The sequence below is a fragment of the Nocardiopsis sp. CNT312 genome, assembly GCF_000515115.1.
Classification (GTDB): Bacteria; Actinomycetota; Actinomycetes; order Streptosporangiales; family Streptosporangiaceae; genus Nocardiopsis.
Genome location: NZ_KI911537.1, coordinates 240,674 through 292,222 on the forward strand (window position 1 = coordinate 240,674; position 51,549 = coordinate 292,222).

Sequence of the window (51,549 nt, forward strand, 5' to 3'; positions counted from 1 at the left end):
GCAGGGTCGTCTCGGAGTCGAGTGGAGCTATGGGGATTCGAACCCCAGACCTCCTCCATGCCATGGAGGCGCGCTACCAACTGCGCCATAGCCCCGGGAAGCAACGGAAGAGATTCTACCTGACGGGTACGGGTGGGTCGGCCCGTGTTCAGGAGGCGGGCGGGCCGCCGGGGAAGGGTGGCCCGCCCGCTGAGTGGATCGGCCGCTACGGGGTCTGGAGGTCTTCGAGGGCCTCGACCACGCGGTCGAGCGTGTAGTTGGCGTCGGTGTAACCGGCGACGGTGTTCTTCCCTGCCGGGTAGGCGTGGCCGTCCTGGACGGCGGGAAGCTCCTGGTAGAGGGTGGTCTCCTGGAGGTCGGCCATGAACGGGTTGACCTCGCCGCGCAGGTCGGAGTCGTAGAAGAGGACGTCGACGTCGCCCACGACGGAGTCGAGGCTCTCGTTGGAGACGGTGGCCTCCGGCTCGGCCTCGGCGGCGACGGCCTCGCCCTCCTGTGCGGACCAGGTGAAGCCGAGCGGCACGAGCAGGGTGCCGCTCATGCTCTCCTCGCCCCAGGCGTAGAAGCTGTTCTCCTCGAAGGCGCCGATGACGCCGACCGTCTTGCCGTCGATCACGTCGGCGTAGGTGTCGGCGATCTCCTGCTGGCGGGCCGCGAACTCGGCGGCGAGCTCATCGGCCTTCTCGGGGACGCCGAGCGCGTCGGCGACCTCCTCGGTGCGCTGGAACCACTTGGCGCGGTCACCGCCGCGCAGGGTGAAGACGTAGACGGGGGCGACGGCTTCGAGCTGCTCGACGACCTCCTCCTCGTAGACGTTCGGGGCGAGGATGAGGTCGGGCTCCAGGCCCGCGATCTCCTCCAGGTTCGGCTCGACGCCCTCGGCGACGACGGGGACCGCCTCGAAGTCGTCCACGAGGTCCTCGGGCACGATGCCGGGCTGGTACTGGCTCTGGCCGACGGGGGTGACGCCCAGGTCGAACACGGGCTGCGTCGCCGCGTAGTGCAGGGTGACGACGCGCTCCGGCTCAGCCGGGACCTCGACCTCGGCACCGGTGGAGTCGGTCACGGTCCGGGTCCCGGCCGCGGCCTCACCGCCTTCGGAGGCGGCCTCGGAGGCCCCGTCGCCGCCGGGGGAACCGCAGCCGGTGAGCGCGAGCGCCAGCACGGCCGCGCCCGCGGCGAGGTGGATGGGGGAGGGCTTCATGAAGCTACCTTTCGGTTTCTGGGGGCCGGGGACACAGCATGGCCCCGGTGGCGGGTGACCACGTGGGGACCGCCGTTGACGGGGTCCTCGATGATGGTGGCTTGGATGTCGAACACCTCGTCGAGGAGTTCGGAGGTGAGCACGTCCTCGGGGCCGCCCTCCGCGACGACACGGCCGTCCGACATCACGATGAGGTGCCCGGCGTAGCGGGCCGCGTGGTTGATGTCGTGCAGGACGGCGACGATCGTGCGCCTGCCCGTGCCGTTGAGATCGGCGAACAGGTCGAGCAGGGAGATCTGGTGCGAGACGTCCAGGAAGGTGGTGGGCTCGTCGAGGAGCAGGACGGGGCTTTCCTGGGCGAGGGCCATGGCCACCCACGCCCGCTGGCGCTGGCCGCCGGAGAGTTCGTCGATGGAGCGGTCGGCCAGGTCGGTCATACCGGTCTGGGCGAGGGCCAGGGCTACGCTCCGCTCGTCGGTCTCGCTCCACCGCGACAGGATCGACTGGTGCGGGTAGCGGCCGCGCCGCACGAGGTCGAACACGGAGATCCCGGCGGGGGCGGTGGCCGACTGCGGCAGCAGGCCGAGCCGTGTCGCCACCTCCTTGGCGCGCAGGGCGTGGATGTCCTTGCCGTCGAGGTACACGGTGCCGGTGCCGGGCTTGAGCAGACGCGCCAGGGAGCGCAGCAGGGTCGACTTGCCGCACGCGTTGGGGCCGAGGATGACCGTGAACTCACCGTCGGGGATGTCGACGGTCAGGTCCTCGCCGACAACGCGCTTGTCGTAGGCCATGGTGATGCCGTCGGCCCGCAGCCGGGCCTCGCCGGGGGGTGTGCTCACAGGGTTCCCTTCCGGTTCTCGCGGACGAGGAGGGTGATGAGGTAGAGACCGCCGACCGCGACCGTGGCGACGCCGACGGGGAAGGACTTGTCGGGGACCGCGTGCTGGGCGGCGAGGTCGGCGCTGGAGAGGATGAAGGCGCCGGCACAGGCCGCGGGGGCGAGCGAGGCGCCGGTCGATCCGGCGAGCCTGCGCCCGACGTGTGGTGCGGCCAGGGCGACGAACGTGATCGGACCGGCGGCCGCGGTGGCGATCGCGATGAGGAGGACGCCCGCGCCGATCGCGAGCAGGCGGGTGCGCGACGCGCGCTCTCCGAGGGAGGCGGACATGTCCTCGCCGAGGTCGAGCAGACCGAGCCGGCGTTCGAGGAGCACCCCGGCGGCGAGCATGGCCGCGAGCCCGGCGGCCATGGCCGGGCCGGTGTACTCGAAGCTGGTGCCGTTGAGCGAGCCCACCCCCCACAGCGCCGCCGCCCGGGCGACTTCGAGGTCGGCGACCAGCAGGAACCACGTCTCCAGGCTCGCGAGTACGGCGCTCAGGCCGATCCCCACGATGACCAGGCGGAAGCCCGCGACACCGCCGCCGCGCGAGAGTGCCAGCACGATCAGCGCGACGAGGAGCCCGCCCGTGAGCGCGCCGCCCGCCACGGTCACGAAGCTCGATCCGACGAACGCGAGGGCCGCCACTCCCCCGGCCGAGGCGCCCGCGGTGAACCCGATGATGTCGGGGCTGCCCAGCGGGTTGCGGGTGACGGTCTGGAAGATCGCGCCCGCCACGCCGAGGACCGCGCCGAACACCGCGGCGGCCACCGCGCGCGGCAGGCGCCACTCGACGACGAACAGTTCGACCGCCGGTGCGGCGTCGCCGAACAGGGCCCCCGCGACCTCCGCCGGTGTGTGGACGACGGAGCCGAGCATGAGTGCGGCGAGTGTCACGAGCGCGGTCCCCGAGACGAGCCCGGCACACACCAGTACCGTGCGTGTGCGGATCCGCCCCGACACCGAGAGGCGCCCTGGCGTCCGCACGACGACGGAGCCCCGCTCCGCTTTGAGCACGACGCTCACTGTGTGTGCACCTTCCGGTCGGAGACGAGCCAGATGAGGACCGGCGCGCCGATGAACGCCGTGACGACGCCGACGGGAACCTCGCGCAGCGGGATGACCACGCGCGCCAGGGTGTCGGCGACGAGCAGCACGGCCGGTGCGACGAGCATCGACATCGGGATGATGCGCGTGTGGTCGTTGCCCACGAGCAGGCGGCACACGTGCGGCGCCATGAGGCCGAGGAAGCCGATCGGTCCGGCGACGGCGACCGCCGCGCCGACCAGGAGGGTGACGGCGAGGACGGTGAGCACGCGCGTGCGGCGGACGCTGACCCCGAGGGCGGCGGCGAGGTCCTCGCCGAGGGCGAGCGCGTTCAGCGGCCGCACCAGCAGGAGCGCGAGCACCAGTCCGAGGGCGAGGTAGGGCGCCACGCCCGCGAGGTCCTCCAGAGAGCGTCCGGCGACCGACCCGGCCACCCAGGAGCGGAACCGCTCGAACGTGGTCGGGTCGAACAGCCGGATGGCGGCGGTGATGCCGCCGAACACGGCCGTGAGGGCGACCCCGGCGAGAACCATGCGGACGGGCGTCGCCGGCCCGCGGCCGGTCGACGCCAGCAGCAGGACGGCCATGGTGGCGAAGAAGGCGCCTCCGAGGGCGGGCCAGACGAGCGATCCGATCGTGGCGGGCAGGCCCAGGAGGATCGCTAGGGCCACGAAGAGGGTGGCCCCGGCGTTCACGCCGAGGATGCCGGGGTCGGCGAGGGGGTTGCGGGTGTAGGCCTGGATGAGGGCTCCGGCGGTGCCCAGTGCCGCTCCGACCGCGACCGCGACGAGTGTCCGGGGCAGCCGGTACTCGAACACCAGGATCTCGGCCTCGCGGTCGCCCTCGCCGAGGAGCGCTGAGAGCACACGGGCCGGTGAGACGTACTCGGCGCCCACGAACAGGCTCATGCCGAAGGCGAGCGCCAGGCCGAGGAGCAGCCCGAGGAGGACCAGCGGCATACGGAGGCGGGCGGAGCGGCCTTGGGAAGGCGCGGCTGTGGCCCGCTCCTCGCCTGCTGGAGCGGTGGGGGCGGGTTCAGGCACGGGCGATGACCGCGTTTCCGTAGGGCCCGAAACCCCAGCCGAGCATCGCGGTCTCGACGGTGGACGCTCCGGCGGCGCGCAGGAGCCCACCGATCCGGTCGCTCGTGCGCAGGGCCGTGCCGGTGACCGCGAGGCTGACCAGGGCGCGCTCGGCGGCGTGGTCGTCGGCGGCGGCCTTGTCGGAGGTGGGTTCGGCGACCACGAGTGCGGGACCGGCGGCCAGGGCGGTGCGCAGCAGGGCGAGCACCTCGTCGTCGGTCCTGCCCTCTAGGGCCCCCACGAGGATCGCGCAGTCGTGTTCGGGCCACACCGAGGCGTCGGCCCCCGGGAGCTGCACGGTCCGCCCGCGCGCGATCTGGGCGGCCAGGTACGGTGCGGCGTCACCGACGACGGCGAGGGTGCGGGCACCGGCGACCACGGGGAGCTGCGCGAGCGGCTCGGCCACGAACTGGAGCTGTTCGGCGGCCCGGTCCTGGTGGACGGTGTCGAGCGCCTCGTCGGCGGCCCGCCGCTCGCGCCAGGAGGCCGTTCCCAGGCGCGCGGCGTGGCGGCCCGAGCGCAGCACGTCGACGAGGTCGACGAGCGCGAGCGCCTCGCGGTTGGCGGGGTTGTCGAGGGAGAGCGCCTCCAGGGGGGCGTCGTCCATGAGGACCCCGCCGCGCGCCGTGTTGCGGTAGTGGTCACCGTCGCGTTCGACCAGCCCCAGGGCGGTCATCGCGTCGAGCAGGGGCGCGAGGCGTTCCGGTTCCACCCCGCTCTCCCGGCCGAGCCCGACGACGGTGGTGGTGCCGGAGGCGATGAGGGGGCAGATCCCCAGGGTGACGGCGGCGCGGGTGACGACCGGCGGCCCCAGTTCACTCATCTCGTGGACCTCGTGGAGCAGCTCGCGCGGGGTGGGGCCCTCGGGGGCGGTGGGGGTGCCGGGTTCGTCGTGTGTCCCGGCCCCGTCGGCGTCCGCGGCCTCGGGCCGGCGCCAGTATCCGACGACCTCAACGTCCTCCTTGGGCAGGCCCAGGTCCTTGCGCAGGTGGCGGCGGATGGGGGCGACCGTCATCGCCTCGCCGCCGACCCAGGCGTAGACGCGGCCCTCGGGCACGGCCAGGCGCCGCACGGCCTCGAACAGCAGCGTGCTGGTTCCGGCGGGGGCTCCGTCGCGCACCAGCCACTCGATGTCGACGTCGGCGGCGGTCCCGATCTCCTGGCGGTCCTCGGCCGTGGGGACCTCGACGATCACGTGTCCGCGGGTGCCCTCGGGTGCCTCCTCCAGCCAGCGGCCAATCGCCGGGAGCGCCGTCTCGTCGCCCGCCAGCAGGTGCCACTCGGCCTCGTCGTTGCGCAGGGCGCACGTCTTGGGGCCGGCGAAGTGGAGCGTGTCCCCCTCCTGGGCACGCAGCGCCCAGGAGGAGGCCAGGCCGTGGTCGTGTCGGACGATGTCGATGTCGAGGGTGCCCGTATCCGGGTCCCAGGCACGCACCGTGTAGTCGCGGGTGCGGGCGAAGCCCTCGGGGTTCCACGCGAAGCGCTGCTCCTCCTGGGTGCCGATGTGCGGCACCGTCCCGTCCTCGGCGGGGACGACGATCTTGATGTGGTCGTCGAACCCGTTGGAGCGGAACGGCGGTCGCTCGTGGCCCCCGCCCATGGTCCCGCCGAAGAGCTCGTCGCCGGTCAGCGTGATCCGGCGCATGTTCGGGGTGACATCGACGATGCGGGCCACGCTCGTACGGCGCAGCACGATGGGGTAGACCTGCAAAGGCCGTGATGTGCGTGGCATGTGGGGCTCCCGAGGCAAGCCTAGGCTAACGAAGGCGAGCCTAACCTACCCCACCTGGCCTTTACCCACCAACCCGACCTAACCGGCGTTCCCGTACACGGGGAAGGCGTGCCCGGCCCAGAAACAGGCCACCACCAGCACCAGCGTCACCAGAAGGAGAGCCACGTCCTTTCCGTCACAGCGGAGGTAGGCCAGGCGGATCCGCCGCCCGTCCGGGTGCTCCCCCGCGTAGGTGAACCCCTTCGTCTCCAGCGCCTCCACGGTGGTCCTGGTCCGCTTGGCCGTGTTCAGCATGAGCGGATAGAACGCCTCCACCACCGTGCGTGCGGTCCGGTCGACCACCCTCCAGCCGAGGAACCCCCGCGACGTGAGCGGCGCTCCCCGCAGCCGGTGCCCGTCGACCACCGTGTGGAACTCCTCCATCAGCACCGGGAGCATGCGATACCCGTAGCTCACCCCGAAACTGAGCATCGCGGGCGCGTGCAGGCTCAGCAGAGCGTCCGACAGCTTCTCCGGGTCCAGGGAGACGAACGCGGCCATGCTCGCCAGGCTGATCGTCGACAGCTTCAGCGTCAGCTCGACCAGGGCCAGGACCGTGGTCGTGTCGCCCCCGAAGAACCACGCGGCGACGAACAGGTACAGCCCCTCCGCGGCGAACCCGATGACGAACAGTCCCAGGATCAGCGGACCGACCCTGCTCAGGACGACCGCCGCCGAGCACACCGCGAACAGCCCGGCCAGCACGGTGAGGTTGTGCGTGAACCAGGGGACGACGGCCAGCAGCAGGTACCAGCCGATGACGAACCGGGGGTCCCGGCGCGCCAGCAGGCCGCCGCGCGTGGCGTAGGCCGTGCGCAGGAGTTCGAGCTTGACCCACTCCACGGAGAGCTTGTCACGGTCCTTACGCATGTTCCCTCCCCTCCTCGTCCGCCCCGGCGGCCAGCGGGGCGAGCCGTGCCAGGAGTCCGTCCACCGACAGCGGAGGGGGGCTCATCCCCAGCCGCGCGCCCAGGCGGGTGACCTGGGGCGCCACCAGTCCCACGGCCGCCATCAGCTCCTCGGCGGCGAAGAGCCGGGCCGGCGTGGTGTCGGCGACCACCCGGCCCCCGTCGAGCACCAGCACGCGCTCGGCCCACTCGGCGACCAGGTGCATGTCGTGGGTGGCCACGACCGTGCAGCGGATCGTGTCGGCGAGGGTGTCCAGCATCGCGGTGACCGCCTCCCGACTCGCCGTGTCCAGGCTGGAGGTGGGTTCGTCCAGCAGCAGGAGGGAGGGGCGCATCGCCAGCCCCACCGCCAGGGTCGCCCGGCGCTGCTGCCCGCCCGAGAGCAGGCGGCCGTCGCGGTCGGCCAGGTCGGAGAGCCCGACCCGCTCCAGGACGGTCCCGACCAGGGCGTCGGTGTCGTCACGGCCTCGTCCCCGGGGGAACATGGCCACGTCCTCGGCCACGCTGTCCTTGAGGAACATCTGCTCCGGCCGCTGGTAGAGGTAGCAGACCCGGTCGGCCAGCGCGGAGGGCCGCACCGTGCGGGTGTCGGTGCCGCCGACCCGGACGGTGCCCTCCCTGGGGACCGTCAACCCGGTGAGCAGGCGCAGCAGGGTCGACTTGCCCGCGCCGTTGCCGCCCACCAGGGCGACGCGCTCGCCGTCGCGCAGGACCAGGTCGAGTCGTTCCAGGACCGCCGACCACCCGCCGCCGACCTCGCGGTAGCCGTGCCGCACACCGCTCAGTTCGGCGACCGGCTCGGCCGCCGGACGCTCGGACGGCCCGGCACCGCCGACGGCCGGGGACTCCGGTGCGGGGGCCACGGGGCGCAGGGCCCGGACGGCCTCATCGACGGTCAGCGGCGCGGGCGCGTCCGGGGCCAGGGCGCGCACCGCCCGCACCACCTGGGGCGCGGGGATGCCGTGGCGCTCCAGCTCCTCGGCACGCTCCAGGGCCTGCCGTGTGGGCAGGTGCCACACGGGGGCGCCGTCGGCCATGAGCACGACCGATCGGGCGTAGCGGGCCACGTACTCGGCGTGGTGCTCCACGACGACGACCGTCGTGCCCGTCCGGGCGTTCAGGTCGGCGAGAGCCTCGTAGACGGCGTCGGCCCGGGCCGGGTCGAGTTCGGCGACCGGCTCGTCCACCACGACCACGCCCGGGCGCAGCGACATGACGCTCGCGAGGGCGACCAGGTGCTGCTGCCCCCCGGAGAGCTGCCAGGTGAAGCGGCCCGCGAGATGGCCGATCCCGCACAGCTCCAGGGCCTCCTCGGCGCGCTCGCGGTGGTCGGCCAGACCGAAGTTGACCGGGGCGAAGGAGACCTCGTCGCGGACCGTGGGTCGCACCAACTGGTTGCCGAAGTCCTGGTAGACGTAGCCGACCAGGTGGGACAGGGCCGCCACGGTCTCGCCCCGGGTGTCGCGGCCCAGCACCCGCACGGAGCCCTCGAAGGTGCCCGACCAGTACGTGGGCACCAGCCCGTTGAAGGTCTTGCACAGGGTGGTCTTGCCCGAGCCGTTGCCGCCGACGACCGCGGTGAAGTCGCCGCGCTCCAGGCGCAGGTCGACCCCGCGCAGACTGTCGCGCTCGGCACCGGGGTAGCGGAAGGTGAGCCCCTCCACCTCGACCGCCGGTGCGGCGGCCGGGGCGGAGGGGCCCTCCGCTGTCGCGGGGTCGGTCATGACCCGGCCTCGGTCCGCTCCTCGTGGGCGGCCCGCTCCTCCTGTTCGGCGCGGTCGCGGCGCGAGTCGCGCACGAACCGGACCGCGACCACCAGGGCGGCCAGCACGATGAGCGCGGCCGAAGCCCCGACCCACAGGAACTGCTGACCGTACTGGTCGATGAAGTCGGGCTCCCAGACACCGAAGCCGTCGAGGATCTCCTCCATGAAGGCGGCGATCGCCGAGACGAAGGCGAGTACGATCGCCACCAGCAGGAAGACCGCGGTCCCGCGCTGGGCGAGCGGGATCGGGTGCGCGGGGTCGCGCGGAGCCAGGCCCAGGAGCGGTTCGATCTTGCCGTAGAGCCGGGGCACCAGGAACAGGGCGGGCAGGCCGCCGAACAGGACACCGCTGATGACCAGGGCGATGGCGAAGTCGATGCCCTCCAGCAGCAGGATGGACTCGGGCAGGCCGGGGACGGTCTCGGCGTCCTCGATACCAAACCACACCTTGGCCACGTCGACGATGCCCGAGAGCATCTTGTCCACGACGACGACCATGGCTCCGGCCGTCAGCAACTGCACCGGGCGGCGCGGGTCGCGGACCATGCATCCGGCGATGTACAGGCCCAGGAACATCTGGAGGTAGCCCTCCACCTCCCCGATCCCGGAGAAGTCGCCCATGAGCAGGTCGACGAAGACGATCTCGCCGAGCGGCGCGCCGAGCGCACCGTACAGCGGGTTGAACAGCGACACGATGATCAGGGGCACGAACGTCAGGTAGGACACGCCGATGTCGACGGGGCCGATGCTGAACTCGGGCAGCACCTCGGTCACGATGTTGGCGAGCCCGAAGAGGGTCATCGAGAGCACGAAGACCATGAGCTTCTGGCCGGAATTGAGGTCGGGGGGTCCGCTGCGGACGGTCGCGGAAGCACCGGGGGATGCGGTCATGACGTGCCTTTCATCAGGGGTTGGTGCGGTTACTGGAGGGAACTGTTCGGTGGGACGGACGTCCCGGCCCACAGGGCGAGGAGGTCCTCCGGTTCGGCGATGACGTGGGCGGGGCGGTGGTCGGGTGGTCCGGTCAGGGCTGCGTCGATCGACTCGTCGTCGGCCGAGCCGCCGCGCACGATCACGGGGGTGCCGATCCCCGCGCGCCGGGCCGCGGCGGTGTCACGCCAGGGCTTGTCGCCGACGAACCAGCAGCGTGCCGGGTCGGCGCCGAGGGCGGCGACGGCGGTCTCGACAGTGACCGGGTCGGGTTTGCGGCGGCCGAGTTCGTCGGAGTACACGTGGACGCCGATGAGATCCTCGACGCCGAAGCGGTCGAGCTCCTCGCGGACGGCGCGCCCGCACACGGTGTTGGACACCACGGCGACGGGCACGCCCCGGTCGCGGCACAGCTCCAGGACCCGCCGCACCCCCTTGCGCGGTTCGGCGCGGCTCTTGGTGCGCGCGTACTCCAGGGTGAGCTGGGCGGACTCGGCCAGCAGGAGGGCACGCGCCCGTTCGGGCAGGTCGCGGCCGACCATCTCGGTCCAGAACGCGCCCGGGGTGATCTCGGGCACGGGCCCCCCGTCGGGGTGGGCGGCCTTCCAGTCGCGGTAGCGGTCGCGCCCGGCGCGGACGAGTTCCAGGGCAGCGTCGGCGGTGGTGGCGTAGCCCGCGCGGGCGAGCCGGTCGGCGAGCCGCGCGGCGAAGCCGGCCTGCGCCTCCGGGGAGGGCCGGGAGAGCGCGATCACCCCGCCGTGGTCGAGCAGGAGCGCCGCGGGCATCCCCGTCTCCGCCTCCCGGGCACCACCGGGGGCGGCCGTCTCGGTCAGTACGGGCGCGGGTTCGGGGAGGCTGTGCCAGAGCGGTGCGACCAGCCCCTCCGGGGTGTCGAAGACGGCGTCGGCACGCACATCGACCGGGTAGGGCGGGGTGTCGGTGTGGTGATGGCGGGTGAGCACCATCCCGGCCACGCCCGCCCTGCGCCCGGCGACCACGTCCCGGTCCTGGGTGTCGCCGACGTACCAGCAGCGCTCGGGCACGGTGCCGAGCGCGCGGGCGGCCAGACCAATCATCTCCGGGTGCGGTTTGCGGATGCCGACCTCGTCGGAGTACACCTGCACGTCGAAGTAGCCCTCCAGGCCGGCACGGTGCAGGATCTCGCGGTGCGAGCGCCCGGAGTGGGCGTTGGAGACCATGCCCACGCGCACGCCCAGGGACCGGGCAGCGTCGAACAGGTCGCGGATGCCGGGGCGCACCTCGTGGTCGGAGATCAGCGGGGACATGTCGGCCAGGAGTCGCGCCGCGCTTCCGGCCAGCGTCTCCCGGACGGGTTCGGGCAGGTCCGAGGCGAGGAAGTCGGTCCAGAGGGTGCGGTGGCCGAGTTCGACGGGTTCTCGGCGGCGCCCTGCGGCGTTCTTCCAGTCCTTGAGCGCGGCCAGCCCGGCGTCGAGTGAGGCGCGCAGGCGGGCGGTGTCCACGTCGTGTCCGGCTCGGGCGAGCACCTCGCGCAGGTGCCGGGCGGCGTCGTCCCGGCCGCCGGGTCGCTTGCGCGTCTGGAACACCACACCGCCGAAGTCCAGGAGCAGCGCGTCCGGACGGCGGCGGAGGGCGGCGGGCGTGGACTCCAAGGAGGTCTCCTGATTCGTCGGTGACGGGCTCACCAGGGACGCTAGGCGCCGCCCGGTGACGGGACGGGGCCTGGGGGTGGCCCCTCGGGAAACGGAACTGGAACGTTCCAGATGCCGATGCCCCGCGGGGTCCGGAACACGCAAGAATGGGGGGTGTGGCAACGGAACCGACACGCACCGGATCCAGGCGGCGCCGCCCCACGATCGTGGACGTGGCCGCCGAGGCGGGTGTCTCCAAGTCCTTGGTGTCACTGGCACTGCGCGGTGACCGTGGGGTGAGCGAGGCGACGGGGGCACGCATCCTGGCGGCGGCCCAGCGACTCGGCTACCGCTCCAACGCGCTGGCCCGGGGGCTCGTGCAGGGGCGGACGGCGATGCTGGGCGTACTCCTCACCGATCTGGCCAACCCGTACCACACGGAGGTGGTGACGGGGATCGAGGAGAGCGCCGACGCCGAGGGGTTCACCGTGCTCCTCGCGCACGGGCGCCGGGACCGCTCGCGGCTGACCCGCCAACTGGAGTCGCTGCTGCAACTGAACGTGGACGGCGTCGTGGCCGTGAGTTCGTGGCTGGAGCCCGGTGCGCTCGCCGACGCGGCCCGGAGGGTGCCCGTGGTGATGGTGGGCCGCCCGGAGGAGTTCACCCCGGGGGTGGACACGGTGGCCAACGACGACCGCGCCGGAGCGGTGGAGGCCGTGCGGTACCTGGCGTCGCTGGGGCACACGCGGATCGCCCACCTGTCGGGGAGCCGTCGTCCGGCGGCCCGCGCCCGGCGGGAGGGGTACCGGGAGACCATGGGAGACCTGGGGCTGGGCACGTGCACCGAAGTGTTCGAGTTCGACGGCGGCTCCGCCGGGCGCGAGCGCGCCGCCGCCTCCGTGGTCGCCTCGGAGACCACGGCGGTCTTCGCCGTCAACGACCTGGCCGCGCTCGCGGCGCTGGACGGCGCCCACGCCGCGGGGACGCCCGCGCCCGAGGGGCTGTCCGTGGTGGGCTACGACAACACGTCGCTCGCCGAGACGGTGCGCCCGCGGCTGACCAGCGTGGACCAGCCCAGACTGGTGATGGGCTCCCTGGCGATGGGACTGCTGCTGGAGCGGCTGGGCGGCCGGACGGAGGACCGCCACGAGGTGCTGGCACCGAGCCTGGTGGTCCGCGACTCCGCAGCGCCCGCCCCCTGACGCGCCCCGCCCCGGCCGGAACCCCCGGAGGCCTTTGCGATACGGGAGAGCCCCTGGCCCCATCCCGCCGACCAGCACGACCTCGGCCGCAGGGGGATGCCCCGGAGGACTCGGGGGTCTCCCCCCGGCAAACACGAAGGACGACCCGGTGAGGCGGCCGAAGGCCGCCGAGCAGGGTCGCCCTGAGTCCGTGGACCTGACGGGACGTCACGCGAACCCGCGGGGCGAAGCCCCGCAACGGGGGCCTGGGGGTCGCCCCCCAGAAGAAACGACGAGACGACCCGGCGAGCGCGGTCTCGAACCCGCGGGGCGAAGCCCCGCAACGGGGGCCTGGGGGTCGCCCCCCAGAAGAAACGACGAGACGACCCGGCGAGCGCGGTCACGCGCGAGCAGGGTCGTCTCGGAGTCGAGTGGAGCTATGGGGATTCGAACCCCAGACCTCCTCCATGCCATGGAGGCGCGCTACCAACTGCGCCATAGCCCCTGGTGTGCCGGGCGGTTTCCCCACTCGGCGTTATGAATATCGTACCGGATCCCAGGAGTGGGTCGAGCAACGGGGCGGCTGTGAGCACGGGAGATGGCCGTCCGTCTTGCGCATACCCTGGAACCGTGCCCGAATCCAAGCTTGAGATCCAGATGCTCCACGACCGCCTGCTGGTACGGGCGGTCCCGGACAAGAGCGAGCGGCGCAGCAGCGCCGGCCTGGTCATTCCGGACACGGTGAAGCTGGCCACCAGGCTCGCCTGGGGCGAGGTCTGCGGGGCGGGGACCGCGGCCCGCCACGTGAAGACCGGGGACCGCGTCCTGTTCGACCCCGACGAGCAGGGCGAGGTGGAACTGAACGGCGAGCGCTACGTCATCCTGCGCGAGCGCGACGTGCACGCCGTCGCCAACGAGGCGCCCGAGCGTGGCACGGGCCTGTACCTCTGACCTGACCCGGCCGGGCGCGGGTCCGCGCCCAGGATCTCGGTGAGTTCGTCGTAGAGCACGCGCGCCCTGGGGCCGATACGTGACGCCTTCACCGCGGTGCCGCCGCGGACGGGGGGAGGAACCGTGTCCGGGGCGCCGGGTCGCCCGGCGGGTGACACGGTGAGGGACAGGTGCAGCGACCAGACGTCGGTGCTCCGTGTCCGGTAGTGCCAGCCGGCGGGTATGTAGCAGGTGTCCCCCGGGGTGAGCGTGAGCAGGTACTGGGGCACCACGGCTTCCGGCAGGGTCACGGACCCGAGGCCGTCCTGCCCCGGGGGGTGTTCGAGTATCTGCCAGTGCTTGGCACCCGACGCCTGGACGACGATGGTGTCCGCGCGGTTGCGCCGAAGCGGGAGGACGTCCCTCCCCGAGGGGCCGAGGGAGACGGCGGCCTCGACCGTCCGGCCGAACCGGTGCCGCATCCGCTGACAGATCCTCCTGATCTCCGGGTGGTGCTCCTCCACTCCGCCGAGGGTCAGGACCGCCCCGCCGGCCAGGAGTCCCTTGATCCGCTCCAGGTCGATATCGCCCGCGCCCGGCCGCACGGACTCCTCGGCTTCCACGGCTCCGGAACCAGCGCTGCGGACCCCGACGCGCGCCGGTGCCGTCCGCACGTCGCACAGGAGGCCGCACACGTCCCGAAGGCCGAGGAGAGGGGCCGACAGGACGCTCCGGGTGTAGAGGCAGTCGCGCCCCCAACGGGCGGACAGTTCGGCTCCGTCCGGAAGCCAGGGGTGCCAGTCGGCAGCAGGAACGGCCGTATCCGGGGTGTTCTTCAATCCCGCCTCCAGGAAATCACCGCGTACCGGTGGCTGGCCGCCCACGGACTTCCCTGCGGAGCGGCCCGCCCCTGACGAGGGTTCCGGGCGGGTCTTGGACATACCTTGAACGCACGCACACGATCGGCCGTCTCCGTGCCCCTTCCGGAACCCGTCGACGCCATGGCAGGGTCGGGGGACACGTGAGGCACGTGTGTGAATCCCTCCGAGTGTTGGGCGGTCATGGCGATAGAGATCTCCGTGCTGGGCGACATCGAGGCGCGGATCGACGGTGCACGGGTCGACCTGGGGCACGCGAGGCGGCAGTCGGTGTTCCTCGGCCTGCTGGCGGACGTCAACCGTCCGGTCACCGCCGACCGGCTCATCGACCGGGTGTGGGGGCAGCGTCCGCCCGACGGGGCCCGGTCGTCGCTGTACAGCTACGTGTCCCGGCTGCGGACGGCCTGGTCCGCTGCGGGTGAACGGGCGGCGGTCGGCCGACGGCCGGGCGGCTACGTCCTGGCGTTGAGCGAGGACGCGGCGACCACGGTCGACCTCCACCGCTTCCGTGAACTGACCGCGCGCGGGCGGGCCTCGGCGGCCGACGGAACCGCCCTGGCCGCGTTCGACGAGGCGCTCGGCCTGTGGCGGTCCGACACCTTCGGGACCCTGGACACCCCCTGGGTCAACGAACTCCGGGAGAGCCTGCGCCTGGAACGCTTCCGGGCGGAACTGGACCGCAACGACCTGCTGCTGCGGCAGGGCAGGCAGACGGAGATCCTGAACGGCCTCCTCGCCCTGGTCCAGGAGCATCCGCTGGACGAGCGCCTGACCGGCCAGCTCATGCTGACGCTGTACCGGGAGGGGCGTGCCGCCCAGGCCCTGGAACGGTACGAGTGCCTGCGGCGGTCGCTCGCCGACGAGATCGGTGCCGGACCCGGCGCCGAACTGCGGAACCTGCACGCACGGATCCTCGGCTGCGATCCCGTCCTCGACGCGCCCGCCCGTCCCTCCCCCCTCTCCGGTGCCGGGCCCACGACGGTACCCGCCCCCAGCCAACTGCCCTCCCCTCCTCCCCTGCTGACCGGACGTGGGGAGACACTGGACGCTCTCGACCCCGCGCAGGGACCCGGCACGTCCCCGATCACGGTGGTCTCCGGTATGGGAGGTGTGGGGAAGACCTCGCTGGCCCTGTGGTGGGCCCACCACCGCCTGGACCGGTTCCCCGACGGGCAGCTCTACGTGAACCTGCACGGCTTCGACCCGAGCACACCCGCCACGGAACCGCACGACGCGATACACGACTGCCTCTCGGCGCTCGGCGTGGACCGCAAGGCCGTTCCGTCCGGAGCCGAGGCCCGGGTCGGCCTCTACCGCAGCCTCATCGCCGACAGACGGATGCTGGTCCTGCTGGACGACGCCCGCGACGCCGAACAGGTCCGCCCCCTGCTTCCCGGAACGCCCTCCTGCACGGTCGTGGTCACCAGCCGCGACCGACTCAGCGGACTGGTCGCTACCGAGGGTGCACGCCTGATCACGCTCGGACCGCTCACGCGTGACGAGGCACGCGATCTGCTCACGGCCCGGATCGGGAGACGGCGCGTGCTGCGGGAACCGGAGGCGGTGGAAACCGTCATCGAGTGCTGTGAACGGCTTCCCCTGGCCCTGGCCATCGCCGCGGCCCACGCTGCCGGAGCCCCGGACGCGCCACTGGCCGAGCTGGCCTCCGAGCTACAGGAGGCGGAGACCAGGCTCGACGTCCTGGACACCGGGGAGCTCGGTACGTCCCTGCGTAGTGTCTTCGACGCCTCCCACCGGACGCTTTCCGCACCGGCGGCGCGTCTGCTGGGCCTGCTGAGCCTGGCCCCCGGGCTCGGCATCGGGCTGCACGCCGTCGCGGCGCTCGCCGGGCTCACGCCCGCACGCACAAGAACGGTGCTGCGCACCCTGCTCTCGGCCCACCTGGTCCAGCAGCCGGCCCCGGGGCGCTACGCGCTGCACGACCTCGTCCGCCTCTACGGCAGGGAGCGGGCCGAGCGGGAGGGGCGGGCGCCACACGAGGCCCTGCGCGGGCTGATCGACTTCCACACCGGCACCGCCGAAGCGGGCAACCGCTTCCTGGGCCCCCACGACCTCTCCTCCTCCACGGTGGCGGGGCCGCCGGGCGGACGCGCCACCGCCCTCGCCCTGGCGGACCGGTCCGAGGCGTTCGCGTGGTACACCGCCGAACTGCCCTGGCTGCTCGCCGTGATCCGCCTCGCGGAGGAGATGGGGCTGCACCGCGACGTGTGGCGGCTGTCCTGGGACACCCACCTGTTCTTCCGGCGCTGCGGACAGGTCGAACACATGATCAGTGCCGCCCGGGCCGGACTCGGTGCCGCGGGCGGGCTGGAGGGGCCGGAGGCGCCCGTGATCCAGGCGCTGGCGCACCGGAACATGGCCAGTTCCCTGATCCTGGGGGGACGGAACGGCCAGGAGGCGTTCGACCACCTCTCCCGGGCACTCGCCCTTTTCGAGGACTCCGAGGACCTGCTCGGCCAGGCCCACACCCATCAGATCTTCACGCACAGGGCACTGCTCCTCGCTGACGAGGAGGCGTCCCTGCGGCACGCGGAGCGGTCCCTGGAGCTGTACCGGCGCGTCGGCGAACGGTTCTGGGAGGCCAGCGCACTCAACACCCTGGGCTGCTGCCTGGCCGAAATCGGGCGGTACGCGCCCGCGCGCGAGTACTGCCAGGCGGCCCTGGACGCTTCGGTGTCGCTCGGCTTCGCCATCGGACAGGCCGCCTCGCGGGACAGCCTGGGCCAGATCGCCGACCGGTCCGGGCGGCACGCCGAGGCCGTCGAGCACTACGGCCACGCGCTGCGGACCTACCGCATGCTCGGTGACGCCTACGAGGAGGCCAACACCCTCCACGGCCTCGCCAAGGCCCAGGCGGCGCTGGGCGCGCCGGAGGCGGCGCGCGCGTCCTGGGAGCGGGCGCTGGTGCTCTTCCGTGAGCAGTTCCGCGGGGACCTGGCGAAGGAGACCGAAAAGCGCCTCCGCGACCTGGCGTGACCCGGCGGGGCGGCCGAAAGCCGAGCGCGGCACGGGACGGATCCCGCCGGGGGTGGGTGCGCCGCACCCACCCCCGGCCCTGTGCACGGGACGGGGGCGACCCTAGCCTTGTGGCCATGGGCACTGAAGAGGCCACCGGCCCCCCGGCCACCCTGGAACGGTTCCTGCGGGCGCGACGGGACCGGGTCCGGCCCGAGGACGTCGGGCTCCCAGGTTCGGAGCGCCGCCGGGTCCCCGGCCTGCGCCGGGAGGAGGTCGCAGTCCTGGCCGGGGTGAGCACCGACTACTACATGCGCCTCGAACAGGGCCGGGAGCGCCACCCCTCACCGCAGGTGCTGGACGCGCTGGCCCGGGCCCTGCTGCTGGACGAGGAGGCCGTCGGCCACCTGCGTCGGCTGGCTCTCGCCGGCGGGCGCCGATCCCGCGTTCCGCGCCGCTCGGACCGGGTGGGCCCGCACCTGCTGCGGCTGCTCGACCGGTGGAACGACACCCCCGCGTTCGTCCTGGGCGCCACGCTGGACGTGCTGGCCCGCAACCGTTTGGCCCGGGCCCTGCACTCGGGTTTCGCGGTCGGCGACAACATGGCGCGGATGACCTTCCTCGACCCGGCCGCCCGTATGTTCCACCGCGACTGGGGCGGGGCCGCCGCCGCGGTCGTGGCCGAGCTGCACAAGACGGCGGGGGTGCGCCCGGACGACGCCCGGCTCGGCGCCCTCATCGGGGAACTCTCACTCAAGAGCACGGAGTTCAGTGTGCTGTGGTCGCACCACGAGGTCCGCGGCAAGCGCGGGGGTGCCAAGGCGCTGCACCACGCCGCCGTGGGCGACCTGGACCTGCACTACGAGAGCTTCACCGTCAACGATTCGGGCGGGCAGCAGTTGGTCGTCTACCAGGCCGAGCCGGGGAGCGCGTCGGAGGAGGCGCTGGTGCTGCTCGGCTCCCTGCACACCGTCTATCCGGAGCCGGGCACGAGGGCGCGTTCCGAGCGCACCTGAACGCCCTGTCCCCGCCCCTGGGCCGCACCTGCCGTCACGGCCCCGACGCGCGCGACCGTCCCGCATGGGAGTGCCGCACCAGGGGACACGGCGACCTGGACGGCCCCGCGCCGGGAGACGAGACTCGGCGGCGACACCCCACAGCACGAACCGAGGGGGCATCCCTATGCGTTCCGTATCCGCCGCACCGGCCGCCGAGGCGGCACTGGAGGAGATCCGGCGCCGGTCCGGCGACCCGCACCGGCGCATCCTGTTCACCGGGGCGGCCGTAGTCACCATGGACCCGGAACTCGGTGTCCTGGACGGTGCCGACGTCCTGGTCGAGGGGGACACCATCGCCGCGGTCGGCACGGTCCCGGAGCCGGACGACGCGGTCGTCGTCGACGCCACCGGATGTGTCGTCTCACCCGGGTTCGTCGACACCCACCGGCACGCCTGGCAGGCGCAGCTGCGCCGGATCATGCCCGACGTCGACGACCTGGCCGGGTACCTGACCACCACCCTGGCCGGACACGCGCCCCACTACGGCCCCGAGGACATGTACCTCGGGACCCGGCTGGCCGCGCTGTCGGCGATCGACTCCGGCATCACCTGCATGCTCGACTTCTCGCACAACTCCCGGACCCGGGAGCACTCCGACGCCGCCGTGCGTGGCCTGGTAGACACCGGGATCCGGGGCGTCCACGCGTCCATGGCACCGCACTTCGGCGCGTGGGACGGGCAGTGGCCCGGCGACCTGGCCCGCTTGCGCGAGGAGCACACCGACGGTGCCCGGCGCATGCTGACCCTGCGTCTCGGGGCGCTGGCCACCGATGGGATCGCCGGTCCGTCCCTGGCGTACGGCCCCCGACTCGCCGGGCTCGCGCGCGACCTCGACATCGGTGTGAGCGTCGACGCGGTGCTCGGTGCCGGGTCCTCCCGAGCGGTCCTGGACTGGGCCGAGCGCGGCCTGCTGGGGCCGCAGCTCACCCTCATCCACGCCACCGGGCTGACCGACGAGGCGTGGAAGGCGATCGGTGCGACAGGGACCACCGTCGCCCTGGCCCCGACCTCGGACGCCCAGATCGGTCTGGACACCGCGGTCCCGGCCGTGGACGAGGCCCTGGCCGCGGGTGTGCGGCCGGGGCTGAGCATCGACGTGGAGGTGGCCCTGGCCGGTGACATGTTCACGCAGATGCGCGCTCTGCACACGGTGCAGCGGATGAGGGCGGCCAACGCGGCGTTCGGGACCGGCCGGGAGAGCGCCCGGATCGGCGTCCACGACGTGCTGGACTTCGCCACCCTGCAGGGTGCGCGCACCAACGGGCTGGGGGACGTGACCGGGTCGCTCACCCCGGGCAAGCGGGCGGACCTGCTGGTGGTCACGGCCGAGGACCTCAACAACATGCCGCTCAACGACCCTGTCGGGACCGTGGTGCTGGGCGCGGACGCCCGCAACATCACCGCGGTCCTCGTCAACGGCGAGCCGCGCAAGTGGGCGGGGCGGGTACTGGACGCGGACCCGGACGTGCTGCGCGACCGTGTCCGGGGGTCCCGCGACCGGATTCTGGCCCGCGCCGCCCGCTGACCGAACCGGGTCCGCCTGCCGGCGGGCCGACACGAGAGAAAGGTCAAGGACACCATGACGGAGAAGACGGACGCACCGCACCCGTTCGTGGGCCTGTGGGTGACCGCCGACGGGCACATCCGGCAGGAACTGCTGCCGAACGGCCGTTACGACGAGGCCCGCGGGAGCCGCCGCAGCGCCTACACCGGGAGCTACACGGTGACAGGGGACCACATCGACTACGTCGACGACACCGGGTTCACCGCCACCGGGGACGTACGCGACGGGGTGCTGTACCACGAACACCTGGTTCTGTACCGGGAGCGTCCGACCGCCTGATCCGGCGAGGCGGCCGAAGGCCCCCGTCCCGGCCGTGACCGGGCCGCGAGGCACGACGGCCGAGCGGCACACCGAGGGGGCCGGGGTCGCCCCCGGCCAACACGAAGGGCGACCCGGTGAGGCGGCCGAAGGCCGCTGAGCAGGGTCGCCCTGAGTCCGTGGAGCTATGGGGATTCGAACCCCAGACCTCCTCCATGCCATGGAGGCGCGCTACCAACTGCGCCATAGCCCCTGATGGGAGTCGCACGGCCGTGCCGTGTCGACTCCCTGAACGATAGCGGAAAGGAGGCGAAACGTCGAAACGGTTCAGGTGTCGTCGCTGAGGACCACGGGTTCGGGGAGGCTCGCGGCGTTGTGCTCCATGAGCCGCCAGTGGTCGCGCCGGGTGCCCAGGACGGACCAGCAGCAGTTGCTGAGCGGGCCGAGGACCTCGCGCTGTTCGTCGGCCAGGCCGAGCATCCGGGCGATGACCACGCGCAGGGCGGCACCGTGGCTGACCACGACGAGCAGCCCTCCGGCGGGCGTCCGGGCGAGTGCCTTGTCGACGGCCTCGGTCATGCGGTCGCCGACGGCGGCGATGGTCTCCCCGTCGGGGATGTCCATCATGGCGTAGCCGGTGGGCCAACGCGCGAACAGCTCGTTCCCGGTCAGCCCCTCCCAGGACCCGCCGTGCCGTTCGCGCAGCCCCTCGTCGTGGTCGACGGGGACCCCGCAGGCGCGGCTGAGGTACCCGGCCGTGTCGGCCGCCCGCCTCAGGTCGGAGGCGACGACCACGTCGGGGTTGAGGGAGGCGAGCACGCGGCCGGCTCGCTCGGCCTGTGCGTGGCCGACCTCGTCCAGTTCGATGTCGGTCTGTCCCTGGAAACGGCGTTCGACGTTCCAGGCCGTGCGCCCGTGCCGCCAGAACAGCACACGCGGGGTGTCGTCGCTCACGTGTCGGGCCCCTTCTACGACTGCTGCTCGGTGCCGTCGGCGGGGACGGTGATCTCGGGGCAGTCCTTCCACAGCCGTTCGAGGCCGTAGTAGCCGCGTTCCTCCTCGTGCTGGATGTGCACGACGATGTCGCTGTAGTCCAGCAGCACCCAGCGGCCGTCCCGCTCGCCCTCGCGCCGGACCGGTTTGGCACCCGCCTCGATGCGGAGCCGGTCCTCGACCTCGTCGACGATCGAGCGGACCTGCCGGTCGTTGGGGGCCGAGCAGAGCACGAAGGCGTCGGTGATGACGAGCTGGTCGCTGACGTCGTAGGCGATGATGTCCTGCGCGAGCTTGTCGGAGGCGGCCTCGGCCGCGACCCGGACCAGCTCCAGCGCCCTGTCGGTGGCTGTCACGTTGTGCTTGCTGCCTTTCAGCTGTCTCTGTAGAGCCCGGTCTTGTTGATGTACCGGACGATGCCGTCGGGGACGAGGTACCAGATGGGTTCGCCCTTGCGCACCCGCTCACGGCACTCGGTCGAGGAGATGGCCAGCGCGGGGACCTCCACCAGGGAGACCTTGCCCTCCGGCAGCCCGGTGTCACTGAGGTGGTGCCCGGGACGGTTACAGCCTACGAAATGCGCGAGGTCGAAGAGCTCATCGGCGTTGTGCCAGCTCAGGATGGCGCCGAGGGCATCGGCTCCCGTGATGAAGTACAGCTCCACGTCCGGCCCGTAGGCGGCGCGCAGCTCGCGGAGCGTGTCCAGAGTATAGGTGGGGCCGGACCGGTCGATCTCGATGCGGTCGACACGGAACTGCGGGTTCTCGGCCGTGGCGATCACCGTCATGAGGTAGCGGTCCTCGGAGGGGGTGACGGAGCCGGGGTCCTTCTGCCAGGGGTGGCCGGTGGGGACGAACACGACCTCGTCGAGCTGGAAGAGGTGTGCCACCTCGCTGGCGGCGACGAGGTGCCCGTGGTGGATGGGGTCGAAGGTGCCGCCCATGATGCCGACCCTGCCGGAGGTGGTGCCACGCCGCCGGGGCCCGCGGTGCGTGTGGTGGGCCACTGTGTGCTCCGTTTCGCCGTTCTCATGGTCGTTCGCCGGGATCGAACCACCGAGGTTAGCCGACACCGTGCGCCGCCCCGGGGGCCGCGTGCCGTTTCCGCCCTCGCCCAGGTACAACGGGTGTCGATGCGGCTTCCTTCCCGCAGGAAAGCCCCGGGACCAGGGGGGCGTCCCGGGGCTTGCTCTCGTGGCCTCCGACCGGAGACCGTCTATCCGTCCGGTGCCACGAGCGTCCCCGGACCCCGAGGGCCGTGAGGAGTGCGATCACCAGCACCACGCATCCGGCATACGCGCCGAGGAAACCCGCGAAGCCGGATCCGCGTCCATCTCCCGGAGCCGGGGAACGCGAATACCCGTAGCCCGGGTGCACTGCGACCGTCCCGAGATCGTCCGGCCCCGTCGCGGGAGCGGGGGCACGAACCCCGCCCAGCGGTCACACCATCTCTGCGAGTCGGTCGATCCGATCGCGGTGGACGTAGAGCTTCCTGCCCCCGGGCGTTGGGAAGACCTACACCCAGTGGCCCTGGAACCGGATGACGACGTTCCCGGGATAGGCGGGTCCGACCAGGCACAGCTCCACCCCGAGCGGTAGCCCCCCTGTGCCCCAAGCCGCATCCGGGACAGAACGTCCCGTGCGAGACCCCCGACCGCTTCGGTCGGGGGTCTCGTCGTTCCCGGTGCCACCACCCGGAAAACGCGTCATATCTCGAATGCCCGAAACCGTGGCCAAGCGCGTCCCCGTCACATAGCCTTCCGTGTATGGCGAACTCACCAGACCGCGTCCGCGTCCGGCTCTCCGAGATCTCACCCCGTGCCTACGAGCACCCGGCCGACCGGGGCGCCCTGGTCGCGCTCCGGTCGCTGCGCGGGTTCGACGAGGTGTTCAAACGCCTCTCCGGGCTCTTCAACGAGCGCGCGCTCCGACTGATGTTCCTGTCCAGCGCGGTGCGCGTCGGGCCCGCCCAGTTCCCGCACCTGTACGACTACGTGCGCGACGCCGCCTACGTCCTGGACATGGACGAGGTCCCCGAGCTCTACGTCCAGATGAACCCCAGGCCCAACGCCATGGCGATCGGCAGCCACAAGCCGTTCATCGTGATGACCACGGGCCTGTTCGACCTCCTCGACGCCGAGGAGCAGCGGTTCGTCATCGGGCACGAGGTGGGCCACGTCCTCAGCGGCCACGCCGTCTACCGCACCATGCTGCTCGCCCTCATCCAGCTCGCCACCCGCGTGGCGTGGATCCCGCTGGGCTACATCGGCCTGCGCGCGATCGTCGCCGCCCTGGAGGAGTGGTACCGCAAGTCCGAGCTGTCCTGCGACCGCGCGGGCATCCTGGCCTGCCAGAACCCGGACGCCGGCAAGCGCGCCCTCATGAAGATGGCGGGCGGCTCCACCCTCGTGGAGATGAACCCCGACGCCTTCCTGGAGCAGGCGCGCGAGTACGAGAAGGGCGGCGACGCCCGCGACAGCCTCCTCAAACTGCTGAGCCTCACCGGCCAGACCCACCCGTTCGCGGTGGTGCGCATGGCCGAGCTGCACCGGTGGGTGGAGGAGGGCTCCTACCGGCGCATCCTCGACGGCGACTACCCGCGCCGGGCCTCGGACCGCGACGCCAGCGTGGGCGAGGAGGCCCGCAACGCGGCCCGGCACTACAAGCAGTCCTGGGAACGGACCGAGGACCCCCTGCTGGGGACCCTGCGCGACGTGGCCGGAAGCGCGGCCAGCGCGGGCGGGAAGATCTTCGACACCGTGGCGGACCGCTGGCGGGGCGGCTCCCGCGCCTCTTCCGGGTCCTCCCAGTCCTCGTCCTCCTGACGTCCGCGTGCGGGGCCGCTCCGGGGCGGCCCCGCCGCCGGATCACTTCAGGTGGCCGTCCCCGGTGACCACGTACTTGGTCGAGGTCATCTCGGTGAGCCCCATGGGACCGCGCGCGTGCAGCTTCTGGTTGGAGATGCCGATCTCCGCTCCGAACCCGAACTCGCCCCCGTCGGTGAAGCGGGTGGAGGCGTTCACCATCACCGCGGCCGAGTCGACCCTGGAGACGAAGTACCGGGACGCGGCCAGGGAGTCGGTGACGATGGCCTCGGTGTGCTGGGTGGAGTACCGGCGGATGTGCCCGATCGCGTCGTCGATCGTGGCGACCACCCGCACCGCCAGGTCCATGGACAGGTACTCGGTGGCCCAGTCCTCCTCGGTGGCCTCGACCACGGTCGCCCGGGCCCCGGCGGCCTCGGCGGCGGCGACCACGCGCGGGTCCCCGTGCACGGTCACCCCGGCCTCGGCGAGGGAGTCCAGGACGCGCGGCAGGAAGGCGTCGGCCACCGACTCGTGCACAAGCAGGGTCTCCGCGGAGTTGCACACCGAGCAGCGCTGGGCCTTGGAGTTGGTGGTGATGGCGACGGCCTTGTCGAGGTCGGCCGCCTCGTCCACGTACACGTGGCACAGCCCCTCGCCCGTCTCGATGACCGGGACGGTGGAGTCGCGCACGACGGCCTGGATGAGTGCGCCGCCGCCGCGCGGGATGAGCACGTCGACCAGGCCGCGCGCCCGCATGAGCGCGGTGGAGGACTCGCGGGTGCGGCCGGGCACCATCTGGATCGCGTCGACCGGCACTCCGGTGCCCTCCAGGGCGTCGCGCAGGACAGCGATGATGGCGCTGTTGGAGGCGTAGGCCGAAGAAGAGCCGCGCAGCAGGGCCGCGTTGCCGCTCTTGAGACACAGGGCGGCGGCGTCGACCGTGACGTTGGGCCGCCCCTCGTAGATGATCCCGATGACACCGAGCGGGACCCGGATCTGGCGCAGGTCCAGGCCGTTGGGCAGGACACCGCCGCGGACGGACTCCCCGACCGGGTCGGGCAGTTCGACGATCTCGCGCACGGCGTCGGCGATGGCCGCGACGCGCTGGGGGGTGAGCGTGAGCCGGTCGATCATGGCCGGGCCCGTGCCCTCCCGGCGGGCGCGCTCCACGTCCTCGGTGTTGGCCGCGGTGATCTCGTCGCTCCTCTTGACGAGGGCGTCGGCGATGGCCGTGAGCGCGGCGTCCTTCACGGCGCGGCTGAGCGGGGCGAGGTCGGCCGCCGCGTCCCGGGCGCGTTCGGCTACCGCGTGGACCTCGCGTTCGGTGTCACTCATCGTGTGTTTCTCTCTCGGTGTCGGGAGGCTGCCCCGGCGTGCCCGTCCGTGTCGTCGAAGGACTTCGGGCCGGGGTGCGCTCTCCAGCGTATAGCCGCGCCGTCTCCCCCGCCCGGGTACCGCACCGGTGACGGGAGGCCCCGGACGGATCCCTGCGGGGAGACACCCGGCCGCCCCGTCCCGGTGGGGGCTGGGCGGCGGCCCCTCCGGCCCGATCGTCCCGGTGGGGCCCGGGGACCCGTGAGGGGGGCCGGGTCAGCTCCAGCCGTAGCGGGCGCGCAAGACGTCGGCGACCAGCCAGAACACCTCCTCGTCGAGGACGGCGGCCTCCCGGCGGATGTCGTCCTCGTCGAACTCGAAGAGGCGGTCGACCCTGATGTGGGAGTCGCGCCTCTCCCGGTCCCAGGCACCGGAGCCGATGGGCAGCCAGTCCTGGCGCTCCCAGTGGTCGGGGGTCTGGGAGGAGAGCATCAGCCCGTGCAGCCGTCCGTCCTTGCGGCCCACGACCAGCATCGGCCGGTCCTTGCCCTGCTCCGGGTCCTCCTCGTAGGGGACCCACGTCCAGACGATCTCGCCGGCGTCGGCGAGGCCGTCGCGTTCGGGCGCGTAGACGAGGCGGGTGGCGTTGCTCTCGGTGGGGATCTCTCGGACCTGGCCCTTGTGGGGGTGTGTGGTGTCTTCGCTCACCTCGGCATCCTAGGTCCCCGCGCCCGACCCGCGCGACGGACGAGCGCGACCCTTCCCCAGTAGGGTGCAATATGTCTGGAAAGTCCGTTCATGAGCACGGGGAGTGGAATGAGCAGGGGAACCGTCGTCATCACCGGGGCGAGCTCCGGCCTGGGAGCGGAGATGGCGCGCCAGTTCGCGGCACTCGGCTACGACCTGGGGCTGTCCGCCCGCCGCACGGAGCGCCTGGAGGCCCTGCGCGAGGAAATCACCGCGGCCCACCCCGACCGCAGGGTGGTCCTCCAGACCCTCGACGTCACCGACGACGAGGCCGTCTTCCGGGTGATGGACCGGTTCGCCGGGGAACTCGGCACCCTGGACCGGGTCATCGTCAACGCGGGCCTGGGCAAGGGGGCCGCCCTGGGCAGGGGCCGGTTCGACGCCAACCGCCAGACCGCCATGACCAACTTCGTGGGGGCCCTCGCCCAGACCGAGGCCGCTCTGAAGGTCTTCCGCGCCCAGGAACGCGGACACCTGGTCATCATCTCGTCGATGTCGGCGCTGCGCGGCATGCGCAAGGCCATGACGGTCTACGCCGCCTCCAAGGCCGGAGTGGCCGCCCTGGCCGAGGGCGTGCGCTCCGAGCGCATCCCCGGTGTGGACGTGTCGGTCGTCTACCCGGGCTACATCCGGTCGGAGATGAACGAGCACGTCGAGCAGAAGACCCGGTTCATGGCGGACACGGAAACCGGCGTGCGCGCCATGGTCGGGGCCATCGAGAAGCGCAGGGCCAAGGCCTACGTGCCCGCCTGGCCCTGGGTGCCGATCGGCTGGGCGATGCGGGTGCTGCCGCTGTCGGTGGTGCGCAAGATGGCCTGATCTGCCCGCACACGGCTCACAGGACGACCATGTCGTCGCGGTGCACGAGTTCGCGTTCGTAGGAGGGCCCCATCTCGCGGGCCAGCCACCGCGTGGACCGCCCCATCATGTCGGGCACCTCGGAGGCGTCGTAGTTGACCAGGCCGCGCGCGACCACGTTGCCCTGCTCGTCGCGCAGGTCAACGGGGTCTCCCGCGTGGAACGCCCCGGCCACCCGGACCACGCCGGCGGGCAGCAGCGAGGCCTTCTCGCTCACCACGGCCCTGACCGCCCCCGGGTCCAGCACCAGGCTGCCCCGACCCGCGGTGGCGTGCGCCAACCAGAGCTGGCGGGTCGAGGGACGGCGACCGTTGCCCGGCGCGAAGAGGGTGCCCACCCGCTCCCCCGCGAGGGCTGCGCGCGCGTTGGCCGCCGAGGTGAGCACCGTCTGGACCCCGGCCTCGGTGGCGATGCGGGCCGACTCCACCTTCGTCACCATCCCGCCGGTGCCCACGCCGCGCTTGCCCGCGGTTCCGATGTCGATGCCGTCCAGGTCCCCGGGGCCGCGCACGAGGTGCACCACGGAGGTGGAGGGGTCAGAGGGATTGCCGTCGTAGAGGGCGTCCACGTCCGAGAGCAGCACGAGCGCGTCGGCGCGCATCAGGTGGGCGACGAGGGCGGCGAGACGGTCGTTGTCGCCGAACCGGATCTCGTGGGTGGCCACCGTGTCGTTCTCGTTGACGATGGGGAGCGCGCCGATGTCCAGGAGACGGCGCAGGGTGCGCTGGGCGTTGCGGTGCTGCACCCGGCGCATCATGTCCTCCACCGTGAGCAGGACCTGGGCGGCGTTGAGGCCGTGCCCGGCCAGTTCGGCGGTGTAGGAGGCCAGGAGCAGCCCCTGCCCGACGCTGGCGGCGGCCTGCTGCGAGGCCAGGTCACGCGGCCGATGGGCCAGGCCGAGCGGGGTCATCCCGGCGGCGACCGCACCGGAGGAGACCAGGATGACCTCCTGGCCCAGGGCGCGGCGGGCTGCCAGGACCTCGACGAGGTCGCGGATGCGGCCGGAGTCGATCCGGCCCTCGGGGGTCGTCAGTGACGACGACCCCACCTTCACCACGACCCGTCCCGCACCCGCGACCGCCTTGCGGCCCGCCTCTTCGAGTTCGTCGCTTCGTTCGGTTCTCACGCTGTCCACCGAGGGCTTTGTCCGTGGCACGGCCAGGCCGCGCGTACCTAATGGGGGTCTCCGGCTGGTGTGGAGCGTCCGTCCCCGCGCGGGTCAGCCCAGCCGGGCGTCGGTGCCGCGCGGGCCGGACGGGACCGCCTCGGCGTCGGCGGAGGGGTCCCAGTCGAAGACCACCGAGTCCTCCTCGGTACCGATGTGCACCTCGGCGCCGTCGACCGCCCCCGCCTTGGCCAGCTGGTCCTCGATACCGAGGCGGTTGAGGCGTTCGGCGAGGTAGCCCACGGCCTCGTCGTTGGAGAAGTCGGTCTGGCGCACCCAGCGGGCGGGCTTGTCCCCGCGCACACGGAAGGCGTTGTCGCCCAGCGGAACGATCTCGAACGGGGTCTCGCCGAGCATCCTCGGCCGGAGCACGATCCGGGTCGGCTCGGCGGGCGGTGCGGCCTCGCGGGCCGCGGACACCTGCTCGGCCAGGGCGAAGGACAGTTCGCGCAGCCCCTCGCGGGAGGCCGCGGAGACCTCCAGGACCCGGTAGCCGCGTTCGACCAGCATCGGGGCGACCAGCTCGGCGAGCTCGCGGGCCTCGGGCACGTCCACCTTGTTCAGAGCGACCAGGCGCGGACGGTCGGACAGGTCCACCCCGGCCCGCTCGCCGTAGGCCGCCAGCTCGTCCTCCAGGGCCTCCAGGTCGCTGACCGGGTCGCGGCCGGGCTCGTAGGTGGCGCAGTCCAAGACGTGCAGCAGTGTGGAGCAGCGCTCGATGTGGCGCAGGAACTCCAGGCCCAGGCCCCGGCCGTCGCTCGCCCCCGGGATGAGTCCTGGAACGTCCGCGATCACGTACTGGACGGTGCCCGCCTCCACCACTCCCAGGTTCGGGACGAGGGTGGTGAACGGGTAGTCGGCGATCTTGGGACGGGCGGCCGACACGGCGGCGATCAGCGACGACTTGCCCGCGCTGGGGAAGCCGACGAGACCGACGTCGGCGATGGTCTTCATCTCCAGGCGCACGTCGAAGGCCTCGCCCTCCTCGCCCTTGAGGGCGAAGCCGGGGGCCTTGCGCCTCTTGGAGGCCAGGGCCGCGTTGCCCAGTCCGCCGCTGCCGCCCTTGGCCAGGATCAGGCGGGTGCCGTGCCCGACCATGTCGGCGATCGGCCCACCGGCGGCGTCGGTCACCACGGTCCCGTCGGGTACGGGAAGCACGAGGTCCTCGCCGTTGGCGCCGGAGCGGTGGCCGCCCTGGCCCGGGGTTCCGTTGGCGGCGCTGCGGTGGGGACGGCGCTGGTAGTCCAGCAGGGTCGCGCTCTGGGCGTCGACCTCCAGGACGACATCGCCGCCGCGGCCGCCGTTGCCGCCGTCCGGGCCGCCGAGCGGCTTGAACTTCTCCCGGTGCACGGAGGCACAGCCATGCCCGCCGTTCCCGGCCCTGATGTGCAAGACCGCCTCGTCGACGAAGTCCGGCATGGCTCTCCTCGTTCCTCCTCCCGCCCGCGGGCGCGGGCGGACACGTCTCCTGTCGGTGACAACGCGAAGGGCGGGCCAGTGTTCCCTGGCCCGCCCCGAAACCGCGATGTCCGTGCGCGACCTACTCGGCGGCGGCCGGAACGATGTTGACGGCCTTGCGTCCGCGGTAGTTGCCGAACTTGACCTGGCCGGGGACCAGGGCGAACAGCGTGTCGTCACCGCCGCGGCCGACGTTGGCCCCGGGGTGGAACTTGGTGCCGCGCTGGCGGATCAGGATCTCGCCGGCCGAAACGGTCTGACCGCCGAAGCGCTTGACGCCGAGCCGCTTGGCGTTGGAGTCACGACCGTTACGGCTGGACGAAGCGCCCTTCTTGTGTGCCATCTCTCCAGGCCTCCTACTTCGCCGCGATGCCGGTGACGCGCACCTGGGTGTGCTTCTGGCGGTGACCCATGCGCTTCTTGTAACCGGTCTTGTTCTTGTACTTCATGATGTTGATCTTGGGACCGGCGGTCTCGCCGAGGACCTCGGCGGTGACCGTGTACCCGTTCAGCTTGTCGGCCTCGCTGATGACGTTGTCACCGTCGACGACAAGGATGGGCTGCCACGTCAGGGTGGCACCGGCCTCCTGGGAGACCTTGTCGATGTTCAGGACGTCATCGACGGACACCTTCTCCTGTCGGCCGCCCGCTCGCACGATCGCGTACACCGGGTCACTCTCTTCCTGCTCGCTCAACGAATAATGCACTCACTGGGACCATTCCCGGGGGAAGTCCATCCCCGCTGGCGCGGGGCCCCCGGGTCAGCCCTGCCTGTGCCAGGCCTGGCTGTGAAGGGGCCGCCCCCACCTGGGTGGGGAGAAGCCTCGTTCCACGATCCTTGAATCGCCTGTAGCGGGGCGCGGGGATCTGAGGGAAACAAACCCTGCGTGGAGAGCACTTCGGTGTCGGGGCCCGCACTGTCGCGAAGCGCGCCGACGCACCGCCCATCAGATTACCACCGGCTCACCACGGGCCTGTACATGTGCCCGCACCCGGACCGGTTCGGCACCGGTCCGGACACGCGACGGGACCCGGGGACCGGGCTATCCGGTCTCGGCGGCGGCCCCGGCGGCCGCCGTCCTGGTGCGCCGCGTCCTGCGGCGCTTGGGGCGCTCGGGGGTGTCCTCAGCGGTGCCCTCGGCCTCGGAGCGCAACTCCTGCGCGGCCTGCTTCCCGGGGGCCTCGCCAGGTGTGTCGGAGGCGGGGGACCCCCGCTCCGCCGTGTCCTCCCCGGAATGCTCCGGCTGCTCTCCGGCGGACTCGGCCGCCCTCTTGGAGCGGGAGGCGCGCTTGCGCGTCTTCCTGCCCTTGGCCGGCTGGTCGTCGGCCCCGGCCGCCTGTACCCCGCCCTCGTCGGATTCCGCGGCCTCGGGCCCGGTCTGGTCGTCCCCGGACCTGCCCTTGTCCTTGCCCTTGTCGGACTGTTCCGCCTCGGCCTTGGACTTCTTCTTCTTGCGGCCCCCGCCCTTGCCCTCCACGGGTTCGGCCGCCAGCACCAGACCGCGGCCGCTGCAGTGGTCACAGGTGTGGGAGAAGGCCTCCAGCAGGCCCTGGCCGACGCGCTTGCGCGTCATCTGCACCAGGCCCAGCGAGGTGACCTCGGCCACCTGGTGCTTGGTGCGGTCGCGCGAGAGGCATTCGAGCATGCGGCGCAGCACCAGGTCGCGGTTGGACTCCAGCACCATGTCGATGAAGTCGATGACGATGATGCCGCCGATGTCGCGCAACCGGAGCTGGCGGACGATCTCCTCGGCAGCCTCCAGGTTGTTCTTGGTGACCGTCTCCTCGAGGTTGCCGCCCTGACCGGTGAACTTGCCGGTGTTGACGTCGACCACGGTCATGGCCTCGGTCCGGTCGATGACGAGGGAGCCGCCGCTGGGCAGCCACACCTTGCGCTCCAGGGCCTTGTTGATCTGCTCGTCGACCCGGTAGGCGGCGAAGACGTCGCGGTCCCCGGTCCAGTGCGAGAGGCGTTCGGAGAGGTTCGGGGCCACGTAGTCCACGTACTCGTGGACGGTGTCCCACGCCTCCTCCCCGGAGACCACCAGGCTGGAGAAGTCCTCGTTGAACACGTCGCGCACGACCCGCACCGTCAGGTCGGGCTCGCTGTTGAGCAGGGACGGCGCGCTCGCCGACTTCGACTTGCGCTTGATGGACTCCCACTGCTTGGCCAGGCGCGAGATGTCGCGCTCCAACTCCTCCTCACTGGCCCCCTCCGCGGCGGTGCGCACGATCACGCCGGCGTCGGAGGGCATCACCTTCTTGAGGATCTGCTTCAGGCGCGCCCGCTCCTTGTCGGGGAGTTTGCGGCTGATCCCGGTCATGGAGCCGCCGGGCACGTAGACCATGTAGCGGCCGGGCAGGCTGACCTGGCTGGTGAGGCGGGCACCCTTGTGTCCGATGGGGTCCTTGGTGACCTGCACCAGGACGGACTGGCCGGACTTGAGCACCGACTCGATGCGCTTGGGCTGGCCCTCCAGCCCGAAGGAGTCCCAGTTGACCTCGCCCGCGTACAGGACGGCGTTGCGGCCCTTGCCGATGTCGACGAAGGCCGCCTCCATGGACGGGAGCACGTTCTGCACCCGGCCCAGGTACACGTTGCCCACGTAGGAGCGGTGGGCGGCCCGGTCGACGTAGTGCTCGACGAGCACGTCGTCCTCCAGGACCGCGATCTGTGTGCGGTCCTCGATACGGCGGACCACGAGGTCGCGCTTGACGGCCTCACGGCGGGCCAGGAACTCCGACTCGGTGACGATGGGGGCGCGGCGGCGCCCCTGCTCGCGGCCCTCGCGGCGGCGCTGCTTCTTGGCCTCCAGACGGGTGGAGCCGCGAACGGCCTGGACCTCGTCCTCGATCGCCTTCTCCTGGCGCGGCTCGCGCACCTTCACCACGGTGTTCGGCGGGTCGTCGCTCGTGGACTCGCCCGAGGCACCGGCGCGGCGGCGGCGACGGCGGCGACGGCGGCTGGAGCCCTCCTCATCGGCGGTGCGGTCCGTACGTCGACCGCTCGCGGCGACGGGGGACGCGCCGGTCTCCTCGGCCGGTTCCTTCGCCTCCTTGCGCGCGGCCCTGCCCTCGATCTCGGTCGAGGCCTCCTCGGCCAACCGGGAGCGGCCCCGGCCCCGGCCGCCGCGGCGGCGGCGACGGCGGGTGGGGCGCTCCTCGGCTCCCTCGGCCTGCTCCTGGCCCTCCTCCTGCCCGGAGTCGCCGGAGGCGGCCCCGGTCTCCGCCTCGTCCTCGTCCTCCGCCTCGTCCTCGGCCGCCGTCTGGGCGGGGGCCGACGGGGGCGTCTGGGAGGCGACCGGCGGCTGGAAGAGCATGGCGGGCGACTGGAAGAGGCCTCCGCCCTCACCGGCGTCGGCGGACTCGGTCCCCGCGCCGGAGGACTCGGGAGCGGTTTCGGCGGTCGCGCCGCTCTCCTCCCCCGCAGCCGGTCCGGCGGCCTTGCGCGTGGCGGGGCGCTTGCGGCGGCGCGGGGCGGGCTCCTCCTCAGGGCTGCCCGCCGCGCGCACGGTACGCCGGCGCGGGGCGGCCGCCACGGCGGTCTTGACCATGCCGCCCTCACCGGATCCGGCCAGGCTCGTGACGGGCCTGGAGGGAGGCGTGAAGACGTCGTCGGGTTCGGGGGGTGGTCCCGCGGCACGGCGTGCGCCCTGGGCGGGCGCCGGCGTGGTCACGCGCACCCCGCCCTCCCCCGCGGGAGGCGTCGCCGCCGTGTTCTCGGTTGTTTCAGTTGTACCCTCGGCGCCGTCGGCACCGGTCGTGGGCTCGTTGTCGAGCATCCGGGCGGTCTCCCGTCAAAGCCCTCGGGCGCGCCGCGACCTCTCGGTCGGCGGCGCGGCTCACAAGAGCTGTCGTCGCTGTTCCAACGCCGACGGCGCTTGGGCGCCGCCGGCGCAAAGTCCTGTGGTCACGCCCGCGTTCCCCACCGCGGGGCCGCTCATGGGCGGGCCCCCGCCACGGGTGCCGGCGGCCGTGGTGCTCCCACACGCCTGTCATGGGCGCGGTCGTCCTCGGAGCCGGTGCCCACGGTGGTGTGGGCGGCGGGCCGGTCCGGGGTGAGCGGGTCCGCGATCGCACCTGTCGTCTCGTCGAGTGGCCCCTGCGCCAGCCGGGTCATCAGCGGAGATGACGGCGGCGCGAGGTCGGCCACGAGGCGCAGGCCGTTCAGCACGTCGTCCGGCCGTACGGCGGGTGTCACGTGCCGCACAACCATGCGAAGTATGGCATATGTGGTGTGGTCTTCCCCTGGGGCACGCCCGTCGGGGCCGCTCCCCACGTCGAGGCGGACCACGGCCGGCCGTGTGTCGAACCGGCGCCGGCCCTTCTTCGTCATCCGTTCCACCTCAACGCCGTCCGCGGCCAGATAGGCCCGCGAGGCCGCCGCCGCGGTCTCGGGGTCCACGCCCGCCAGCTCGACACTCCATTCGGAGGCCTGGAGCCGGTCGGCCAGCCCGGGTCCGCGTGCTTCGAGGACCTCGACGACGTCGATGCCGTGGGGCATCGCCTCGTCGAGACCGGTTCTGACCCGTTCCGGGTCCCGCGCCTCCGCCAGGGTGAGTTCGAGGTACTCCGCCTCACTGGCGACCCCGGTGGGGGCGGCGCCGGTGTAGGAGACCTTCGGGTGCGGTGAGAAACCCGCGGAGAAGGCGACCGGTATCTCCGCCCTGCGCAGGGCGCGTTCGAGCGCCCGGGCGATGTCGCGGTGGCTGGCGAACCTCATGCGTCCGCGCTTGGCATAGCGGACGCGGAGCCTCTGGCCGGGCCTGGTGGTGAAGGGTGAGGTGGTGCCCTCGGATGCGGGGGGCAGCTCAACTCCTTTCCTCGTGCCCCCGGTGGGGTCGGCGTGCGACCTGAAGGGGCTGTTCCTCAGTCCTGTTCAGCGTACGGTGCGTCGCGGTGCACATGCGCCAACAGGACCACGCATACCGGTACCTGCCCCGCTGACCTGCGATCGAAAAGTCCCCCGCGAGAACGTACGGAGTGTGAACCGGCGTTCACTAGAGCAACACCGGCTGCCGGGAAAAAAATCCGAAGAAAATCCGAAACCGTGGCAACCCCCGAACAGGGCCGCGAGTCCTACTACACGTACGGCCCGGCGCGAGCGGGGCGCCGGGCCGTACTTCACCACCTCCCCCGGGCGGGCCGCCGAGGCGGCCCCGGGCCCGGCGCGGGAATCCTATCGCCGCCCCCGCGTACCCGGGCGCGGCGCGGTCGGCCCCGAGCGCGTCGGGGCGAACCCTCAGACCACCGTCAGCGGGAGCATCGGCCTCCCCCCGGCAGGCGCGTTGATCTGGATCTCGGTGCCCATGCTCGGGCACACGCCACAGTCGTAGCAGGGGGTCCAGCGGCAGTCGTCGACCTCCAGCGACTCCTCACCGTGCAGCGCGTCCTGCCAGTCCTGCCACAGCCACGACCGGTCCAGTCCCGCGTCGAGGTGGTCCCACGGCAGGACCTCGTCCTCCTCCCGCTCACGGGTGGTGTACCAGTCCACGTCCACCGGCTCGCCAGCCAGCGCCGCCTCCGCGGCGGCCACCCAGCGGTCGTAGGAGAAGTGCTCGCTCCAGCCGTCGAACCGGCCGCCCGCGCGCCACACCTCCTCGACGACCCGGCCCACTCGGCGATCGCCCCGCGAGAGCAGGCCCTCGATGATCGAGGGCCTGCCCTCGTGGTAGCGCAGGCCAATCGACTTGCCGTACCTGCGGTCGCCCCTGAGCCTGTCACGCAGCTTGCGCAAGCGGGCGTCCACGGCCTCGTGCGAGGTCTGGCCCGCCCACTGGAACGGCGTCTGCGGCTTGGGCACGAACCCGCCGATGGAGACCGTACAGCGGATGTCCTTGCGCCCGGTCACCTCACGTCCGGTCCTGATCACCTCCGTGGCCAGGTCGGCGATGGCCAGGACGTCCTCGTCCTCCTCGGTGGGCAGCCCGCACATGAAGTACAGCTTCACCTGGCGCCACCCCGCCTCGTAGGCGGCCGTCACCGTGCGGATCAGATCCTGCTCGGTGACCATCTTGTTGATCACCCGGCGCATGCGCTCGCTGCCGCCCTCGGGGGCGAAGGTCAGGCCCGAACGGCGCCCGTTGCGGGTGAGTTCGTTGGCAAGGTCGATGTTGAAGGCGTCCACACGCGTGGAGGGCAGCGACAGGCCGGTGTTGGTCCCCTCGTAGCGGTCGGCCAGTCCTTTGGCGATGCCGCCGATCTGGCTGTGGTCGGCGCTCGACAGCGACAGCAGGCCGACCTCCTGGAAGCCGGAGTTCCTGACGCCCTCCTCGACCATCCGGGTGACGGTCTCCTGGTTGCGCTCACGTACGGGTCGGGTGATCATCCCCGCCTGGCAGAACCGGCAGCCGCGCGTGCACCCGCGGAAGATCTCCACGCTGTAGCGCTCGTGCACGGACTCGGCGGTGGGCACGACGGGCTTCTTCGGGTAGGGCCACTGGTCCAGGTCCATCACGGTGTGCTTGTGCACCGTGACGGGCACCCCGGGCCGGTTGGGCGCGTAGGAGGCGATCCGGCCGTCGTCGTGGTAGGCCACGTCGAAGAAGCGCGGCACGTAGACCCCTCCGGTCGCGGCCAGGCGCAGCAGCAGCCCGTCGCGGCCCCCCGGGGCGCCCTCCTCCTTGTGCTCGCGGACGATCTCGGTGATCGCCAGGGCGATCTCCTCGCCGTCGCCGAGCACGACGGCGTCCAGGAAGTCGGCGATCGGCTCAGGGTTGAACGCCGAGTGCCCGCCCGCCAGCACGACCGGATGCGCCTCGTCCCGCTCGGCCGAGCGCAGCGGAATCCCCGCCAGGTCCAGCGCCGTGAGCAGGTTCGTGTACCCCATCTCGCTGGCGAAGCTCACGCCCAGGAGGTCGAAGGCCGACAGGGGCCGGTGCGCGTCCACGGTGAAGTGCGGGATCCCGTGCTCGCGCATCAGCCCTTCGAGATCGGGCCAGACGGCGTAGGTGCGCTCGGCCAGGACGCCCTCGCGCTCGTTGAGGACCTCGTAGAGGATCTGCACCCCCTGGTTGGGAACCCCGACCTCGTAGGCGTCCGGGTACATCAGCGCCCAGCGCACCCGGGCCTCGTCCCAGTCCTTGACCACGGAGTTGAGTTCGCCCCCGACGTACTGGATGGGCTTGCTCACCCGGTTCAGCAGGGGTTCTAGTCGCGGAAAGACACTTTCGACGGACATGTGCGGCCTTCGGTCGACGAACGGCGGACGGTTTCCCCTCAGGCTAACGCTCTCCCCGGTGTCTCACTCGAAACCCCGGTCCCGGACATGTACGCCCAGCACCAGGCCCAGAGCCAGCATGTTCGCCACGATCGCGGTGCCGCCGTAGGACACGAACGGCAGGGGCAGCCCGGTGACCGGCATGATGCCCAGGCCCATCCCGATGTTGATGAAGCTCTGGAAGGCGAACCAGGTGGCCACACCGACGCACAGCAGCCGTGGATAGGGCTGGTCACAGCCCGCGGCGATCCGCAGGATCCGCCAGAAGACCACGATGAACAGCGCGACCATCGCCACGGAGCCGACGAACCCGAGCTCCTCACCGGCCACCGTGAAGATGAAGTCGGTGTGCTGCTCGGGGACGAAGCGGCCGTGCGTCTGCTCCCCCTGGAACAGCCCGGTGCCGGAGAAGCCGCCCGAGCCCACGGCGATCAGGGCCTGGGCCGAGTTGTAGCCCGCTCCCTGGGGGTCGGCGGACGGGTCGATCAGGGTGGCCAGCCGGTCCAGCTGGTAGGGCTCCAGCAGGTCGAACCACCACACGGCGCAGGCGGTGGCCACCCCGCACGCGAGCATGCCGACCACCCACGCCAGGGGCGCGCCCGACAGGGTCAGCATCCCCAGGAAGATCATGCCCAGGACGAGCGTGGTCCCCAGGTCGGGCTGGAGCAGGACCAGCGCGAGGGGGAGGGCCAGTGCCAGCAGACAGTACAGGACGTCCCTGGTCATCGGTTTGCTCTCGCCGTCCCGGGGCTCCCCGAGCAGTGTGGCCAGGACGAGGATCAGGCCGACCTTGGCCAGTTCGCTGGGCTGGAACTGCACAGGGCCGAGCACGATCCACCCGCGCGAGCCGTTGATCACCGCGCCCAGCGGGGTGAGCACCATGATGAGCGCCATCAGGGTCGCGCCGTAGACGAGCGGCGCGTAGCCGCGTACGGCGCGGAAGTCCACCGAGGCCACCGTCAGGCACAGCGCCCAGCCCACCGCGAGGTGGACCAGGTGACGGCGCATGTGCCCGGTGGCCTCCATCGGCCCGCTGCCGTCCCCCGGCAGCGTCGCCGACCACACCAGCATCGTCCCGATGGCGCACAGCGCCGCCACCGCGGCGATGAGCGCCCAGTCCAGGCGGCGGGCCACACCCGCCGCGGACCGGCCCAGCCGGGCGCGGGGTGCCTCGGGGGCACTCGTGTACGTGTCCATGCTCACCGGTCCAGAAGGTCGATGGAGCCGTCGGAGCGGACCGTGGGCAGCTCCTGCCAGGGCCTGCCGTCCGGCAGCGCGCCCTCGCTCGGGGGCCGGTCGCCCTCCTCGTCCTCGCCCCCGGCGTTCGCGGAGAAGCCGTAGATGCCCTCGTAGATCTTCCGGGCGATGGGCGCGGAGGTCGCACCGCCGGTCCCGCCCTGGTGGACGAAGACGACGATGGCGAACCGCGGGTCGTCGGCCGGGGCGTAGGAGGCGAACCAGGAGGAGACCTGGCGCCCGACGACGTCGGCACTGCCGGTCTTGCCCGCCACCGACACCAGGTCCTGCGGGAAGCCGCCGAAGGCCCCGCTGGCCGTGCCCGCCTTGGGCACCTCGGTGAGCGCGGCCTGGAGGTAGGCGAGGGTCTCCTCGCTGACGGGCAGCCGCCCCTTGACGGACGGCTCGATCATCTGGACCTCACTGCCGTCGGCCGACACCAGGGCCCGGGCCACACGCGGCTCGTACAGGGTGCCGCCGTTGGCGATGGCGGCGTAGGCGGCGGCCAGTTGCAGCGGGCTGACCAGCACGTCGCCCTGGCCGATCGAGAAGTTGACCGCCTCGCCCGCGCGCCACTCGAACCCCTCGACGCAGTGCTCGTGGGCGAGGCGCTTGAGGTAGGCGGCGTGCGACGGGTCCTGATCGGCCACGTCGGGGTACCCGTGTTCGGCGCGGTGGCAGTTGTTCTCCTTGGTCTGCTCCCAGAAGTCGCGCTTCCACTGTCGGTCGGGGATGCGGCCGCCGGTCTCGTAGGGAAGGTCGATCCCGGTCGGCGAGCCGAAGCCGTAGCCGCGGGCCATCGCGGCCATGGCCTCGTCCGGTTCGCCGTCCGGGTGGAGGCCTCCGTCGCTCAGCCACATCCGGTAGCCGAAGTTGTAGAAGACGGTGTTGCAGGAGACCACGATCGCCCGGTGCAGGGTGATCGTCCCGTGTCCCTGTCCGGCGTAGTTCTCGAAGTTCTGCCCACCCACGTTGATCGAACCGGGGCAGGCGTAGGTGCTGCGCAGTGAGTACCCGTTCTCGGCGGCGGCCGACAGCGACGACACCTTGAACGTGGACCCGGGCGGGTACTGCCCCTGGATGGCCCGCGAGAGCAGCGGCTCCCCTGCCTCCGCACTGAGCATCTCGTCGAAGGTCTCCTGGTCGATCCCGCCCCGCCACACGCTCGGGTCGTAGGAGGGGACGCTGGCCAGCGCCACCACCCCCCCGGTGCGCACGTCCAGGACGACGGCGGCACCGGAGTCGGCCGGGTACCGGGGCCGGGCCGCGGCCATCCCCTCGGCCAGGGCCTTCTCCGCGATGCCCTGGACCTCGGCGTCCAGGTGGGTGACCAGGTGCATGCCCGCCTCGGGCATCCGGTCGGAGAGCACCTCCATGATCTCGCCGTGGTTGTTCACGCCCAGGGTGCGCAGCCCGGCGGTGCCGCGCAGCTGTGCGTCGTAGATCTTCTCCAGGCCGTCGCGGCCGACCTGGTCGATACCGGTGAACTGGGTACGGAGCTGCTCCCGGGCCTCCAGCTCCTCCTGGGTGACCGGCTGGAGGTAACCCAGCACCTGGCCCGCCAGGTCCCCGTAGGGGTACTCGCGGACGGCGTGGGCCTGGGCGGTGATCCCCGGGAACCGCTCGGGGTGCTCCATGATCTGGAGGGCGGCCTGGCTGCCCACTCCCTCGGCGAGGGTGACCGGCTGGTAGGGGGAGCCCGGCCAGCAGGGGCGCTCCACGGTGGGGCCGCACAGGCGCATGCGCTGCCTGAGCTCCTCCAGCGGGGTGCCGAGCGCCTCCGACAGCTCTGCCAGGACCGCCTCACCGTCGTCGGGCATGCCCTGGAGTTCGTGGTAGTCGGCAGAGACGACCAGTTCAGTCCGGTTGTTGACCAGCGCCCGCCCCCGCGCGTCCAGGATCTGGCCCCGGGTGGCCGGGACGACGAGCTCCTGGTGGTGGTTGGAGACGGCGAGCTCGCGGTAGTGGTCGCCCCTCTGCACCTGGAGATACCACAGGCGCACACCGAGGGCGGCGAACAGCACCACGACCAGGACCTGCGCCAGGACGACGCCGAGCGTGCCCAGCCTGCGCACGGGCCGGGCGGGGGTACCGGGAGGCCTGTGCACGGCTCACCACCCCCCCAGGCGGGTCGGGCCCTGGACGGTGGCGAACTCGTCCTCGGTGAACGCGGTGCGTATCCACAGCAGGGGGAGCGTGGCCAGCGGTGCGGCCAGGGTCGTCAGGACCGCACCCGTACCCGCCGCCACCGCGAGGGCCCCGAGCGACAGGCGCGGGTCGCCCACGACCAGGCCGACCGCCGCGTAGGCGGCGCTCACCCCCAGGGACGCGGCCAGGGCGGCACCGATACCGGTCCAGGCCGAGGGCCGGCCGCCGACGGCGCCCGGAGCACCGGTGTTGGTGCGCAGCAGGGCGACGAGGTAGAAGACCACGCACAGGACGAGCGCGTAGCGGCCCACGGCGTGCTCGGCCGGGGGCATGAGGTCCATAGCCAGCCCGGCGGCGAAGCCGGACCCGGCCGACACGGCGGGGCTGGCGGTCAGGGCCACCGCCGCCAGGGCGGCGACCACGAGGTCGGGGCCAGTGCCCCAGGCGAAGGGGATCCGGTTGACGACGGTGGCCTGGACCAGGATGGCGAGGGCCACGATGAACAGGGTCGCCGCGGTTCTCATCGGTCCTCCTCGGGGTCGGGCTGGCTGGGAAGGACGGAGTCCCTCGGGTCCTCCGCGGGCCCCGAGACGACCACCCCCACCACGTCCAGCGCGGCGAAGTCGACGACCGGGGCGATCCGGGCGAGGCGGCTGAGGGCGCCCGGGGACATCTGGACCGCCTCCACGGTGCCCACGGGCACACCGGGCACGAACGGCGCACCGTCGTGGGAGCCGAGTGTGACCAGACGGTCCCCGTCCTCCACGGGCGTCTCCAGGTCGAACAGCTCCAGGGTGAGGTCTGCGTCGGGTCCTCCGGGCACCGATCCGCCCTTGGCCACCCCGATCTTGCGGGTGCCCTCCAGCCGGACCCCGACCGCCGAGGCGACGTCGGTGGCGAGCATGACGGTGGAGGTGCGCTTCCCCACCTCCACGACGCGCCCGACCAGGCCCTGGCCGTTGACCACCGTCATGTCCGCAGTGATCCCGGAGTCGCTTCCCGCGTCCAGGGTGACCGTGCGGCCGTAGCCGTGGGAGGTGACACGGGTGACCGCCTGCGCGGCGACGATCTCGTAGCCGCCCCTGCCGGACAGGTGGAGCAGTTCGTCGAGTTGCTGTGCGCGCTCCTCGTCGAGTTCGGCGGCCCGCAGCCGCTCCCGGAGTTCGGCGTTGTCCCGCTCCAGCTCCTCGATGCGGTCGGCGGCGGCGGGGCCCGCGCGCAGCCCGTCGTAGAGGTCGGTGACCGGGCCGGCGGCGGCGCTCACGGCGGAGGAGGCCGGGGCGAACACCAGTTCTCCAGCCCTGCGCCCCGTGTCGGTGACGGGGCCGCCGCCCGCGCGCGAGTCCAGGACGATCAGGGCGACCGCCGCAGTCACCAGGAGCGCGAGGACCAGGCGGGATCTCGGTGCGTCACGGAACATGTCAGCGCCGCCGTTCGGGGACCAGGACCTGGTGCAGGCGCTCGTAGTTCTCCACACAGGTGCCCGAACCGATCGCCACCGAGTCGAGCGCGTTGTCGGCGACGTGGATGGGCATACCGGTCTCGTGGAGCAGCCGTTCGTCGAGTCCGCGCAGCAGCGCACCGCCGCCGGTGACGGCCACGCCGCGGTCCATGATGTCGCCGGACAGCTCGGGCGGGCACTTGTCCAGGCTGGTGCGAACCGCGTCGATGATCGTGGTGACCGGCTCCTCCAGGGCCTGCCTGACGTCGCTCTCGGACAGGACGATGGTCTTGGGCAGGCCGCTGATGAGGTCGCGGCCGCGTACCTCGGCCTGGAGCTCCTCCTCCGCCGTGGGGTAGGCCGAACCGATGGCCATCTTCAGCTCTTCGGCGGTGCGCTCCCCGATCATCAGGGAGTACTCCTTCTTGATGAAGGTCATGATGGCCTGGTCGAGTTCGTCACCGCCCACCCGGATGGACTGGGAGGTGACGATGCCGCCCATGGAGATGACAGCGACCTCGGTGGTGCCGCCGCCGATGTCCACGACCATGTTCCCGGTGGGCTCGTGGACGGGGAGCCCGGCGCCGATGGCGGCGGCCATGGGCTCCTCGATGATGTACACCCTGCGCGCCCCGGCCTGGTAGCCCGCCTCCTTGACCGCACGGTGCTCGACCGAGGTGATCCCGCTGGGGACGGCGACGATGACGCGCGGTTTGGCGAAGTGGCGGCGCCGGTGGATCTTCTGGATGAAGTAGCGCAGCATCCGCTCGGTGATCTCGAAGTCGGCGATGACGCCGTCCTTGAGCGGGCGGATCGCCGTGATGTTGGTCGGGGTCCGGCCGATCATCTGCTTGGCCTCGATCCCCACCGCCACGATCCTGCCCGTGGAGGTGTTGACGGCAACGACCGACGGTTCGTTGAGCACGATGCCGCGCCCGCGTACGTACACCAGTGTGTTGGCGGTCCCCAGGTCGACGGCCATGTCCCGACCGAGGAAGGCAAGGTTGTTCGGCATGTGACGTCCTCAGAGGCGTTGGGTCGGACGCGGGCACCCGCCACGACCATAGGTAGTCGTTCCGGAACGATGGGTGTTCATCAACCCGTATCGTAACGGAAAGCACTTAGCCCGTTACACGAACACACCGAAATGGCGCCGAGATCGCGGACGAATGCTGACATAGCCGATGTGCCGGAAAAGACACCGGGCGGCCTCTGGAACACGTGTGCCGCCCGACCCGCGGAGGGGCCGGGCGGCACACGGGACGGGCGTCAGGCCAGCTCGGGGAAGAACAGCTTGATCTCGCGGTCGGCGGAGTAGGTGGAGTCCGAGCCGTGCACGATGTTGGCCTGGACCTCCAGGGCGAAGTCGCCGCGAATGGTGCCGGGGGCCGCGGTCACGGGGTCGGTGGCCCCGGCCAGGGCCCGGAAGGCCTCGACCGCGCGCTCGCCCTCGACCACCATGGCCACTAGCGGACCGCCGGTGATGAACTCCACCAGGGAGTCGAAGAACGGACGCTCGGCGTGCTCCTCGTAGTGGGTCCTGGCCGTGGCCGCGTCGAGCGTGCGCAGCTCCATGGCGGCCAGTTTCAGCCCCTTGCGCTCGATGCGCGAGACGACCTCGCCGACGATGTTGCGGCGGACACCGTCAGGTTTGATGAGAACGAGTGTGCGCTCCACGTGCGTTGTCAACTCCTCACTAGGGCTCCGCGTGGCGCAGGTGGGCGCTCGCCCACGGCGTCGGCCGCGCGCGGAGGAAAAGGGTGGGTGTCACGACAGGGGCGCGGCCGCGTTCGGGGAGAGCCCCGCGGAGGACGGGCCGCGTGCCCGGACCCTGGTCACACTACCGTCTTCAGGCCTCCGGCGCGGTGCCTGCGGCCTGATCCGCCCGGGCGCGCTCCGCGTGGAGCGCCTTCATCCGGTCGGTGCGGTGCCCCAGGACCACCCCGGCCACCCACAGGGAGCCGAACACGATCGCGATCATCACCATTCCCGGTACCAGGAACGAGGTGGCGACCATGACCGCTTGGAGGGCCCAGGCGGCGTAGTGGCCCCAGGAGTACTTCTGGAGGCCGCCGAGGAGGAGCGCGGCGGCGGCCATGCCGCCCCAGACCCCGACGGCCCAGGCTGGTTCCATCCCCTCCACCATGATGGCGACGGGTATGACGAGGCCGAGGACCACGGCCTCGAAGGCGAGAACGACAGCACAGATGACGCGCACGGTGGATTCCCTTCGTCAGGCCCCTCTACTCACCCGGACCGCGCAGCAGGTGAACGGCGTCACCGGCGGTGACGACCGAACCGGTGACCAGTACTCCGGCACCGCCGAACTCCCCGGTCTCCTCCGCCAGGCCGATGGCCCGGTCGATGGCGTCGTCGAGTCGGTGGGCCGTGTGGACCCGGTCCCGGCCGAAGATCTCCTCGGCGAGGGCGGCGAGCCGCGCGGGTTCGAGGGAGCGGGGAGAGGAATTGCGGGTGACGACGATGTCGTCCAACAGCGGTTCGAGGGGTTCCAGAATTCCCTCGACGTCCTTGTCGGCCATGATCGCGACCACGCCGACCAGGCGGGAGAAGCCGAACGACTCCTCCACGGCGGAGGCGGTCGCCGCCATGCCCGCCGGGTTGTGAGCGGCGTCAGCCACGACGGTGGGACTGGTCCGCACCACCTCCATGCGCCCGGGAGCGGCGACCTCGGACAGGGCCTCGCCGACCATCGCCGGGTCGAGGCCCTCCCCCTCCTCACCGGCGGAGGCGAACGCCTCGACGGCGGCGATGGCGACCGCGGCGTTGCCCGCCTGGTGGGCGCCGAAGAGCGGCAGGAACAGCCGCTCGTACCCGTTGGTCAGGCCCTTGACCGCGATCTGCTGGCCGCCGACGGCCACGTCCCGCGAGGTGACGCCGAACTCCAGTCCCTCCCGGGCCACCCGGGCCCCGGTCTCGGAGGCGCAGCGCATGAGGACCTCGGCGGCCGGCAGGGGCTGCTGGGCCAGGACCGCGACGGAGCCGGGCTTGATGATGCCGCCCTTCTCCTCGGCGATGCCCTCCACGGTGTCGGGCAGGTACTCGGTGTGGTCGATGGAGATCGGTGTGACCACGGCGACGTCGGCGTCGACGACATTGGTGGCGTCCCAGCGCCCGCCCATGCCGACCTCGACCACGGCGACGTCCACCGGGGTGTCGGCGAAGACCGCGTAGGCCATGGCCGTGAGCAGTTCGAAGAACGACAGCCGACCCTCGCCCGCGGCGTCGGCCATCTCCACGTACGGGCGGATGTCGTCGTAGGCCTCGACGAACCGCTCCCGGGAGACCGGCTCGCCGTCCACGACGATGCGCTCGCGCACCGTACGCAGGTGCGGGCTGGTGTAGCGGCCCACGCGCAGGCCGCGTGCCCGCAGCAGCGTGTCGATCATGCGTGCCGTGGACGTCTTGCCATTGGTCCCGGTGACATGGACCACCCGGAAGCCGCGCTGGGGCTCCCCTAGCAGATCGAGCAGGGTCCGGATCCGGTCCAGCCGCGGGTCGATCTCGGACTCGGGCGTCCGGGACATGATCTCGGCGGCCACCTCGTCGTAGCGCTCACGGGCGCCGGCGCCGCTCACGGTGTCTCAGGGGTCGTCGGAGTGCACACGAGCGCCAGTGTATGTGCGTCTGCACGCGGACCGCCCCGGCTTGGGCGAACGATGACACGCGCCGGGCGCAGCATACTGGGGGCATGGACACCCTTGGCCCCTTCTTCACCGAGTGGGCGGCCCGCCGCCCCGGACAGGTCCGCAGCCGTCAACGCGCCCGACTGCTCATGGACGCACTGGAGCTGAACCCGGCGTCCGTACCCGTCCTGGGCGTGGTGGGGTCCAAGGGCAAGGGGAGCACGGCGACCTACGCCTCCGCCGCGCTGTCGGCCGCCGGTCTGCGCACCGTCCTGGTCACCGGTCCGAGCTTCCGGTCGTACCGGGAGCGGGTGCGGGTGGACGGGGTGTCGGTGACCGGTGCCGGGCTGGACGCCCTGGGCGACCTGATCGAGCGGGCCCGGCTGAGCCTGCCCCCGGTGGCGGAGACCGGGGGGCACCTCGCCCCGAGCGGCCTGTTCCTCATCGCCGGGATGCTGGAGGCACGGCGGTCCGGAGCCGACGTGTGCGTGCTGGAGGCGGGCGCGGGAGGCCACCGCGACGAGCTGCGGATCATCGGCCCGGACGTGGTGGCCCTGGGCAGGGTGTTCGGCGAACACCTCGGGGTGCTGGGGGACACCGTCCCGGAGATCGCCCGGGAGAAGGCCCGTGTGGCGGGGGACCGCACACAGGCGCTGGTGAGCCTGCCCCAGACGGAGGAGGTCTCCGAGGCGGTCGCCGCCGCGCTGGCGGAGGCGACCGGCGGGCGGGTGGCGGTGGAGACCGTCGACCCGGGGAACGAGGACGCGGAACCCCCCGCCCGGCTGCGCCCGGCAGGGCTGTCGGCGGCTTCGGGGGTGCTGGGGACCGCGGCGGCGCTGCGCATGCTGGACGTCCTGGGACGTCCCCGCCCCTCCCGGGAACGGCTGCACGGGGCACTGAAGACGGTGCGCCTGCCCGCCCGCCTGTCCCGCCACGCGGTGGGCGGCGGGGAGGTGGTCGTGGACTCGGCGATCAACGGTGCGGGGGTCGCCGCGGCGGTGGCGCACGCGCGCGGCGTGTGGGGCGGAATCGACCACGTCCTGCTGTGCCTTCCCGACCACAAGGACGTGTCAGGCGTGGTGGAGGCGCTGGAGGGCCTGCCCGTCACCACGGTCGTCCTGCCGGAGTCCCACCTGAGGTTCGAGCGCGCACTGCCCGCGCGCTGGGGGCGGATGCGGGCGGAGGAGCTGTCGGCCGCGTCGTTCCCGGCGCTGGGGCGGCGCGTCCTGGCGCTGGGCACGGTGTACTTCACCGGACGGGTGCTGGAGGCCGTCGAGGCGCCCACCGACCGGCTCTTCGGCTGACAGGGGTGCGGGGCCGGGGAGCGGCCCGTGCCGTCCCCAGCCCCCGTGTCACTCAGTCGGCGTCAGTGGCGTCCCCTGCCGCCCCGGTCGTCGCAGTCACCGCGGTCACCGCGGTCGTGCCGGTTCCCGTGTCCTCCCCGGTCGTCGCAGTCGCCCCGGCCTCGGCCGGGACGGTACACCGGCTGCGACTGCGGGTTGAACTCGTCCATGAAGACCCGCTCGGCCACGTTGAACCGCGGCTCGTCGATCCTGAGCACGTCCAGCCCCCGGGTGATGTCGGAGGAGTAGACGTAGCCGTTGTAGTAGTACGCCGACCACGAGCCGCCCAGGACCAGGCGGTCCTCGTTGATCGGGTCACGGTCGAAGTAGCCGATCTCGGTGGCGTCGGTGGGGTCGTTGAAGTCCATGACGGACACGCCGCCCTGGTACCAGGACTGCACGAAGAAGTCACCGCCGGGCACCGGGATCAGCGAACCGTTGTGCGCCACGCAGTTCTCGGTGTCCGCCTGGTGGCGGGGGATCTTGTAGTAGCCCTCGAAGCTCATCTGCGGGTCCTCGTCGGAGCCCCCGATGGTGTAGATGGCGTTGGCGCCGCGCTCGGAGCCGATCTCCTCGTTGCAGGTGGCCCCGCCGCCACCGCCGAGTTCGTCGGTGAACATGACGGTGCCGCCCCGGTTGGTGAAGGTCGCCGAGTGCCAGAACGCGAAGTTCTCGTCCCGGACCACGTCGGTGACGACGGGGGCCGCGGGGTCGGAGATGTCCATCAGGACACCGTCGCCCATGCAGGCGCCGGCGGCGATGTCCTCGGACGGGAACGCGGTGATGTCGTGGCAGCCGGAGGTGCCGGAGTTTCCGCCTTCGGGGAAGAGCACCGGGGTGTCGATGACCTGTGCCGAGGCGGGGTCGTCGAGCGGGACCTCGATGATTGAGATCGCGTCGTGCGGCGGCTGGCAGTTCGGGTAGGCCGCGTTGGGCGAGTAGGACGACACGTAGACGTACTCGTGCTCGCCGTCCTTGCCCGGGACGAGGGTGTTGGTGTGCGAACCGCAGTCGGTGCGCACCGCAGTCACGTACTGGGGGGCGGCCTTGTCGGAGATGTCGAAGATCCGGATGCCCTCGAACCCCTCGGGGTTCGTGGTGGAGGTGGCTGGGGCCCCGCACTCGGTTCCGGCGCGGGCGTAGTCGACGGAGAAGTAGAGCAGGTCGCCGCTGACGCTCACGTCCCCCTGCCCGCCCGGACACAGCACCTCGGAGACGATCTCCGGCGACTCCGGCTCCGAGACGTCGTAGACGACGAACCCGTTGTAGTTTCCGCCGATCACGTAGTCACCGGTGAAAGCCAGGTCCGAGTTGTAGGAACTCATGACCTCGGTCTTGGGGACATTGGCAACGTGAGTGACATTTTCACTGGTCATAGCGTCACTGACGAATTCCTCGTCAGCGGCGGCGGCCGCAGGGCCGAGCAGTCCGGCGATCAGGGCCGCTGTGGATGCGAGGGCGAGCCCGGCGGCTCCGCGTCTCACACGCGGTTGGGGGATGAGGGGCATCTACACTCCAAGTTCCGTTCAGGCGAAACATGAGAAATGTACACATTGGGGCGTAGAGATGCATAGAGGGATGGAAAAGAAACCTTCCTTCTTAACAGAAAAGACGTTTTCGCCCCCCAGACTGAACACAGTGACTAGGGAGCGGGCTGCGACGGTTGGGACTGCGGGTTGAACTGGTCCATGCGGACCCCCTCGGCGGGGGCGAGCCGCGGGTCGGTCAGCCGGAGCACGTCCAGGCCCCGCTGGATGCCGTTGGAGTACACGTGGCCGTTGTAGTAGTAGGCCGACCACGAACCCGCGGTGCGCAGCGCGGCGGAGTCCCAGGGGCCGCGGTCGAAGAAGGCGATCTCCCGGGGCTCGTCGGGGTCGGTGAGGTCGACGACCGACACCCCGCCCTGGTACCAGCCCTGCACGAAGAAGTCGCCCCCGGGGACCGGGATCAGCGAACCGTTGTGCGCCACGCAGTTCTCGGTGTCCGCCTGGTGGCGGGGGATCTTGTAGTAGCTGCGAAAGACCAGGTCCGTGCCGCCGCCGACCGAGTAGACGGCGTCCGCGCCCCGCTCGGGACCGGTCTCGGCGTCGCACACGGCGGCCGAGCCGCCGCCCAGTTCGTCGGTGAAGAGCACGGTGGAGGCGTCGGCGGTGAAGGTGGCCGAGTGCCAGAACGCGAAGTTGTCGTCGCGGACCCGGTCGAGCACGACGGGCGCGAGCGGGTCGGAGATATCGAGCAGCAGCCCGTCGCCCAGGCACGCCGCGGCGGCCAGGCCGCGCTCGGGGTAGGCGGTGATGTCGTGGCAGCCCATCGTCTTGGGGTCGTCCCCGGGGCCGAAGAGCGCCGGGGTGGCAGCGACCGCTGCGTCCTCGGGCGCGTCATGGGGCACCTCGACGATCGACAGGCGCTCGTGCGGCGGCCGGCAGTTCGGGAAGCTCTCCGAGGGCGAGTAGGACGACACGTAGACGTAGTCGCGGTCGCCGCCCGGGACCAGGGTGTTGGTGTGCGAACCGCAGTCGGTGCGCACCGCCGCCACGTACTGCGGGGCGGCCTTGTCGGAGATGTCGAAGATCCGGATGCCCTCGAACCCCTCGGGGTCGGAGGGGGCGACGGCCTCCGCCCCGCACTCCGTGCCCTTCCTCGGGTAGTCGACGGAGAAGTAGAGCAGGTCGCCGCTGACGCTCACGTCCCCCTGCCCGCCCGGACACAGCACCTCGGAGACGATCTCCGGCGACTCCGGCTCCGAGACGTCGTAGACGACGAACCCGTTGTAGTTTCCGCCGATCACGTAGTCACCGGTGAAGGCCAGGTCCGAGTTGAGGGCGGCCGAGCCGCCGAGGAGGGCGGGCTTGGGCACGTGGGCCAGGTGCTCGACACCCTTCAGCACGGCGGCGTCGGCCGGTGCTTCGGTGGCGGCCCGCGCCGGGGGCGCGCATCCGACCGCGATCAGGACCACCCCCGCGCCCAGGGCACCCCAGCGCGCCGGACCGCCGCGTGCCGCCGCCATCATCCGCACCCCCGAAACACAAAGCAGTCATTCAACTACTCATTGTTCTACTCTGCGCAGACGACTCACACCAGACGAAACACTGAGACCGGACATACAAACCAGAACAACCAGACCGATCCCAGCAGACCCCGGGACACGCCCTCACATCAAAACGTTCGCGACACTGGACAGAACACGCCGACAGTCAGTAGAAAACCGACAAGGTGTCACTGTGGCGCCCCGTGCGGGCCCCGTCCGCCCACCCCGCTTGGAGGAATCGTGCGCCGTCTGGCACTCGCGACCGGAACCGCTCTGGCCCTGCTCGGAGCCACCGCATGCGCCGATGACAGCGGGGTACTGGAGTCCACGAACGTCATCGCGCCCGGCGCGCCCGGGGAGTCGCCCAGCCCGGCCACGGCCGAACAGCTCGCGGCCCTGGCCGAGGAGCAGGGGCACAACGCCGCCGACGTCAACTACCTCGTACTCATGATCGAGCACCACCGGCAGGCTCTGGAGATGACCGATCTGGTCGAGGAGCGCCACGAGCGCGAGGACATCGACCGCATCGCCGGACGCATCGCTTCCGCGCAGGGGCCGGAGATCGAGGTCATGGAGGGCTGGCTGGAGGAGAATGTCCTCGGTCCGGCGCGGGAGAACCCCGCCTACGCGAACTTCTGCGGCCTGGAAGGCGAGGTGTCCCACCACGGCGGCGACGGCGACCTCCCCAGATGCGACCTGGAGGTCGACCACGACGACATGCCGGGGATGGCCTCGGAGGAGGAGATGGACGAGCTGGCGGCGGCCGAGGGCGACGCCTTCGACCGGCTCTTCGTCGATCTGATGACCACACACCACGAGGGCGCCGTCACCATGGCGGAGGAGGTCCTGGAGGAGGGGCACGACCGGACGGTGCGGCAGATGGCCAACGACGTCATCGTCGAACAGCGTGTGGACATCACACGGATGGCGGAGATCCTCGAAGAGGACTGAAACGCAAGGGGCCCGGCTCCTCCCCCGGCGGGGAGGGCCGCACGGAGCGGTGGCCCCTCAGGCGGACTTCTCCTCCGGACCGCCCTCCGACAACCCCCGACGCACGATCGTCGGATTCACGTGGTCCACCACCGTCTCCCCCGTAATGATCACCCGACCCACATCCTCACGCGAAGGCACCTCATACATCACCGACAACAACACCTCCTCGATGATCGCCCGCAACCCACGCGCACCCGTCCCCCGCACGATCGCCTGATCCGCAATCGCCTCCAACGCCCCCTCAGTGAACTCCAACCCCACATCATCCAACTCGAACAACCGCTGATACTGCTTCACCAACGCATTGCGCGGCAACGTCAGAATCCGCACCAGCGCCGCCCGGTCCAGATCATGCACACTCGTGATCACCGGCAACCGACCCACGAACTCCGGAATCATCCCGAACTTCAACAGATCCTCCGGCATCACCTCACCCAGCAGCGCCGACTCCGCCACCTCCGACCGCGGCCGCAACACCGCGTTGAACCCCATCCCCTGCCGACCCGTCCGCGACTCGATCAACTTCTCCAACCCCGCGAACGCCCCACCACAGATGAACAACACATTGGTCGTATCGATCTGGATGAACTCCTGGTGCGGATGCTTGCGCCCCCCCTGCGGCGGCACCGACGCCGTCGTCCCCTCCAGGATCTTCAACAGCGCCTGCTGCACCCCCTCACCCGACACGTCCCGCGTGATCGAGGGGTTCTCGCTCTTACGCGCGACCTTGTCCACCTCGTCGATGTAGATGATCCCCGTCTCGGCCTTCTTCACGTCGTAGTCGGCCGCCTGGATCAACTTCAACAGGATGTTCTCCACATCCTCGCCCACATACCCCGCCTCGGTCAGCGCCGTGGCGTCGGCGATCGCGAACGGCACGTTCAGGATCCGCGCCAGCGTCTGCGCCAACAGCGTCTTGCCCGACCCCGTCGGACCCAGCAGCAAGATGTTGGACTTGGCGATCTCCACACCCTCCTCGCCCGGACGCTCCCCCTCCGACCGCACACGCTTGTAGTGGTTGTACACCGCCACCGACAACGCCTTCTTCGCCGCGTCCTGACCAATCACGTACGAGTCCAGAAACTCGTAGATCTCCCGCGGCTTCGGCAGACTGTCC

At 71.7% G+C, this 51,549-nt stretch carries 43 protein-coding genes and 3 tRNA genes; 10 read left to right on the forward strand and 36 right to left on the reverse strand.

The window, feature by feature from the left end; genetic code table 11:
- Nucleotides 1-22 precede the first annotated feature (22 nt).
- The 10 genes from B042_RS0119930 to B042_RS0119975 all read right to left on the reverse strand — a co-directional run bounded on the left by B042_RS0119930 (nucleotide 23) and on the right by B042_RS0119975 (nucleotide 11,215).
- Nucleotides 23-95 (reverse strand) — tRNA-Ala (locus tag B042_RS0119930).
- 110 nt (nucleotides 96-205) lie between these two features.
- Nucleotides 206-1,204 (reverse strand): ABC transporter substrate-binding protein, encoded by a 999-nt coding sequence (locus tag B042_RS0119935; protein ID WP_028649827.1) that lies wholly within the window; start codon nucleotides 1,202-1,204, stop codon nucleotides 206-208.
- Nucleotides 1,201-1,995 (reverse strand): ABC transporter ATP-binding protein, encoded by a 795-nt coding sequence (locus tag B042_RS23980; protein ID WP_036555730.1) that lies wholly within the window; start codon nucleotides 1,993-1,995, stop codon nucleotides 1,201-1,203. The genes B042_RS0119935 and B042_RS23980 overlap by 4 nt, the downstream gene beginning before the upstream one ends.
- A 44-nt stretch (nucleotides 1,996-2,039) precedes the next feature.
- Entirely contained in the window at nucleotides 2,040-3,107 is a 1,068-nt protein-coding gene (locus B042_RS0119945) for an iron chelate uptake ABC transporter family permease subunit (protein WP_155989237.1), read from the reverse strand.
- Complete coding sequence (locus tag B042_RS23985) at nucleotides 3,104-4,171, reverse strand: iron ABC transporter permease (protein ID WP_231494150.1); 1,068 nt, start codon at nucleotides 4,169-4,171, stop codon at nucleotides 3,104-3,106. Before B042_RS23985 ends, B042_RS0119945 begins: the two co-directional genes overlap by 4 nt.
- Nucleotides 4,164-5,942 (reverse strand): siderophore-interacting protein, encoded by a 1,779-nt coding sequence (locus tag B042_RS0119955; protein WP_028649829.1) that lies wholly within the window; start codon nucleotides 5,940-5,942, stop codon nucleotides 4,164-4,166. Before B042_RS0119955 ends, B042_RS23985 begins: the two co-directional genes overlap by 8 nt.
- 78 nt (nucleotides 5,943-6,020) lie before the next feature.
- Complete coding sequence (locus B042_RS0119960; RefSeq protein WP_028649830.1) at nucleotides 6,021-6,851, reverse strand: energy-coupling factor transporter transmembrane protein EcfT; 831 nt, start codon at nucleotides 6,849-6,851, stop codon at nucleotides 6,021-6,023.
- Nucleotides 6,844-8,613: an ABC transporter ATP-binding protein gene (locus B042_RS0119965; protein WP_028649831.1), complete on the reverse strand. Its 1,770-nt coding sequence runs from the start codon at nucleotides 8,611-8,613 to the stop codon at nucleotides 6,844-6,846. The genes B042_RS0119960 and B042_RS0119965 overlap by 8 nt, the downstream gene beginning before the upstream one ends.
- A complete protein-coding gene (locus B042_RS23990; RefSeq protein ID WP_051415821.1) occupies nucleotides 8,610-9,545 on the reverse strand; it encodes a hypothetical protein in 936 nt (311 codons plus the stop codon). The genes B042_RS0119965 and B042_RS23990 overlap by 4 nt, the downstream gene beginning before the upstream one ends.
- Nucleotides 9,546-9,574: 29 nt before the next feature.
- Nucleotides 9,575-11,215, reverse strand: coding sequence for an HAD family hydrolase (locus B042_RS0119975; RefSeq protein ID WP_051415823.1), 1,641 nt, complete (start codon nucleotides 11,213-11,215; stop codon nucleotides 9,575-9,577).
- Between the two features lie 155 nt (nucleotides 11,216-11,370).
- Between B042_RS0119975 and B042_RS0119980 the strand changes: the two genes are divergently transcribed.
- Nucleotides 11,371-12,396 carry a LacI family DNA-binding transcriptional regulator gene (locus B042_RS0119980; RefSeq protein ID WP_231494151.1) on the forward strand — a complete coding sequence of 342 codons (1,026 nt, stop codon included), beginning with the start codon at nucleotides 11,371-11,373 and terminating at the stop codon, nucleotides 12,394-12,396.
- Nucleotides 12,397-12,807: 411 nt separating this feature from the next.
- On the opposite strand, the gene B042_RS0119985 is transcribed toward B042_RS0119980, so the two are convergent.
- Nucleotides 12,808-12,880, reverse strand: a tRNA-Ala gene (locus B042_RS0119985).
- 152 nt (nucleotides 12,881-13,032) lie between these two features.
- Between B042_RS0119985 and B042_RS0119990 the strand changes: the two genes are divergently transcribed.
- Nucleotides 13,033-13,326, forward strand: coding sequence for a co-chaperone GroES (locus tag B042_RS0119990; RefSeq protein ID WP_028649834.1), 294 nt, complete (start codon nucleotides 13,033-13,035; stop codon nucleotides 13,324-13,326).
- On the opposite strand, the gene B042_RS0119995 is transcribed toward B042_RS0119990, so the two are convergent.
- On the reverse strand, nucleotides 13,248-14,189 hold the full coding sequence (locus B042_RS0119995) for a JmjC domain-containing protein (protein ID WP_197024369.1): 942 nt from the start codon (nucleotides 14,187-14,189) through the stop codon (nucleotides 13,248-13,250). The genes B042_RS0119990 and B042_RS0119995 overlap by 79 nt on opposite strands.
- A 177-nt stretch (nucleotides 14,190-14,366) precedes the next feature.
- Here B042_RS0119995 and B042_RS0120000 point away from each other — a divergent pair, with 177 nt between their 5' ends.
- The 4 genes from B042_RS0120000 (at nucleotide 14,367) to B042_RS23995 (ending at nucleotide 20,060) form a co-directional block, all read left to right on the forward strand.
- Nucleotides 14,367-17,180 carry a BTAD domain-containing putative transcriptional regulator gene (locus tag B042_RS0120000; protein ID WP_028649836.1) on the forward strand — a complete coding sequence of 938 codons (2,814 nt, stop codon included), beginning with the start codon at nucleotides 14,367-14,369 and terminating at the stop codon, nucleotides 17,178-17,180.
- Between the two features lie 116 nt (nucleotides 17,181-17,296).
- Nucleotides 17,297-18,175 (forward strand): helix-turn-helix transcriptional regulator, encoded by an 879-nt coding sequence (locus B042_RS0120005; RefSeq protein ID WP_028649837.1) that lies wholly within the window; start codon nucleotides 17,297-17,299, stop codon nucleotides 18,173-18,175.
- A gap of 166 nt (nucleotides 18,176-18,341) precedes the next feature.
- Complete coding sequence (locus B042_RS0120010; protein ID WP_028649838.1) at nucleotides 18,342-19,742, forward strand: amidohydrolase family protein; 1,401 nt, start codon at nucleotides 18,342-18,344, stop codon at nucleotides 19,740-19,742.
- Between the two features lie 54 nt (nucleotides 19,743-19,796).
- Nucleotides 19,797-20,060 carry an Atu4866 domain-containing protein gene (locus tag B042_RS23995; protein ID WP_036555661.1) on the forward strand — a complete coding sequence of 88 codons (264 nt, stop codon included), beginning with the start codon at nucleotides 19,797-19,799 and terminating at the stop codon, nucleotides 20,058-20,060.
- A gap of 159 nt (nucleotides 20,061-20,219) precedes the next feature.
- On the opposite strand, the gene B042_RS0120020 is transcribed toward B042_RS23995, so the two are convergent.
- From B042_RS0120020 to nadD, 4 genes are all read right to left on the reverse strand, one after another.
- A tRNA-Ala gene (locus B042_RS0120020) sits at nucleotides 20,220-20,292 on the reverse strand.
- A 74-nt stretch (nucleotides 20,293-20,366) separates the two neighbouring features.
- On the reverse strand, nucleotides 20,367-20,972 hold the full coding sequence (locus B042_RS0120025; RefSeq protein WP_028649839.1) for a histidine phosphatase family protein: 606 nt from the start codon (nucleotides 20,970-20,972) through the stop codon (nucleotides 20,367-20,369).
- Nucleotides 20,973-21,007: 35 nt separating this feature from the next.
- On the reverse strand, nucleotides 21,008-21,388 hold the full coding sequence (rsfS, locus tag B042_RS0120030; protein ID WP_028649840.1) for a ribosome silencing factor: 381 nt from the start codon (nucleotides 21,386-21,388) through the stop codon (nucleotides 21,008-21,010).
- Nucleotides 21,389-21,405: 17 nt separating this feature from the next.
- A complete protein-coding gene (gene nadD, locus B042_RS0120035; RefSeq protein WP_081748899.1) occupies nucleotides 21,406-22,038 on the reverse strand; it encodes a nicotinate-nucleotide adenylyltransferase in 633 nt (210 codons plus the stop codon).
- Between the two features lie 759 nt (nucleotides 22,039-22,797).
- Between nadD and B042_RS0120040 the strand changes: the two genes are divergently transcribed.
- Nucleotides 22,798-23,856 carry a M48 family metallopeptidase gene (locus tag B042_RS0120040; protein ID WP_028649842.1) on the forward strand — a complete coding sequence of 353 codons (1,059 nt, stop codon included), beginning with the start codon at nucleotides 22,798-22,800 and terminating at the stop codon, nucleotides 23,854-23,856.
- A 42-nt stretch (nucleotides 23,857-23,898) separates the two neighbouring features.
- Here B042_RS0120040 and B042_RS0120045 read toward each other — a convergent pair whose 3' ends face one another.
- Both B042_RS0120045 and B042_RS0120050 read right to left on the reverse strand, forming a co-directional pair.
- A complete protein-coding gene (locus B042_RS0120045) occupies nucleotides 23,899-25,173 on the reverse strand; it encodes a glutamate-5-semialdehyde dehydrogenase (RefSeq protein ID WP_028649843.1) in 1,275 nt (424 codons plus the stop codon).
- 255 nt (nucleotides 25,174-25,428) lie between these two features.
- Nucleotides 25,429-25,860, reverse strand: coding sequence for a type II toxin-antitoxin system PemK/MazF family toxin (locus B042_RS0120050; protein ID WP_028649844.1), 432 nt, complete (start codon nucleotides 25,858-25,860; stop codon nucleotides 25,429-25,431).
- A 108-nt stretch (nucleotides 25,861-25,968) separates the two neighbouring features.
- Between B042_RS0120050 and B042_RS0120055 the strand changes: the two genes are divergently transcribed.
- The gene (locus B042_RS0120055; protein WP_028649845.1) at nucleotides 25,969-26,718 is read left to right on the forward strand and encodes an SDR family oxidoreductase; all 750 of its coding nucleotides are present in this window, start codon (nucleotides 25,969-25,971) and stop codon (nucleotides 26,716-26,718) included.
- Between the two features lie 16 nt (nucleotides 26,719-26,734).
- On the opposite strand, the gene proB is transcribed toward B042_RS0120055, so the two are convergent.
- The 15 genes from proB to B042_RS0120130 form a co-directional block, all read right to left on the reverse strand.
- On the reverse strand, nucleotides 26,735-27,892 hold the full coding sequence (gene proB, locus B042_RS0120060; protein ID WP_028649846.1) for a glutamate 5-kinase: 1,158 nt from the start codon (nucleotides 27,890-27,892) through the stop codon (nucleotides 26,735-26,737).
- An 84-nt stretch (nucleotides 27,893-27,976) separates the two neighbouring features.
- Nucleotides 27,977-29,341 carry a GTPase ObgE gene (obgE, locus tag B042_RS0120065; RefSeq protein ID WP_028649847.1) on the reverse strand — a complete coding sequence of 455 codons (1,365 nt, stop codon included), beginning with the start codon at nucleotides 29,339-29,341 and terminating at the stop codon, nucleotides 27,977-27,979.
- Between the two features lie 121 nt (nucleotides 29,342-29,462).
- Nucleotides 29,463-29,723 carry a 50S ribosomal protein L27 gene (rpmA, locus tag B042_RS0120070; protein WP_028649848.1) on the reverse strand — a complete coding sequence of 87 codons (261 nt, stop codon included), beginning with the start codon at nucleotides 29,721-29,723 and terminating at the stop codon, nucleotides 29,463-29,465.
- 13 nt (nucleotides 29,724-29,736) lie between these two features.
- Nucleotides 29,737-30,048, reverse strand: coding sequence for a 50S ribosomal protein L21 (rplU, locus tag B042_RS0120075; protein ID WP_028649849.1), 312 nt, complete (start codon nucleotides 30,046-30,048; stop codon nucleotides 29,737-29,739).
- 375 nt (nucleotides 30,049-30,423) lie between these two features.
- Nucleotides 30,424-33,162 carry an Rne/Rng family ribonuclease gene (locus B042_RS0120080; protein ID WP_028649850.1) on the reverse strand — a complete coding sequence of 913 codons (2,739 nt, stop codon included), beginning with the start codon at nucleotides 33,160-33,162 and terminating at the stop codon, nucleotides 30,424-30,426.
- 158 nt (nucleotides 33,163-33,320) lie between these two features.
- The gene (locus B042_RS0120085) at nucleotides 33,321-34,103 is read right to left on the reverse strand and encodes a TIGR03936 family radical SAM-associated protein (protein WP_028649851.1); all 783 of its coding nucleotides are present in this window, start codon (nucleotides 34,101-34,103) and stop codon (nucleotides 33,321-33,323) included.
- Between the two features lie 519 nt (nucleotides 34,104-34,622).
- Nucleotides 34,623-36,560, reverse strand: coding sequence for a TIGR03960 family B12-binding radical SAM protein (locus B042_RS0120090; RefSeq protein WP_028649852.1), 1,938 nt, complete (start codon nucleotides 36,558-36,560; stop codon nucleotides 34,623-34,625).
- Between the two features lie 63 nt (nucleotides 36,561-36,623).
- Nucleotides 36,624-37,796 carry a rod shape-determining protein RodA gene (rodA, locus tag B042_RS0120095; protein ID WP_028649853.1) on the reverse strand — a complete coding sequence of 391 codons (1,173 nt, stop codon included), beginning with the start codon at nucleotides 37,794-37,796 and terminating at the stop codon, nucleotides 36,624-36,626.
- A 2-nt stretch (nucleotides 37,797-37,798) separates the two neighbouring features.
- Nucleotides 37,799-39,943 (reverse strand): penicillin-binding protein 2, encoded by a 2,145-nt coding sequence (gene mrdA, locus B042_RS0120100; RefSeq protein ID WP_028649854.1) that lies wholly within the window; start codon nucleotides 39,941-39,943, stop codon nucleotides 37,799-37,801.
- Nucleotides 39,944-39,946: 3 nt separating this feature from the next.
- Nucleotides 39,947-40,507, reverse strand: coding sequence for a hypothetical protein (locus B042_RS0120105; protein ID WP_028649855.1), 561 nt, complete (start codon nucleotides 40,505-40,507; stop codon nucleotides 39,947-39,949).
- Nucleotides 40,504-41,403 carry a rod shape-determining protein MreC gene (gene mreC, locus B042_RS0120110; RefSeq protein ID WP_028649856.1) on the reverse strand — a complete coding sequence of 300 codons (900 nt, stop codon included), beginning with the start codon at nucleotides 41,401-41,403 and terminating at the stop codon, nucleotides 40,504-40,506. Before mreC ends, B042_RS0120105 begins: the two co-directional genes overlap by 4 nt.
- A gap of 1 nt (nucleotide 41,404) precedes the next feature.
- Complete coding sequence (locus B042_RS0120115) at nucleotides 41,405-42,439, reverse strand: rod shape-determining protein (RefSeq protein ID WP_028649857.1); 1,035 nt, start codon at nucleotides 42,437-42,439, stop codon at nucleotides 41,405-41,407.
- Nucleotides 42,440-42,693: 254 nt separating this feature from the next.
- Nucleotides 42,694-43,101, reverse strand: a complete 408-nt coding sequence (gene ndk / locus B042_RS0120120; protein WP_028649858.1) for a nucleoside-diphosphate kinase — start codon at nucleotides 43,099-43,101, stop codon at nucleotides 42,694-42,696.
- A 172-nt stretch (nucleotides 43,102-43,273) separates the two neighbouring features.
- Nucleotides 43,274-43,642 (reverse strand): DUF4233 domain-containing protein, encoded by a 369-nt coding sequence (locus B042_RS0120125; protein ID WP_028649859.1) that lies wholly within the window; start codon nucleotides 43,640-43,642, stop codon nucleotides 43,274-43,276.
- Between the two features lie 25 nt (nucleotides 43,643-43,667).
- Nucleotides 43,668-45,020, reverse strand: a complete 1,353-nt coding sequence (locus B042_RS0120130) for a folylpolyglutamate synthase/dihydrofolate synthase family protein (RefSeq protein WP_028649860.1) — start codon at nucleotides 45,018-45,020, stop codon at nucleotides 43,668-43,670.
- Nucleotides 45,021-45,133: 113 nt separating this feature from the next.
- On the opposite strand from B042_RS0120130, the gene B042_RS0120135 reads away from it, so the two are divergent.
- Nucleotides 45,134-46,372 (forward strand): folylpolyglutamate synthase, encoded by a 1,239-nt coding sequence (locus tag B042_RS0120135; RefSeq protein WP_028649861.1) that lies wholly within the window; start codon nucleotides 45,134-45,136, stop codon nucleotides 46,370-46,372.
- A gap of 62 nt (nucleotides 46,373-46,434) precedes the next feature.
- On the opposite strand, the gene B042_RS24000 is transcribed toward B042_RS0120135, so the two are convergent.
- Both B042_RS24000 and B042_RS0120145 read right to left on the reverse strand, forming a co-directional pair.
- Nucleotides 46,435-47,919, reverse strand: a complete 1,485-nt coding sequence (locus tag B042_RS24000) for an LVIVD repeat-containing protein (protein ID WP_155989243.1) — start codon at nucleotides 47,917-47,919, stop codon at nucleotides 46,435-46,437.
- A 134-nt stretch (nucleotides 47,920-48,053) separates the two neighbouring features.
- Nucleotides 48,054-49,418 carry an LVIVD repeat-containing protein gene (locus tag B042_RS0120145; RefSeq protein WP_081748905.1) on the reverse strand — a complete coding sequence of 455 codons (1,365 nt, stop codon included), beginning with the start codon at nucleotides 49,416-49,418 and terminating at the stop codon, nucleotides 48,054-48,056.
- 261 nt (nucleotides 49,419-49,679) lie between these two features.
- Between B042_RS0120145 and B042_RS0120150 the strand changes: the two genes are divergently transcribed.
- Entirely contained in the window at nucleotides 49,680-50,390 is a 711-nt protein-coding gene (locus B042_RS0120150) for a DUF305 domain-containing protein (RefSeq protein ID WP_028649863.1), read from the forward strand.
- Nucleotides 50,391-50,447: 57 nt separating this feature from the next.
- Here the strand turns inward: B042_RS0120150 and clpX are convergent.
- On the reverse strand, nucleotides 50,448-51,549 hold a 1,102-nt coding region (gene clpX, locus B042_RS0120155; RefSeq protein WP_028649235.1), incomplete at its 5' end, for an ATP-dependent Clp protease ATP-binding subunit ClpX.

Excerpts from the sequence above, each read along its gene's own strand:
- B042_RS23995 (WP_036555661.1), top strand. The coding sequence starts at position 19,797 with ATGACGGAGAAGACGGACGCACCGCACCCGTTCGTGGGCCTGTGGGTG.
- B042_RS0120105 (WP_028649855.1), bottom strand. The coding sequence starts at position 40,507 with ATGAGAACCGCGGCGACCCTGTTCATCGTGGCCCTCGCCATCCTGGTC.
- B042_RS0120005 (WP_028649837.1), top strand. The coding sequence starts at position 17,297 with ATGGGCACTGAAGAGGCCACCGGCCCCCCGGCCACCCTGGAACGGTTC.
- B042_RS0120010 (WP_028649838.1), top strand. The coding sequence starts at position 18,342 with ATGCGTTCCGTATCCGCCGCACCGGCCGCCGAGGCGGCACTGGAGGAG.
- B042_RS23990 (WP_051415821.1), bottom strand. The coding sequence starts at position 9,545 with ATGACCGCATCCCCCGGTGCTTCCGCGACCGTCCGCAGCGGACCCCCC.
- B042_RS0120000 (WP_028649836.1), top strand. The coding sequence starts at position 14,367 with ATGGCGATAGAGATCTCCGTGCTGGGCGACATCGAGGCGCGGATCGAC.
- B042_RS0120135 (WP_028649861.1), top strand. The coding sequence starts at position 45,134 with ATGGACACCCTTGGCCCCTTCTTCACCGAGTGGGCGGCCCGCCGCCCC.
- B042_RS0120040 (WP_028649842.1), top strand. The coding sequence starts at position 22,798 with ATGGCGAACTCACCAGACCGCGTCCGCGTCCGGCTCTCCGAGATCTCA.
- obgE (WP_028649847.1), bottom strand. The coding sequence starts at position 29,341 with ATGCCGGACTTCGTCGACGAGGCGGTCTTGCACATCAGGGCCGGGAAC.
- B042_RS23980 (WP_036555730.1), bottom strand. The coding sequence starts at position 1,995 with ATGGCCTACGACAAGCGCGTTGTCGGCGAGGACCTGACCGTCGACATC.
- B042_RS0120085 (WP_028649851.1), bottom strand. The coding sequence starts at position 34,103 with ATGAGGTTCGCCAGCCACCGCGACATCGCCCGGGCGCTCGAACGCGCC.
- B042_RS0119960 (WP_028649830.1), bottom strand. The coding sequence starts at position 6,851 with ATGCGTAAGGACCGTGACAAGCTCTCCGTGGAGTGGGTCAAGCTCGAA.
- rodA (WP_028649853.1), bottom strand. The coding sequence starts at position 37,796 with ATGGACACGTACACGAGTGCCCCCGAGGCACCCCGCGCCCGGCTGGGC.
- B042_RS0120145 (WP_081748905.1), bottom strand. The coding sequence starts at position 49,418 with ATGGCGGCGGCACGCGGCGGTCCGGCGCGCTGGGGTGCCCTGGGCGCG.
- mreC (WP_028649856.1), bottom strand. The coding sequence starts at position 41,403 with ATGTTCCGTGACGCACCGAGATCCCGCCTGGTCCTCGCGCTCCTGGTG.
- rpmA (WP_028649848.1), bottom strand. The coding sequence starts at position 29,723 with ATGGCACACAAGAAGGGCGCTTCGTCCAGCCGTAACGGTCGTGACTCC.
- B042_RS0120055 (WP_028649845.1), top strand. The coding sequence starts at position 25,969 with ATGAGCAGGGGAACCGTCGTCATCACCGGGGCGAGCTCCGGCCTGGGA.
- B042_RS0120115 (WP_028649857.1), bottom strand. The coding sequence starts at position 42,439 with ATGCCGAACAACCTTGCCTTCCTCGGTCGGGACATGGCCGTCGACCTG.
- B042_RS0120090 (WP_028649852.1), bottom strand. The coding sequence starts at position 36,560 with ATGTCCGTCGAAAGTGTCTTTCCGCGACTAGAACCCCTGCTGAACCGG.
- B042_RS0119935 (WP_028649827.1), bottom strand. The coding sequence starts at position 1,204 with ATGAAGCCCTCCCCCATCCACCTCGCCGCGGGCGCGGCCGTGCTGGCG.
- B042_RS0119955 (WP_028649829.1), bottom strand. The coding sequence starts at position 5,942 with ATGCCACGCACATCACGGCCTTTGCAGGTCTACCCCATCGTGCTGCGC.
- B042_RS0119965 (WP_028649831.1), bottom strand. The coding sequence starts at position 8,613 with ATGACCGACCCCGCGACAGCGGAGGGCCCCTCCGCCCCGGCCGCCGCA.
- B042_RS24000 (WP_155989243.1), bottom strand. The coding sequence starts at position 47,919 with ATGCCCCTCATCCCCCAACCGCGTGTGAGACGCGGAGCCGCCGGGCTC.
- B042_RS0120045 (WP_028649843.1), bottom strand. The coding sequence starts at position 25,173 with ATGAGTGACACCGAACGCGAGGTCCACGCGGTAGCCGAACGCGCCCGG.
- B042_RS0119990 (WP_028649834.1), top strand. The coding sequence starts at position 13,033 with ATGCTCCACGACCGCCTGCTGGTACGGGCGGTCCCGGACAAGAGCGAG.
- B042_RS0120080 (WP_028649850.1), bottom strand. The coding sequence starts at position 33,162 with ATGCTCGACAACGAGCCCACGACCGGTGCCGACGGCGCCGAGGGTACA.